This is a genomic window from Acidobacteriota bacterium, assembly GCA_022340665.1.
In the GTDB taxonomy this organism is placed as follows: domain Bacteria; phylum Acidobacteriota; class Thermoanaerobaculia; order Thermoanaerobaculales; family Sulfomarinibacteraceae; genus Sulfomarinibacter.
In genome coordinates this window covers 1-45,372 of the sequence record JAJDNM010000025.1, presented here as the reverse complement: position 1 = coordinate 45,372, position 45,372 = coordinate 1, and the positions used below count along the sequence as shown (strand labels likewise).

At 62.0% G+C, this 45,372-nt stretch carries 43 protein-coding genes and 1 tRNA gene; 23 read left to right on the top strand and 21 right to left on the bottom strand.

The window, feature by feature from the left end; all coding sequences use genetic code 11:
* Positions 1–125: 125 nt before the first annotated feature.
* The 4 genes from LJE93_03520 to argF form a co-directional block, all read right to left on the bottom strand.
* Complete coding sequence (locus LJE93_03520; GenBank protein ID MCG6947970.1) at positions 126–1,175, bottom strand: class I fructose-bisphosphate aldolase; 1,050 nt, start codon at positions 1,173–1,175, stop codon at positions 126–128.
* 145 nt (positions 1,176–1,320) lie between these two features.
* Positions 1,321–2,664 (bottom strand): MATE family efflux transporter, encoded by a 1,344-nt coding sequence (locus tag LJE93_03515; GenBank protein MCG6947969.1) that lies wholly within the window; start codon positions 2,662–2,664, stop codon positions 1,321–1,323.
* 193 nt (positions 2,665–2,857) lie between these two features.
* On the bottom strand, positions 2,858–4,189 hold the full coding sequence (locus LJE93_03510) for a saccharopine dehydrogenase NADP-binding domain-containing protein (GenBank protein ID MCG6947968.1): 1,332 nt from the start codon (positions 4,187–4,189) through the stop codon (positions 2,858–2,860).
* 48 nt (positions 4,190–4,237) lie between these two features.
* Positions 4,238–5,224: an ornithine carbamoyltransferase gene (gene argF, locus LJE93_03505; GenBank protein ID MCG6947967.1), complete on the bottom strand. Its 987-nt coding sequence runs from the start codon at positions 5,222–5,224 to the stop codon at positions 4,238–4,240.
* Positions 5,225–5,345: 121 nt separating this feature from the next.
* Here argF and LJE93_03500 point away from each other — a divergent pair, with 121 nt between their 5' ends.
* The 6 genes from LJE93_03500 (at position 5,346) to LJE93_03475 (ending at position 10,663) form a co-directional block, all read left to right on the top strand.
* On the top strand, positions 5,346–6,443 hold the full coding sequence (locus tag LJE93_03500; GenBank protein ID MCG6947966.1) for a glycosyltransferase family 4 protein: 1,098 nt from the start codon (positions 5,346–5,348) through the stop codon (positions 6,441–6,443).
* A gap of 35 nt (positions 6,444–6,478) precedes the next feature.
* The gene (gene argS / locus LJE93_03495; protein MCG6947965.1) at positions 6,479–8,650 is read left to right on the top strand and encodes an arginine--tRNA ligase; all 2,172 of its coding nucleotides are present in this window, start codon (positions 6,479–6,481) and stop codon (positions 8,648–8,650) included.
* 127 nt (positions 8,651–8,777) lie between these two features.
* Positions 8,778–9,266, top strand: coding sequence for a GAF domain-containing protein (locus tag LJE93_03490; protein MCG6947964.1), 489 nt, complete (start codon positions 8,778–8,780; stop codon positions 9,264–9,266).
* Positions 9,267–9,286: 20 nt separating this feature from the next.
* Positions 9,287–9,910 (top strand): sigma-70 family RNA polymerase sigma factor, encoded by a 624-nt coding sequence (locus tag LJE93_03485; GenBank protein MCG6947963.1) that lies wholly within the window; start codon positions 9,287–9,289, stop codon positions 9,908–9,910.
* Complete coding sequence (locus tag LJE93_03480; protein MCG6947962.1) at positions 9,903–10,346, top strand: zf-HC2 domain-containing protein; 444 nt, start codon at positions 9,903–9,905, stop codon at positions 10,344–10,346. The genes LJE93_03485 and LJE93_03480 overlap by 8 nt, the downstream gene beginning before the upstream one ends.
* The gene (locus tag LJE93_03475) at positions 10,343–10,663 is read left to right on the top strand and encodes a YbjQ family protein (GenBank protein MCG6947961.1); all 321 of its coding nucleotides are present in this window, start codon (positions 10,343–10,345) and stop codon (positions 10,661–10,663) included. The genes LJE93_03480 and LJE93_03475 overlap by 4 nt, the downstream gene beginning before the upstream one ends.
* A gap of 128 nt (positions 10,664–10,791) precedes the next feature.
* Here the strand turns inward: LJE93_03475 and LJE93_03470 are convergent, their stop codons facing one another.
* The 8 genes from LJE93_03470 to LJE93_03435 form a co-directional block, all read right to left on the bottom strand.
* Positions 10,792–11,328, bottom strand: a complete 537-nt coding sequence (locus LJE93_03470) for a hypothetical protein (protein ID MCG6947960.1) — start codon at positions 11,326–11,328, stop codon at positions 10,792–10,794.
* Positions 11,329–11,633: 305 nt separating this feature from the next.
* Positions 11,634–12,533: a VWA domain-containing protein gene (locus tag LJE93_03465; GenBank protein ID MCG6947959.1), complete on the bottom strand. Its 900-nt coding sequence runs from the start codon at positions 12,531–12,533 to the stop codon at positions 11,634–11,636.
* Positions 12,530–12,862 (bottom strand): hypothetical protein, encoded by a 333-nt coding sequence (locus tag LJE93_03460; protein ID MCG6947958.1) that lies wholly within the window; start codon positions 12,860–12,862, stop codon positions 12,530–12,532. Before LJE93_03460 ends, LJE93_03465 begins: the two co-directional genes overlap by 4 nt.
* 20 nt (positions 12,863–12,882) lie before the next feature.
* Positions 12,883–13,299, bottom strand: coding sequence for a methylmalonyl-CoA epimerase (gene mce / locus LJE93_03455; GenBank protein MCG6947957.1), 417 nt, complete (start codon positions 13,297–13,299; stop codon positions 12,883–12,885).
* Entirely contained in the window at positions 13,296–14,453 is a 1,158-nt protein-coding gene (locus LJE93_03450; protein ID MCG6947956.1) for an acyl-CoA dehydrogenase family protein, read from the bottom strand. Before LJE93_03450 ends, mce begins: the two co-directional genes overlap by 4 nt.
* Positions 14,454–14,463: 10 nt before the next feature.
* Positions 14,464–16,455, bottom strand: coding sequence for a SpoIID/LytB domain-containing protein (locus LJE93_03445; GenBank protein ID MCG6947955.1), 1,992 nt, complete (start codon positions 16,453–16,455; stop codon positions 14,464–14,466).
* A gap of 134 nt (positions 16,456–16,589) precedes the next feature.
* Positions 16,590–17,336: an ATP-binding protein gene (locus LJE93_03440; protein MCG6947954.1), complete on the bottom strand. Its 747-nt coding sequence runs from the start codon at positions 17,334–17,336 to the stop codon at positions 16,590–16,592.
* A 234-nt stretch (positions 17,337–17,570) separates the two neighbouring features.
* Positions 17,571–18,173 carry a DUF924 domain-containing protein gene (locus tag LJE93_03435; GenBank protein ID MCG6947953.1) on the bottom strand — a complete coding sequence of 201 codons (603 nt, stop codon included), beginning with the start codon at positions 18,171–18,173 and terminating at the stop codon, positions 17,571–17,573.
* Between the two features lie 182 nt (positions 18,174–18,355).
* On the opposite strand from LJE93_03435, the gene LJE93_03430 reads away from it, so the two are divergent.
* Positions 18,356–19,573 (top strand): glycosyltransferase family 4 protein, encoded by a 1,218-nt coding sequence (locus LJE93_03430; protein MCG6947952.1) that lies wholly within the window; start codon positions 18,356–18,358, stop codon positions 19,571–19,573.
* On the opposite strand, the gene arsC is transcribed toward LJE93_03430, so the two are convergent.
* The 4 genes from arsC to LJE93_03410 all read right to left on the bottom strand — a co-directional run bounded on the left by arsC (position 19,570) and on the right by LJE93_03410 (position 23,237).
* Complete coding sequence (arsC, locus tag LJE93_03425; protein MCG6947951.1) at positions 19,570–19,917, bottom strand: arsenate reductase (glutaredoxin); 348 nt, start codon at positions 19,915–19,917, stop codon at positions 19,570–19,572. The genes LJE93_03430 and arsC overlap by 4 nt on opposite strands.
* A gap of 222 nt (positions 19,918–20,139) precedes the next feature.
* Entirely contained in the window at positions 20,140–21,627 is a 1,488-nt protein-coding gene (locus LJE93_03420; GenBank protein ID MCG6947950.1) for a M23/M56 family metallopeptidase, read from the bottom strand.
* Between the two features lie 2 nt (positions 21,628–21,629).
* Positions 21,630–22,022 carry a BlaI/MecI/CopY family transcriptional regulator gene (locus LJE93_03415; protein ID MCG6947949.1) on the bottom strand — a complete coding sequence of 131 codons (393 nt, stop codon included), beginning with the start codon at positions 22,020–22,022 and terminating at the stop codon, positions 21,630–21,632.
* 255 nt (positions 22,023–22,277) lie between these two features.
* The gene (locus LJE93_03410) at positions 22,278–23,237 is read right to left on the bottom strand and encodes a BMP family ABC transporter substrate-binding protein (GenBank protein ID MCG6947948.1); all 960 of its coding nucleotides are present in this window, start codon (positions 23,235–23,237) and stop codon (positions 22,278–22,280) included.
* 62 nt (positions 23,238–23,299) lie between these two features.
* Between LJE93_03410 and LJE93_03405 the strand changes: the two genes are divergently transcribed.
* The 3 genes from LJE93_03405 to LJE93_03395 all read left to right on the top strand — a co-directional run bounded on the left by LJE93_03405 (position 23,300) and on the right by LJE93_03395 (position 25,730).
* On the top strand, positions 23,300–24,058 hold the full coding sequence (locus LJE93_03405; GenBank protein ID MCG6947947.1) for a Nif3-like dinuclear metal center hexameric protein: 759 nt from the start codon (positions 23,300–23,302) through the stop codon (positions 24,056–24,058).
* A gap of 140 nt (positions 24,059–24,198) precedes the next feature.
* Positions 24,199–25,038 (top strand): PD-(D/E)XK nuclease family protein, encoded by an 840-nt coding sequence (locus LJE93_03400; GenBank protein ID MCG6947946.1) that lies wholly within the window; start codon positions 24,199–24,201, stop codon positions 25,036–25,038.
* A 116-nt stretch (positions 25,039–25,154) separates the two neighbouring features.
* Positions 25,155–25,730, top strand: coding sequence for a superoxide dismutase [Fe] (locus LJE93_03395; GenBank protein MCG6947945.1), 576 nt, complete (start codon positions 25,155–25,157; stop codon positions 25,728–25,730).
* A 6-nt stretch (positions 25,731–25,736) separates the two neighbouring features.
* Here the strand turns inward: LJE93_03395 and LJE93_03390 are convergent, their stop codons facing one another.
* Together LJE93_03390 and LJE93_03385 are read right to left on the bottom strand one after the other, a co-directional pair.
* Positions 25,737–26,603 carry a patatin-like phospholipase family protein gene (locus tag LJE93_03390; GenBank protein MCG6947944.1) on the bottom strand — a complete coding sequence of 289 codons (867 nt, stop codon included), beginning with the start codon at positions 26,601–26,603 and terminating at the stop codon, positions 25,737–25,739.
* 107 nt (positions 26,604–26,710) lie between these two features.
* Positions 26,711–27,172, bottom strand: a complete 462-nt coding sequence (locus LJE93_03385) for an Hsp20/alpha crystallin family protein (GenBank protein MCG6947943.1) — start codon at positions 27,170–27,172, stop codon at positions 26,711–26,713.
* 282 nt (positions 27,173–27,454) lie between these two features.
* Here LJE93_03385 and LJE93_03380 point away from each other — a divergent pair, with 282 nt between their 5' ends.
* From LJE93_03380 to galT, 4 genes are all read left to right on the top strand, one after another.
* Entirely contained in the window at positions 27,455–28,663 is a 1,209-nt protein-coding gene (locus tag LJE93_03380; GenBank protein ID MCG6947942.1) for an MFS transporter, read from the top strand.
* A 156-nt stretch (positions 28,664–28,819) separates the two neighbouring features.
* On the top strand, positions 28,820–31,552 hold the full coding sequence (locus LJE93_03375; protein MCG6947941.1) for a DEAD/DEAH box helicase: 2,733 nt from the start codon (positions 28,820–28,822) through the stop codon (positions 31,550–31,552).
* Positions 31,553–31,661: 109 nt separating this feature from the next.
* Positions 31,662–31,856 carry a hypothetical protein gene (locus LJE93_03370; GenBank protein ID MCG6947940.1) on the top strand — a complete coding sequence of 65 codons (195 nt, stop codon included), beginning with the start codon at positions 31,662–31,664 and terminating at the stop codon, positions 31,854–31,856.
* A gap of 19 nt (positions 31,857–31,875) precedes the next feature.
* Positions 31,876–34,500, top strand: a complete 2,625-nt coding sequence (galT, locus tag LJE93_03365) for a galactose-1-phosphate uridylyltransferase (protein ID MCG6947939.1) — start codon at positions 31,876–31,878, stop codon at positions 34,498–34,500.
* Between the two features lie 95 nt (positions 34,501–34,595).
* Here the strand turns inward: galT and LJE93_03360 are convergent, their stop codons facing one another.
* From LJE93_03360 to LJE93_03350, 3 genes are all read right to left on the bottom strand, one after another.
* Positions 34,596–35,210, bottom strand: a complete 615-nt coding sequence (locus LJE93_03360) for a cyclase family protein (GenBank protein MCG6947938.1) — start codon at positions 35,208–35,210, stop codon at positions 34,596–34,598.
* 50 nt (positions 35,211–35,260) lie between these two features.
* Complete coding sequence (locus LJE93_03355) at positions 35,261–35,701, bottom strand: response regulator (GenBank protein MCG6947937.1); 441 nt, start codon at positions 35,699–35,701, stop codon at positions 35,261–35,263.
* Positions 35,702–35,853: 152 nt separating this feature from the next.
* Positions 35,854–37,554 (bottom strand): PHP domain-containing protein, encoded by a 1,701-nt coding sequence (locus LJE93_03350; GenBank protein MCG6947936.1) that lies wholly within the window; start codon positions 37,552–37,554, stop codon positions 35,854–35,856.
* Between the two features lie 87 nt (positions 37,555–37,641).
* Between LJE93_03350 and LJE93_03345 the strand changes: the two genes are divergently transcribed.
* The 9 genes from LJE93_03345 (at position 37,642) to LJE93_03305 (ending at position 45,207) form a co-directional block, all read left to right on the top strand.
* Positions 37,642–39,375, top strand: a complete 1,734-nt coding sequence (locus LJE93_03345; protein ID MCG6947935.1) for an HD domain-containing protein — start codon at positions 37,642–37,644, stop codon at positions 39,373–39,375.
* A complete protein-coding gene (locus tag LJE93_03340; protein ID MCG6947934.1) occupies positions 39,372–40,181 on the top strand; it encodes a tetratricopeptide repeat protein in 810 nt (269 codons plus the stop codon). The genes LJE93_03345 and LJE93_03340 overlap by 4 nt, the downstream gene beginning before the upstream one ends.
* Before the next feature lie 36 nt (positions 40,182–40,217).
* Positions 40,218–40,580: a roadblock/LC7 domain-containing protein gene (locus LJE93_03335; GenBank protein MCG6947933.1), complete on the top strand. Its 363-nt coding sequence runs from the start codon at positions 40,218–40,220 to the stop codon at positions 40,578–40,580.
* A 56-nt stretch (positions 40,581–40,636) separates the two neighbouring features.
* Positions 40,637–41,593 carry a signal recognition particle-docking protein FtsY gene (gene ftsY / locus LJE93_03330; protein ID MCG6947932.1) on the top strand — a complete coding sequence of 319 codons (957 nt, stop codon included), beginning with the start codon at positions 40,637–40,639 and terminating at the stop codon, positions 41,591–41,593.
* Between the two features lie 12 nt (positions 41,594–41,605).
* Positions 41,606–42,826 carry a bifunctional diaminohydroxyphosphoribosylaminopyrimidine deaminase/5-amino-6-(5-phosphoribosylamino)uracil reductase RibD gene (ribD, locus tag LJE93_03325; GenBank protein MCG6947931.1) on the top strand — a complete coding sequence of 407 codons (1,221 nt, stop codon included), beginning with the start codon at positions 41,606–41,608 and terminating at the stop codon, positions 42,824–42,826.
* Positions 42,807–43,442, top strand: a complete 636-nt coding sequence (locus LJE93_03320) for a riboflavin synthase (GenBank protein ID MCG6947930.1) — start codon at positions 42,807–42,809, stop codon at positions 43,440–43,442. Before ribD ends, LJE93_03320 begins: the two co-directional genes overlap by 20 nt.
* Entirely contained in the window at positions 43,435–44,448 is a 1,014-nt protein-coding gene (locus LJE93_03315) for a hypothetical protein (GenBank protein ID MCG6947929.1), read from the top strand. The genes LJE93_03320 and LJE93_03315 overlap by 8 nt, the downstream gene beginning before the upstream one ends.
* A 98-nt stretch (positions 44,449–44,546) precedes the next feature.
* Positions 44,547–44,750: a dodecin family protein gene (locus LJE93_03310; GenBank protein ID MCG6947928.1), complete on the top strand. Its 204-nt coding sequence runs from the start codon at positions 44,547–44,549 to the stop codon at positions 44,748–44,750.
* 381 nt (positions 44,751–45,131) lie between these two features.
* Positions 45,132–45,207, top strand: a tRNA-Ala gene (locus tag LJE93_03305).
* The last annotated feature ends 165 nt before the right edge of the window (positions 45,208–45,372 follow it).

Sequence of the window (45,372 nt, the reverse complement as noted above, 5' to 3'; positions counted from 1 at the left end):
GCGCAGCGGGCGAGGTCCGACCGTTCGACGGGAGTTCACTCTTGGAGAACGGAAGGACCGAGAACGAGTGTCGCAATCAACGATCGCTGCCGGCTGGCCTTTCGCTTCGCGGACGCAGACGCTATCTACGCGACCGTGACGTCCTCGCAGCGATAAACGTCCTGGATCGCGTTGAGCAGGGTGACGCCGTCCTTCATCGGCTTCTGGAACGACTTGCGGCCAGAGATGAGTCCCATGCCGCCTGCACGCTTGTTGATGACCGCGGTCACCACCGCCTGCGCGAGATCGTTGTCGCCCGAGGCGCCGCCGGAGTTGATGAGGCCTGCCCGGCCCATATAGCAGTTCACGACCTGCCAGCGGGTCAGCTCGATCGGGTTGTCCGGCACCAGCTTGTCGTAGACCAGGGGGTGGGTCTTGCCGAATCCGATGGCGGTGTAGCCGCCGTTGTTGGTCGCCTGCTTCTGTTTGACAATGTCGGCCTCGATCGTCACACCGAGGTGGTTCGCCTGTCCGGTCAGGTCAGCAGAAGCGTGGTAGTCGGTGCCGTCCTTCTTGAACTCGGCGTTCCTCAGATAGCACCACAGCACGGTCACCATACCGAGCTCGTGTGCCTGCTGGAAGGCATCGGAGATCTCCATGATCTGGCGGCGGCAATTCGGCGACCCGTAGTAGATGGTGGCGCCGATTGCAGCCGCGCCAAGGTTCCATGCCTGGTCTACCGACGCCCAGAGGGTCTGGTCGTATTCGTTCGGGTAGGTCAGCATCTCGTTGTGGTTGATCTTGACCAGGAAAGGGATCTTGTGGGCGTAGCTGCGCGACATCGAACCGAGCACGCCGAGGGTCGACGCCACCGCGTTGCAGCCGCCCTCGATGGCGAGCTTGACGATGTTCTCCGGGTCGAAGTAGATCGGGTTGGGGGCGAAGGAGGCCGCACCCGAGTGCTCGATGCCCTGGTCGACCGGCAGGATGGAAACGAAGCCGGTGCCCGCCAGACGCCCAGTGTTGAAGATCCGTTGCATCGACGCCATCACCTGCGGCGAACGGTCGGTCTGCGAGACCACGCGATCGATGAAATCGGGCCCCGGCAGGTGAAGCTCGTCCTTCGAAATCCCCGTGCACTCGTAGTCGAGCAGCGAGGCCTGGTCACCAAGATGTTCCTTGATCTTGTCAATCATATTTTCCTCCCGTTGTGAGGACCATATTGTACGGCATCTTCCCACTGAGCACATTTGGGATTTCGGATTTCGGATTTCGGATTTTTCCTCCAACAAAACACCTGCTTGCCGCCAAGCTTGGATCCCGATTCCGAGATCTTGCCCCTCATCCCCGTCCACACCGCATGCCGAACAGAGCCGCGAGGATCGCTCCCTTGAGCACAGTTGTGGATGCGATCGCGAACCAGACCGCCTCGACGCCCCACCCCCAGGCGACTAGCCACATCGAGAGCGGAACCCTGACCGCGGTCAGTGCGATCACGATCGCCGCCGGCCATGCGGTCCACTGAACGCCGGCGAAGGCGCCGAGCATCACCACCTCCGCGGCCATGAAGAGCTGCGTCATGCCGACCAACAGCACGTAGGTCGTTCCTGCAGCGACGACCTCGGTATCGTTTGAAAACACCCCGATCGCGACCTCTGGGAAGGCGACCAGGAGAATCGTCACCGCACCCACCGGGATACAGGTGAGAAACAGCGCACGCCACGCGCACCGCACCGCTCGCAGGGGTTCTCCAGCCCCGATGTTCTGGCTGACGACCGTGGTCGCGGCGGCGCCCATGCCCGCGCATACGAAGTAGTTGAGCACCTCGAGCTTGTGGCCGATGCCGAGCGCCGCGACCGCTGGCGTTCCGAAGCCGGTGATGACCCGGGTCAGGAGGATGTAGATGAGCGAAAAGAGTGCGCCCTCGAGGCCAAGGGGGAGGCCGACCTTGAGCGCCTGCCAGGTCTCTTCCATTGGCGGGCGCAGGAAGGCGAAGGGCCGCGGCCGGATTCCGAGGCGGCCCAGCACCACCCAGCCACGAACCGATGCCACCAGCCACGATGCAACCGTCGCCAACGCCGCCCCGGTGACACCGAGCGCCGGCAGCGGTCCGGCGCCGAAGATCAGCACGGGGTCAGCCGTGAGGTTGACGATCGCGGCCAGGGCGAGAAGCCTCAACGGCGTGCGGGCGTCACCGACCGCGCGGAAGGCCGCCGAAAGCAAGACGAAGAGGAAGTACAGGGGCATCCCGGCAAAGACCACCCACATGTACTTCAGACCTTCGGCCGTCACCGGGGCGTCTGTGCCCATGAAGGCGAAGGTCGCGTGGCTGAGGAGAAGACCGGACGCCGAGACGATCGCGGAACCCCAGACTCCGAGGGTCTGGCCGGCCGCCGCCGCCCGTTCGGCGCCGGCCGGGTTATTGCCGCCGATGGCCCGCGCCAGCACCGAGCCCGACCCGGCAGCCGCACCGTCACCCAGCGTCTGGGCGAGCCACATCGTGAAGCCGGCGGTTGATGCCGCCGCTAGCGCCACCGGCCCCACCCTCCCGAGCCAGAATGTGTCAACCACCAGGAAGCCGGCCTGCAACAGCGCCGCCATCGCCGCTGGAGCCCCGAGATGGAGGATCGCGCGGTCGATCGAGCCCGACACCATCAATTCGCGGTAGCGAAGAGCCTGATTCACGGCGCTGAAGCTTAACAGGTGCGCTGGCCGAAAAAATGAGGAATTAGGAATGAGGAGTTAGGAATTCCCACCCGCCCTCCCATTCTCTGGGGGTGCGGGTGGAAAATCCGAAATTCGAAATCCGAAATTCGAAATGCCACAAGCTGGATGGGCGGCATTCCAAATTCCTAATTCCTAATTCCTAATTCCTAATTCAAACTCTCTTGACGTCTTCGCTGAACTGGATACCGAGGCGCTGGAGCTCTTCCAGCGCCGGTTCGTAGAAGCTCTTCATCACTGGCACCTGCACGCCGGGCTCGTCGAACTTGCCTTCGAGGATGAAGCGCACCGCCACCGCCGCAGGCAGGCCGACCGTGCGATTCATCGACGAGTCGCCGCCGGGGATGCCGAAGTCGATCATGGTCGAGGTGACGTTCTCGGTACGATCCGGGAACTCGGCGACGAAGGTGTGCTGGAGCACCAGCATGTCGCGCTCGCCCTCGTTGTACGACATCCTGTCGAGCATGTGGGCCGTGAGGATATCCACCGGCGCCGTCGGGCCCTCCGGAAGCGGTTCGTCGCTCAGGAGGCCGAGCCACTCCATCTTGGAGATCTCGGGGCCGTCGGCCGCAATCCCCAGCTTCGACGCCACCTCATTCTTGATGTCCGACGCGTCCTCGGCGCCGATTAGAAGGGCGGTCAGGCCTGCAAAGGTCTTGCCTCGCAGGCCACCGATGCCGTCGGTCCGAAGCCAGCCGATTCGCGCCACCTGCTTCATCGCCGCACACCAACCCGGGAATCGCAGAGTGCCGCGGAACATGACATCGCGTGGATCGATGCCGTAGGGCTCCGTGTAGGGCATGCTGTCACGGTTGGGATAACCCTCGAGATCGGTCTCGACACCTTCGATCTCGACCGTCACCGGCCACACGTGATCGAAGAGCTGCTCACCCGGCACCTCGACCACCTCACCGTCGCGGCGATACCGCGCATCGTTGAGGCCGGCCAGCAGCACGCCGCGCGGGCTCCAGGAGAACTTGTAGCCGTAGGGGTTGTCGTTGGCTTCGGGCGCCGGAAGGCCGCCGCAATACGACTGGAAGGTCGTGACCTCGCCGCCTTCGTCCTGCACCCGGTCGATGACCTTCATCGCCGTCATGTGGTCGATTCCGGGATCCACCCCGAGCTCGTTGAAAAGAATCACGCCCTTTTCCCGAGCCTCGGCGTCGAGCGCCTTCATGTCGTCCTTGACGTACGAGGTGGTCACCATGTGCTTGCCCTGGTTGAGGCAGGCCCGTGCCACCTGCGGGTGGAACTGCCAGGGAAGGAGGCTCACCGCCACGTCGTGGTCGGCGATGATCGCCTCGAGCCTTTCCGGCTCGGTCGTGATGTCGAACGCTATCGGTGTGCCGTTGGGATGGCCATCGAGGATGTCCTCGGCCTTGCTGACCGTGCGGCTCGCGACGGTGACGTGAAATCCATGATCGAGCAGATAACGAACGTGGGCGCGCACCACCAGCCCGGCTCCGAAGACTACGACTCTGTTCATTTGATTTCCTTTCTCAGTGGCAATTCGTGGCCACGCGGTGTTCTCGGGTCATTTCCCAAGAGTCGCTACCATCACCGCCTTGATGGTGTGCAACCGGTTTTCGGCCTGGTCGAAGACCCGCGATTGAGGCCCTTCGAAGACCGCGTCCTCGACCTCCTGGATGTCGGGGTACTGCTGCGAGACCTCGGTATCCAGATTGTGGAATGCGGGCAGGCAGTGGAGGAAAATCGTACCTGGCTTTCCTGTAGAATTCATCATCGCCTCGGTAATCTTGTACGGACCGAGCACCGCAATCCGTTCGGCGATGAGTGCCTCCTCTCCCATCGAGGCCCAGACGTCCGCATAGACGGCGTCGGCTCTGGCCACACCTTCGTCGATGGAGGCGGTCACGGTCAGCGTGCCGCCGGTCGATGACGTGATCTCCTCCACTGCGGCCACCAAGTCGGGGTCCGGGAACAGCCCTCCCGGGGACACGATGCTGCAATGCATGCCGAGCTTGGCGCAGCCCACCATCAACGAGTTGGCGACATTGTTGCGTCCATCACCGACGTAGGCGAGCTTCTGGCCGACCAGATCTCCGAACTCCTCTTGCATGGTGAGGACGTCGGCCAGGAACTGGGTCGGATGCCAGTCGTCGGTGAGTCCATTCCACACCGGCACGCCGGCGTATTCGGCCAGTGTCTCCACAGTCTTGTGGTCGTAACCGCGGAATTCGATGCCGTCAAACATTCGGCCCAGAACCCGGGCCGTGTCGGCCACCGTTTCCTTCTTGCCGAACTGGATGTCGCCCTTGCCAAGGTACTCCGGATGGGCGCCCTCGTCGATGCAGGCAACGGTGAAGGCGCAGCGCGTCCGGGTCGAAGGCTTCTCGAAAAGCAGGGCGATGTTCAGCCCCTCGAGGGCGGTTCCGCGGATCCCGGCCTTCTTCTTCGCCTTGAGCTCGGCCGACAGGGTCAGCAGATGGCGAATTTCCTCCGACGAGAAATCCAGGAGCTTGAGGAATGAACGCCCTTTGAGTTCAACCGTCATTGGCACCTCCGCATCTGAAGCCACGCCGGCGACACAGGAGTGGCCGCCGGCGCCGCTGCATACTACCGCCAGCGGGTCACTTTGCCAAGGCTTTTCAATGTTTCGAGATCTTCGTTATGCTCTGGCGATGCGAGTGGGTCTCGTGGTGTTCGCCAACAAATGGACCGGCGCCGGTGCCGTAGCCGAGCTGACCTGCCGTGCCCTCCGCCGCGCCGACGTCGATGCACACCTTCTCTTCGTTGGCGGGCGGAATCTGGAACGGCGACTCGAAGGCAACGAATGGGCCTATCCCGGCCTCAGCAAAGATAGAACAGCCGCGCAACTGGCTGGCAATATCGGGGCCATCAAAAGACTCGCCGACGAATCTGACATCGTCATCTCCCATCTCCCCCACGACCACTTCCTGTGTTTTACCGCCGGAGTGCATCGATCCGTTCCCCTGGTGCGAGCTTTCCGCCATCCGCGGAGTCTCCGGAGAGATCCCTACCACCGTTGTCTCAACCGGCGGATTTCCGGCGCAGTGCTCGCCTACTCCGCTCTCGAGCGAGATCTTCCGCGGGTGTTTTCGGGAGTTCCCGTCGCTTCCCTGCCGGTACCGCTCGAGGACCGGTTCCGTCCCGGCAACGGTAGCGAGTGGCGTGACCGCCTCGGGATTCCGCGACACGCTCCAGTGATTGGATCGGTGGGCAAGCTCGCAGCTGGACGAGGCTTCGATCTCATGCTCGACGCTGCTTCGATGCTCTCGAACCCGGCCCACATCATCATCGTCGGTCATGGCGAACTCCGGGCTGGACTGGAAAAACAGGCCCATCATCTCGGCCTGGCCGAACGAATCAGCTGGGCCGGATATCAGAATGAGGCACTGCCAGATCTCTATGCGGCAATGGATGTTGTTCTCTTCTGCGCTCCCGGATCCGACTGGGGCCACCGGTCCATCTCCGAAGCCCAGGGCTGTGACCGGCCAGTGGTCGCGGTTTCGTGGCCGGGCGTCGAGGACCTCATGCATCAGGGCATTAATGGTCGAATCGTCCAGCCAGACGCCTCCCTGGTGGCCGAAGCCGCCGACTCCCTGATGGCAGATCCGAAAGCCATGAATGCCTCCGGCTCACCAGCTTCAGCCGTCGCGGACCGGCGGTTCAAGCAAAGCGGGGAGCGTTTCGCACGTTTCCTCGGCAAGGTCCTCTCGGAGTCGCGTGAACGGAAAACGAGCACGGGGGACGGCTGAATCGAGTAGAATCGCGCGTTGACCTTGGAGAAACGATGCCCCTGGAATCAATCAGACGAAACGCAGCCGAAGCTTTGGCACGAGCACTCAAAGAGGCGTTCGGTTACGAGGCCGCCGAGTTGAAGCTCGAGGTGCCGCCGAAACGCGAATTGGGCGACCTCGCGTGGCCCGGTGCACTGCCTTTGGCCAAGGAGCTCAGGACTTCACCTCGGCAGATCGCAGAAAAGGTGAACGAATGCGCCGAATGGCCAGCAGAGGTCACCCGGGTCGAGATCGCGGGTCCGGGTTTCCTCAACCTCTACCTGGCCCGCGACCAGATGCTGGTCGCGTTGCTGTTTGGCGAACGCACCACGGTCGCCGGTGGGCACGGGAAGACGATTGTCGAGCACACCAACATCAACCCGAACAAGGCAGCCCACATCGGCCATCTTCGTAACGCAGTCCTCGGCGACCTGCTGGTTCGATCCCTGGGCCACCTGGGGTGTCCAGTCGAGATCCAGAACTACATTGACGACACGGGAGTCCAGGTCGCGGACGTCGTGGTCGGTCTGCTTTTTCTCGACGAGAATCTTCTCGCGGAGGTCCTTGGAATCGAGCCCTGCCGACGCGACGAGCTCATCGAGTCCTTCATATCACGCGCGCCGGTCGACGCCGTTCCTGTCGCCTCGACCGACGATTTCGACGACCTGTGCTGGGACGTCTACCCCCGCGTCACCGCGCGTTACCGGGAGGATCCGGATTTCGCTTCCCATCGCGCCGAGATTCTCCACGCCATCGAGGGGGGCTTCGGCGAGCTCGAGCTCGACCAGGCGCTACAGCTGCTGCACGGCTCGATCGTTGCCGGCGAAACCTTCAACCAGAAAGCTGTTGCGCGGCTGGCGGCCGAGGTTGCCGAGGCCAACGTTCGCTGTCACCTCGCGACGATGGCCCGACTCGGTGTGGCCTACGATCTGCTGCCGCACGAGTCGGACATCCTTCACCTGGGGTTCTGGAACCGTGCGTTCGAGCTGCTGCAAGCGTCGGGGGCCGTGCGCCTCGAAGACGACGGCAAGAACGAGGGCTGCTGGGTGATGTCGCTTGCCTCGAGCCCCGAGTTTGCCGACATGGACGACCCGGACAAGATCCTCGTCAGATCCAACGGTACGGTGACCTACACCGGCAAGGACATCGCCTACCAGCTCTGGAAGTTCGGGCTGCTGCTCGATCCGGACGGATCACGACACGATTTCGGCTACCGGGTCTTCACAAACTGGGACCAACCAGGACCGGCCCTGCCGGTGTCGTACGAAGGTGATGCCGAGAAACTTGTCGAAACCACCTCGGATGCGTCCCAAAAAATCGAAGGCCTTACCTTCGGCGCTGGAACCAGGGTCTACAACGTCATCGACGTTCGCCAGTCCTATCCACAGAAGGTGGTGAAGGAGGCAGTCCGGATCCTCGGTCACCCGGAGGCCGCCGACAACTCCATTCACTTCGCCTACGAGATGGTCGCCCTGACGCCCGCTGCGGTTCGCGTCATCGAGGAGAGAACCGAGAGCTCCTTCGGTTTGAGCGATGAGGAAATGGGAAAATCCTATGTCGAGATGTCGGGCCGCCGGGGTATCGGGGTCAAGGCGGACGAGTTTCTCGACGTCCTGACCGATGCGGCGGAGGACGCGATCGTGTCGCGCTTCGACGGCACTGGAACGCCGGCAGACGTCGCTGATCGCGCCCGGGCGATCGCCGTCGGTGCATTGCGGTACCTGATGGCACGCCAGTCGCGCAACCGCGTTCTCGCCTTCGATTTCGACGACGCCCTCGCGTTCGAAGGTGACACCGGACCCTATCTCCAGTACTCAGCGGTGCGAGCACGGAAGGTTTTCGACAAGCTCGCCGAGCGCCGTGGAGAGGGGCGGCTCGAGGGAGACGAAATCGATCGCCTGCTCGGGACCGAGATCGACGACGACCTGTGGGAGATGATCCTGCAATGTGCCCTCCGGCAAGAGGTCGTCGGCCAGTCCGTGATGCATCTCGAGTTTTCTCTGCTGGCCCAACACACGCACGAGCTGGCCCAGCTCTTCCATCGCCTCTACCACGCGCACCCGGTCGTACCTGAGGACGATGCCGAAATGAGGAGGTTGCGGCGAGCAGTGTTCACGCTCTTCGACTCGGAGATGGAGATCCTGCTCGAACAGCTTCTCGGAATACCGATCCCGGAGGAGATGTAGAAAAATGAGGAATGATGAATGAGGAATGAGGAATGAGGAATGCCATCCACGCACCCGTGTCGAGTTCGGGAGGTCGGGTGGGAATTCCTCATTCCTAATTCCTAATTCCTAATTGCGAGAAACAGCCATGACCGACCAAAGTCGTCTCGACCGTTTCAAGCGCATCGCCAAGCAGCTCGAGGAGCTGATCGAGAAGACCGAAGATCGCAGCGCCCACTGCGCCACGGCCGCAGCGCTGCTCCACCACAAGGTGCCCGGGGTCTCTTGGACCGGCTTCTACTTTCTCAAGAATGGAGAGCTGGTGGTGGATGCGTACCAGGGCCCGGTGGCGTGCCTGGTGCTCGAGCGCCACGTGGGCGTGTGCTGGGCTGCGATCGACAGCAACAAGACCCAGATCGTGCGAGATGTGCACGCATTTCCCGGCCACATTCCGTGTGACAGTCGCAGCCGTTCCGAGGTCGTCGTCCCGATTCACGGTCCGGACGGCCAGGTGACAGGAGTGCTCGACATTGATTCCCACAAGGAGGCACACTTCGACGAAATTGACGGAGAGGGCTACGAAGCGGCGGTGAAGGTGCTCGAAACCCGGTGGAATAAGAGTTCCTCGGGCGCGTAAGGGAGGGCGTGAGCATTGCCATGACCGGCCCGCGGCCCACTCCGGCAGCCGTTGCACTGTCGCCTCCGAGCGAGGCGCAGACTGTGATACTCGCTCAAAAGGGTGACGTTGACGCGTTGGATGAGCTCGCCCGGAGCTGTCGGCAACAGGCCTACATCTTTGCTCTGCAGCTTATCGGCCACCCCGACGATGCGCTCGACGTGGCCCAGGATGCGATGGTTCGGTTCTTTCGTTCCCTCGGTCGATTTGATGCTTCGCGACCGGTCCGCCCATGGCTGTTGCGTATCGTGCGTAATCTGGTGCGGGACCGCGCGAGACGTCTCCGGGTGCGAAAAACCGAATCGCTCGAACCTGCGGATGACGTCCTGCGCTTCGAGCCCCGGGACACCGCACCCGATCCCGAGGCACAAGCCTCGCGGCGTGAGCTTCAGGCTCTGGTCTGGCAATGTCTCCAGAGAATCCACCCTCGATATCGCGAGGTCCTGGTTCTGCGCGACTACCAAGACCTGTCTTACGCGGAAATCGCGAAGACTCTCAAGATACCGAGAGGAACGGTGATGTCGCGCCTGCACCGAGCCCGACGCCTGTTACAGGAAGAGGTGCGGAGGCACAGGAGCGGCACCGGGGAGGCTACGGATGACTGATCGCTGCCCTGCGAGCTTTGACGAGACGTTGATCTCCGGATATATCGACGGCGAGTTGACCCAGGCCGCCGAGCAAAGGGTCCGCATTCATCTCGAGGACTGTACGTATTGCCGCGGACTGATCGACGAACTCCGGACATTGAGGGAAGCGGCGATGTCCACTGAGTTCTCCCGGCCAGATGATTCCCAGTGGGACGAGCGGCCGAAGACGGGTTTGAGCCTTGCCGCCCGAGGAACCGGCTGGGTTGTAGCCATCATCTGGGCCGTGGCCTTGGCGGGCTTTGCGTTATGGCAGTTCTGGCAGGGATCTGAAAACCTGATGGAACGTTTCCTGGTGTTCGGTGGACTCAGCGCCCTTGTACTCCTGTTCCTCTCGGTACTGCTCGACCGGCTGCGGACCGCACAAACCGACCCTTACCGGGAGGTGGAGAAATGATCGTTGTCTCTGATGACAAGATTGCGGGCATGCATATCATTCGGACCCTCGGCCTGGTTCGCGGCAACACGATCCGCGCCCGTCACGTCGGCAAGGATGTGATGGCCGTTCTGCGGACCCTGGTCGGAGGCGAGGTGTCCGAGTACACAAAAATGATGGCCGAGTCACGGGAGCAGGCTCTCGACCGAATGGTCGAGGACGCCGAAGCCCTGGGGGCGAACGCGGTGATCTGCACCCGTTTCGCCACCTCGATGCTGATGACAGGCGCAGCAGAGCTGCTGGCCTACGGCACCGCGGTTGTGGTCGAGGACGACTGACTGATCTGACGACCTCGGGCGGGTCGGCCATCCGCATGATCCGGTTCGGTTCGTCCATCAAAACAAACAGCCGACCCGAACCGGTCGGCTGTTTATCTGAATCAAATCTCTGCCTGTTGTCGACTATCTCAGAACGTATAGATGACTCCCGCATTGACGCCGAATCCACCGACGTCCATCGTCCCCTTCACACTGCTGGCAGGCGTGCCATAGGTCACGTCCGACTCCGCCCAGCGATACACCGCTTCGGCAAAAAACTTGGTTCGATGCGTGCCGAGATTGAAGCCGAGGAGGCCGTAGAATCCGAGGCCGTTTTTGGCGCTGGCGTTATCGACGGAGGTGTACATCAGCGATACCCCACCGCCCACATAGGGCATGAACTTGTTATAGGGGTTGAACAGGTATCGAGCGCCGAGTTCAGCAGGCATCACCTGCACCTTGCCCCTATATCCGGTAATGGTGTCAACATTCGAGACGCTCGGGTACCAGGTGAAGGAGAGATCACCGACCCACCTCGTACCGCCGAGAGTCAGCCGCACGCCCAAACCGCCAGTCTGACCGTCGTCGTTGACTTCAGCATACGACCCGAACAGGCTGTATCCACCGCCGGCCCAAGCCGGGGTCGCCAGAATGCAGATACCGAGAACTAAGAGAGCCTTACGCATGCATACCTCCGCGGGAATTCCCTTGCTTAATCAATCGAATTCGCTTTTCCTTCCCTGCTATTTATTGTACCTCAAGATACATCAATTTGTCGGTTGGGACTGGCCAAGATCTTGAGGTTCCATCACTTAATCGTGGTCTATTCGAGTGATGCAGCGCACAATAACTGTGACTTCACTGCAGATTACGGAAAAGATTCTTCATTCTTCTCTGAAATATCAGCGCTTGCCGTGCACTGAAACCCGTTATCGCGTGGCTTCGACAAATTCGAAATCCGAAATTCGAATTTCGAAATGCGAGCTCGCCGTTACGGAAGCGTCCCCATGTATCCGGAGCGGGTGGTGGCGTCGTAACCCTCCACGGTGACCTCGAGGGTCCGCCATTTTCGCTGCCCGACTCCAGAGGTCACGAAGGTCAGTATGTAGCGCGATGAAAGTTCGTGCAGGAGTTCATCTACGACTTCGGGCATTTGCTCGGCCCGGGGAATCCGCCGATAGTGCCCTCCCGACGCATCGGCAATCAGCGTCAGTATCTCCTCGAACGAGGGGCCTTCGACCGTGTCCGTCGGGGATGGAGGCTCGACTCCGAGTACGTAGATCGGGGTCTCGAGGCGACGCGCCACCGCCGTCGCCTCTTCGGCGCTGATCCGCGATGCGTTGTCCACCCCGTCGGTGAGCAGAATGGCCGCGCGTCGATGGTGGCGCGCCTTCTCGAGCACTTCGGGAACCCTCAGGACCATGTCGTAAAGGGCTGTCGTGCTCCACGGCTTCAGTGTTTCCAGCACTCTCGGCAACAGGTACCACCCCATGCCGAACGGAAAGCGCTCCAGCACCCGGTTGTCACCGAACGTCCAAAGGGCGATCTGGTCCTCAGGACGCCGATGTTCGAGGAATGCCATCACCAGCTCCTGGCTCCCGCTCATCTTCCGACCCATCATCGAGCCCGAGGTGTCGAGGATGAAACCGAGACTGATCGGCAGGTCACTTTCGAGATCGAGGTCACGGATCGGAACCCCGAGACCGTCCACACGGAGCTTGAAGCGCTTGCGCGCTACCCCTGTGACCACCCGACCTTTGCCGTCGCGCACGGTCACCGGCACTACGACCGCGTTGACATCGACCCGACCTTCGTATTGGGCGGTCGCGGGTACGCTCCACAGAGAGGCCCCCGCAAGGAGGATCGGCATCACCAACCGGCGCAGTTTCACGCCTCTGATTCGCCGCCTCCCAAGAGAGCATCACGCACGTCGCGACCGCAAGCCGATCTGTATCGATCACCGTAACTCTCGATGACCTGGTTGGTCTCGTCGAGATCGATCCGCACGATCCTGCCAATCGGCACGAAAAAGGTGGTCGGACCGATCAGCTGCTCGTCACCAGCCCTCTCCTGACGGAGCCAGTCCTCGACCGAATCGAGATCGAGGCCACGGACTACTGCTCCCACGGCGTCGAGACGCCGCAGGATGCCCCACATCTTTTCACGCGGATTCCCACAGTGAAGGATGACCAGCGAACCCTCTCCGACGTCGTTCACCATTCGAGACTATCCCGCATCCTTCATGAAGTCACTACTGCGCGCTGCGAGAGCTCGATCAGGACGCCGCCAGCGGATTTCGGGTGAACGAAGCACACCAGACAACCGTCGGCACCCTGCTGGGGCTCGTCCGAAAGCAGGTCATAGCCTTCAGCCGAGAGCCGCGCCATTGCCGAACGGATATCCGATACCCGAAAGCAGATGTGGTGCAGACCGGCACCCCGGCGTTCCAAGTGGTGTGCAACCGGGGAGTCTTCGCCAATCGGCTCCAGCAGCTCGATCCGCGTCTCACCGACCGGAAGGAACGCGACTCTCACCCCCTGTTCGGGTACTTCCTCGGTGCCCTCGACCTCGATGCCTACGATTTCGTAGACTGCGGCACCGCTGTCGATCGACTGGACCGCCACGCCGATGTGATCGAGTACCGGCGAATCGGTCATCGCCCTTCTCCGGTGTTCTTCAAGAGTTCCCGAGCGATCACCATGCGCTGGATCTCGGAGGTGCCTTCTCCGATCGTGCACAGCTTCGCGTCGCGCCACGCACGTTCGACCGGGTACTCCTTCGTGTAGCCATAGCCTCCGTGGATCTGCACCGCCTCCTCGGCAACTGCTACCGCGACCTCGGACGCGTAGACCTTGGCCATAGCCGACTCGCGGGTCGTCGTCATCCCTCGATCCTTCATCGCCGCCGAGCGCAGCGTGAGGAGGCGCGCCGCATCGACACTGGTCGCCATATCGGCGAGCTTCGCCCGGGTGAGCTGGAAGGCCGAAATCGGTTTCCCGAACTGCTCGCGGACGGTCGAGTAACTCAATGTGGCGTCCAGGGCGCCGCGGGCGATTCCTACCGACAACGCAGCTATTGAAATGCGACCACCGTCGAGGACCTTCATCGCCTGTACGAAGCCCTCCCCCTCCGAGCCGAGCAGGTAGCCTTCGGGCACCCGACAGTCCTCGAGCACCAACGACGAGGTGTCGGAAGCGCGCATACCGAGCTTGTTCTCCTTCTTCCCGGGCGAGACTCCCGGGCGATCGAAGGGCACGAAAAAGGCCGAGATCCCGTGGTGGCTCCCCTCGTCGGATGTCCTCGCGACCAGTACCGCCGCATCCCCCACCGACGCATGGGTGATGAAGGTCTTGGAGCCGTTGAGGATCCACTCGTTGCCTTCGCGTACCGCAGTCGCCCGGGTACCGCCGGCATCCGATCCAGCCTGTGGCTCCGTCAGGCCCCACGCACCGATCCATTCCCCGGACGCGAGCTTCGGCACGAATCTTCGCTTGAGCTCTTCCGAACCGAAGAGATAGAGATGATTGGTGCACAACGAGTTATGCGCCGCAACCGAAAGGCCGATCGAACCGTCAGCCGCGCCGATCTCTTCGAGGACAGTCACGTACTCGACGTACCCGAGGCCGGCGCCGCCCAGATCTTCCGGGATCAGAATCCCGAGCAGCCCGAGCTCGCCGAGCTGCGAAAACAGCTCCCGAGGAAAGTGCTGCTTCTCGTCCCATTCGAGCGCATACGGAGCGATCTCCTTGCGCGCGAACTCTCGAACCATGTCACGAATAGCCTGCTGGTCCTGGCTGAGCTCGAAGTCCACCATTCCTCCCCTATTGGCGCTGGACCGGCAACTCGCCGTCCCAACGAATGATTTCGATACCCGTGTAATAGTGGCCGAGAATCCGATCGAAGGTCATTCCGGCCCTCGCCAAACCGTACGATCCGTTCTGGCACAGGCCGACACCGTGCCCCCAACCGCGACCGAGGAAGCGAACGATGCGTTCGCCGTCCGGATCTCTTCGATGATGCATCGCGAAGAGTGTTTCAGGCAGCTCGAGCACCCGCCGGATTTCGAACCCGGACCAATCCTTGGTCCTCCCATCGGTCCCGACTGCGGCCAAGCCGACAACCCTGCCCGATTTCGAGCGACGGGTTACGGTGAGGCGCTGCAGATTCGGTATTCCCGTCAGCTTCTGCAATTCCGTCCATGTTTTCTCGCGCACCCACTCACGCCACGCCGAGCGCCGGTCAGCCTCGCCGTCACCACCGGACCGGCGCACCACCAGGGCAACCACCCGGTCGCCGACCCGCAACCTCTCGAGCGCCGTCCCCGGCAGGGCCTCGGTAGTGGCCAGCCGTCGGAAACCACCGCTCCACTGCTCCCACAACGGCAGCGGAGACGGCAGATCCTCACCATGTTCGGCACGACGCGGGAAGATCCCCGCCCCGTCTGGCCGAGGAACCGCCTCGCCGTTGTCGCGCGAAACATGGCCCCGCAACTCGAGTGCCGTCAGCGCCGCCGCCGCGGGCCAGAGATCGCTGTTCCGGTCGGTTGGCGGATCGAGTGGTTTCTTGAAAAGGTCCGCCAGGAAGAGGAGCCGGTCGAGACCGTTCACCGTCGGCGCGATTCCCTCCGGCGGATTGACGTCCACCGCTCTGAGAATCGCGACCGCGAACGATTCCGGATCGACCGGTGGCGGCGTGTCGCGCCTGACTCCACTCTCCTCGAGAACCCGATCGAGTATTTCTTTCGGTGTCGCACCGGGCTCGAGATCCAGGACTTCGAGGGCAACCGTTGCCGAGAATGCGGTCGAGTTTATCCACCCTCCCGATGGCGTATTACCGATCAAACGCAGCGGACGATCCCACGCGCAGGGAACGCCAACCAGATAGGGTTGTGCGCGATCTTCGAAGAGGACTGCGGCGTCCTCGGTATGACCGCCGCAGGTCGAACTGAACATCGCATCGATGGGAATGTCGTGAAACGCCGCCACCAGCCCGGCCGTCTCATCCACCGCGCGATTCGACAGTTGGTGTTCTGCACTTCTCCCGTAGTAGGCCTGACAGGCCGGCGTCGCGCAGAGATCCCAACCTTCGTCGTCATGGTCACCGAGGTGGGCCACGGCATAGGTGCGCGCCGCCACCGCCTGAGCCTTGAGCGCCTCGAGTTCGGGAAATGCTGAGGGACCCATCTCGACCGGCACCACGCCCTTGAGGTAGCTCTCCATGTTGAGCTCGTTGATCACCAGGGTTTCCTCGCCGACTGCCCGAGCCCGCACCCGACCGCGATATCGGCGCCAGCCTCCGACCACCACTGGCCAGTCTCCGGCCGGTTCGATCAGAACATCGGTGTCGCTGGTAATCGAACCTCCGACTGAATCCTCGATGCGCAACACTCCCGTCGCCGCCACAGGGTATATTCCGTCAAACCCGAGCGCGATGAGCTCGGCCCCCGGATCCGCAGGCTCGGTCGACGGCCAGCCAACCTGAACCCTGATCAGGCCATTCGCAGTCTGTTCTTCAGCAACTTCAACCGCATCTCCAAATGCCCCCCGCACCCTGTTGGCTGCGGCGGTCGCGTTGGCAGGATCTCGCCAGGCTCCCACCTGCCACCGGCGACCTCCCGAGTCGACTGAACGGAGCCTCAACGGGCCCCACAACCACGCCCCCCGTCCTCCGGTGGTCACACGGTAGGCCCTCCCGGGCTGCGGCAACTCGACGGTGCCGGTCGAACGCTGGAGCAGCACGCGAATCAGTGGCGGATCGGTGTCTCGGGACGGCAGCGCAGCTGGCGGCGGCACAGTGGGAACTGGGATCGGCATGGGCGGAACCGTCGTGAGTGTCGGTGGAGGCGATTGCGATGCCGTCGGCGTCGGCGACCGAGGCGTTTCCGTACCCGGCGGTGCGCTGGCGCAGCCGACGACAATCATCGGAAGGACGAGTAGCCGCCAGCCCTTCACAGACGGAGGCCCCCCTCGCGGGAGGCGAGGCGCTCGGCGCGGTAATCGCGGCCACGGAGCTCGAGGCGGCGGCACATTTCGTAAAGCCTCGAGCGGATGCGGGCCGAAACCCGGTCGGTCAGCGATTCACTCTGACCGCGCGGGAAATCGGAGAAGTTGGTGGTGAAAATGGTCACCCGATCCTCGAGATACCGGGTGTTGACCAGGTAATAGAGCAGATCCATCACCCACGGGGTGGTCTTCCCCGCACCTAACTCGTCGAGCACCAGCAGATCCGCTTCGATCAGCGGGCGAAGGATCTCGCGGCTCGAGCCTGATCCGTCAAAAGTCATCTGGATTTCGAGTACGAGAGCGGTGAAATCCGCGAATCGCCCATGCACTGGCGGGTTCTTTTCGCGCATGATCTGCTGTAGGGCCGCCACCGCCAAGTGGGTCTTGCCGGTGCCAACCGCTCCCATCAGGAGAATGCCCTTATCACCAGCTGGAAAGAGGTCAACAAACTCTTGAACTGCTCGCAGAGTCTTGGCGAGAGTCGGGTCTTCGGGATTCCAGAGCTCGAAGTTCTCGAGCGAACAGTGACGGTAGCGAGACGGAATGCCGGCCTGCCTGAGGAGCCTGGCCCGCAGCACACCCTCGGCACATTCGCATCGCCGAACGAGCTCAACGCCATCCTCTTCGGCGAGGATCCACCCGGTCCCGTCGCACAGCGTACAGGCCTCCGGTTTTGCGCGCTTACGTGCCATCGGCACAGTATAGCCCGGACAATTCATGAAGCTCCTGCTGCGGCCGGCGATGCGCCGCACCCAGCGGTGTTTGCTCGCCTCGGGGTGCTCGACGCACCGCCAATTACGCCTCCGCGCCCCTTGGATCGCAAACTCCACTGGTCGCAGCACCTCACCGTCCTCGCGACAAAGCCTCATGAACAGTCCGGGCTAGAGAGGAAATCGGAATTCGGATCTCGGATTTCCCCCCCCTGCTCAGAACGAGGAACCGGGTTGTTCCAGGAACGCCTTTTCTTCCGGCGTCGACTCGCGCCCGAGGGTGGCATTGCGGTGCGGGAATCGCCCGAAGCGCGAGATCACCTCGCGGTGCCGTTCCGCAAAGTCAACAAATTCTTCAAAGGTTGTGCGGTGCTCCGGCGGCACCGCCTCCGCCAGATCGCGAATCAACGCGACGCTTAAATCTTGATCAGCAAGGTCCTCCGAGTGCTCGAATGGCAGGTAGAAGAACAGCCGCTCAATCGGCCTCAAGAGCTTGTCCGCACCCGACTCGAGGCCCTGCCGGGCCACCCGGCGCGCGTCGCCGTCCTGGGAAAATGCAGCCGGCCTGCCCCGGTGAATCGCACGCGGCACCTGATCGAGCAGCAGGATCAGGGCCAACCGGCCACGCGGAGACCCGCTCCAATGATCGAGGACTCCGGCGGCGGCAGCAGACGCCGCCGCACCGAACCGCACCTGCAGGAGGTCATCCGTCTCGGTACGGTGACCCCACCACAAATCTGCCTTGGCCCGTGCGACCTCTGCGTCGTCCAGGTTTTCCCCGAACCAGAGCTCCACCAGCTCGTCTTTGAGGTTTTCCATGGTGCCTCCCCTCCAATTCGGGAACCTGCAAAACAGGATCCCATATTTCGAGATGCGGAGTACGACGGTGGTGATCTCTGCCCGATCTCATCCTGGAGCGGTGCTACGGATCCCATTCTTGGAACAGTCTCGCGGAGGGGGGCGGAATTCAATTTTCATTGTTCTCAAGCCATAATTCATCAGTGCGCATACTACACGCCCTTTCGCAACGTCCATCCTTGACCGGTAGCGGAATCACCCTCGATTCCACCGTCCGCCACGCGGCTGTTGCGGGTTACGATCAGCGCGCTGTGGTCGGTGTGCCTCTCGACGACCCTCAACCGGAGGTCGGAGGCCTTTCCGCCGGGCGCATCTACCCTCTGATTTTCGGCTGGCAGCCGCTCGATTTCGCCGTGCCCGGGATGAGCGATATCATGCCTTACCCGAGCACTCGTTTTTCGGCTCTCGATGAGGATCAGCTCTCCATCTATCGACGCGCCTGGTCCGGTCACCTGCGGGCTGCCATCGACGAATTCAAGCCCGACCTCGTCCACGCCCACCACGTGTGGTTGATGTCCAGTCTCCTCAAGGATGTCGCTCCAGATGTCCGGCTTCTCGTGCACTGCCACGCGACCGGAATGCGTCAAATGGAGCTTTGCCCCCACCTCGCCGAATCGGTGCGTCGCGGCTGTTCACGTGCTGACGCTTTCGCCGTGCTTCATCGCGGCCACGCCGAAGAGCTCGAGCATTGCCTGGGAGTTGCCAGCGATCGCATCCACGTGGTCGGCGCCGGATACCGCGAGGACCTGTTCTTCGGAACCGAATCCGATCCCGGTCCTCCAGCCCTTCTCTACGTCGGCAAATACAGCGCCGCCAAGGGACTGCCGTGGCTTCTCGACGCATTCGAGCGGATCACGCAACGGCGTCCCGGAGTGAAACTGCACGTGGTCGGAGGCGGCTCCGGCTCGGAGGCAGAAAGTCTGCAAATCCGCATGAACCTGATGACTCCCTCTGTCGTACAGCACGGCCTGCTTTCGCAGCCCGAGCTGGCGGAGATCGCCCGGCGATCCACCGTCTGTGTCCTGCCCTCGTTTTTCGAGGGTTTGCCGCTGGTGCTGGTCGAAGCTCTTGCCTGCGGTTGTCGGCTTGTGGCGACCGACCTCTCGGTCGTTTCGGAGGAGCTCGCACCCCGCTTCGGCGACCTTCTTATGAGCGTTGCGCCGCCACGACTCGAGGCAATCGACCGGCCTCGCGAGGAGGACCTGCCGGCATTCGTCGATCGACTCGAAGATGCGATCGACCGCAGCCTCGATGCACCGCCGGTCGGCGATCCGATGGCGATCATGCCCGAGGTCCTGGCGCAATTCACCTGGGACGCGGTCTTCCGAAGGATTGAATCCGTCTGGGAATCGTTGCTCTAAATCAGTTCGAGTACCTTTTCCGTCGGCCGGCCGAGAACCGCCCGGTCTCCGGAGATGGCGACCGGCCGCTCGATGAGACGAGGATGCTCGACCATCGCGGCGATGAGCTGCCGCCGGTTCTTCGATCCGTCCCCGAGACCGAGATCCTTGTACTCGGCCTCTTTCTCTCGCATCAGGTCACGCGGCTCCATACCGAGCATGCCGAGGACGCGTGTCAACTCTTTCACCGTGGGCGGTTTCTCGAGGTATCGCACTATCTCCGGCTCAACGCCGAGTTCACGAAGCAGGCTGACCGCCTGCCTGGACTTGCTTCAGCGCGGATTGTGCCAAACGGTGACTACCATCCCGCTCCTCCTCACGAGAGATGATAATCGATGAACGCTTCTTCCGGTTACGGACGCCTGATATTCGATGTTGGATATTGGATGTTCCGAGTCCTGATTAGCCCACAGATCACACAGATCCACACAAATGTTTTCTTCTGTGCGGACCTGTGTTCATCTGTCTGTGGCAATGCTCAACAGGACGGTTCGAAGAAATTACGGAATTGCAAATCGAAAGTCGTCTCACTTCCAATCGTTGACGAATTCGGCGGGGTTGACGTGCTCCCCGTCATGGCGGATTTCGAAGTGGAGGTGCGGGCCGGTCGATTTTCCGGTCGACCCGACCGTCGCAATCACATCGTTTTTCGAGACCTTCTGTTTTTCAGGCACCTCTAGCGAGCCGAGGTGGGCGAAGAACGTGGTCCAACCGTCCCCATGGTCGATGAGAATCACGGTACCCGATGCCGGTGACTCCTCGAAGTGTTCGGTCGCGACAACGATCACTCCGTCGGCGGGTGCGCGCACCACGGTTCCCGCCTTGGCCGCGACATCGATACCTCGGTGGAAAACCACTTCCTTGGTCCACGGATCCAGGCCCTTGCCCCATCGCCACGTGACGCGACTTCCGGGCAACGGGTTCTCGAAGTCCAACACGTCCCGGTTCGATGCGAGCCGGTTCTCGCCAGAGGGTCGGGGCGACGACTCATCACCTGATACCACCGCTCCACCCGGCCCCAGGGGCAATACGAAGATACCGATCAGAAACACAACTGCCGTGGCTGCCGCCGGCCTCGGGCGAGGGGCGCCGGCGCTTGCCAGAACGCTTCTTATTCGCAAGTCAATCCTCCTTTTTCGCGAGGTCATGGTGGGCGCCCCAACCCCCTGCAGGTCGAGCTGGAGCACGTTGAGGAGGCCTCCCACATAGGTTCGAGCGCTGATGCGGCCTGCCGCGACGACCGTAGCGTCGCACAGCTTCTCTCGCGCGGAGTCGAGCCGCGCGCCAGCAATCCAGACCAGCGGGTGAAAGAAAAATGCGGCGTGTACGAGGTGTTGCAGACCGAGCCACAGAGCATCCCCTCGCGCCACATGCGCCATTTCGTGTGCGATGACCGACTCGATCGAACCGTGATCCGAAATGATCGATTCCGGCACGAAGATCACCGGACGCACCACCCCGAGAGTGAACGGAGTGAACCGGTCCGGCGAGGTCACGATTCGGACCCGGCGGCTGATCCCCAGGCGGCAACGCCACCGGTCGACCAGGTCGAGGGCCAGCGGATCGTGCACCGGCCCGGCTCCTCGAAGCTGTCGGCGAAAGGGTGCAAGGCGGCGTCTGAAAAAAACCATCACGACTGTCGATCCGACCAGCCACGCGATGCCGAGGCCCAGCGTCTTGAGTCTCGGCTCCGAAATGGCGGCGTCGATGACCACGCCGTTTCCGCTCCTCGCTCCGTCCATCAGATCGGATGCCGAAAATTGGAAAGACGAAGCGGCCGCTTGAGGTTCGAGGAAATGGTAGATCAGAGCTCCGGAGCTCCACGGGTGGGCAAGGGACGGTGGCAGGAACAGTCTGACGAAGACGAGGGTCCACAGGGCCACGTGAACGGACGGTCCGCGTCCACGTAGAAGGCGGGCGGCACCGAGAACAACGAGGAATATCACGCTTGCATTGATGCTTTGAGTCAAAAGCAGGTCGATCCACGATGAAGCCATGCCGAGGGCGTACTCCATTGTCAATTCCTGTCGACGCTGCCTTGGTTGTCGAGCAAACGTCGGAGCTCTCGAATCTCGTCGTCGGTGAGATTCCCGCCGTCAGCGAAGAGGGAAACCACGGGCACGTAACTCGACTCCAGCACCTGAGACGCGAAATCGCGCACCAGCCGCGCAAGGCCGGCGGCGCGAGATACCGATGCGGAGTACAGGTGAAGGCCGTGAAACGCTCGCTTCTCGACCAGCCTTTTTCGAACCATTCGCTCGACGGTCGTGCGAGTCGTCGAGTAGGCCCAGTTCAGACGCTCGCCCAGGTGCTCGTGAATCTCCCGCGCACTCAACCCTTCGGATCTCCACAGGACTTTCATGATCTCGAGCTCGGGCGAGGTCAGCTGCGGCAGGTCATCGGCAGTCAAGGTTTCGTCTCCTTTCGTTCATGCTACACGTGTAACATACTTGCTACATTAAATCCAGAATCGAAAATTGTCAAGGGCCCTGGGATCCGAATTCGGAGTTACTGACGCCCTTCGAGCGTCGTGACTCCCCGCCACCAGCGAGCGGCCGTAAAGCCTCCCTCCCAACCTCTCCGGCCCGACCCTGATGCGCCGGGTCCGCGATCCCCACGACTCCGGCCGCAGATCGCTGCTGTCGGTGAGTTCTGAATTCTGGAATCACAGGCCCAATTCATCGAACTCGACAAGCCCGGCTGTAATCTCCGCGCGGGCTGTCCCCAGAGCCTCGTCTGCAACAGCGAGTTCATCTGCCGCCAGCGCCGGGTTGAGCACCACGTCGAGGACTCCGGAACCGAGGTCGAACGAAAAAACCCGGCCTTCGAAGGTCCCGTCGCGAACTTCGCGGGCGACTCTCACCATGGATTCGGCAACGTCGAGATCGACCGTCGCCACGACGGTGTCGGTCTCGAATCGCCACAGTTCGGGATCCGCAGCCACCAGGCGAATCCCGGAGTCGTGAACGGCTGCCAGAACCTGTGGATCGGGCCGGTCGGTGGCGTACAGAGAAACGAGGGCCCCGGCGGCGGCCAACTGCCAGGCGCCATCAACTCCCTCCCCCGCCACGATCTTCGCTTTCCGCCGATGACTCCTGAACCCGGCAATGTAACCCTCTTCGAGTGGCTCGAGCCAAGGTCGGCCGCTACCGTGGAGAATCCCTAAAGGCCCGTCGGCGGCAAGGGCACCAGCCACCGCACCGGCAAGATAACCGGCCTCCTCTGGAACAAACTCGATTCCTGCGACGTTGTCGGCGCGCGCCCGACCGGGCAGCACCACGTACACCGTCCTCGGGAACTCGATCGCTGCCGAGTAGACCGACGCCTCCGCGAAACCGCCAACACAGAATACGAGGTCGATCCCGCCCCGGCCCATGTCAGCCAGCAGCCCGCGTTCGTTCTTCGGATGATCCACCTGGATTCTCGCGACATCGGCTTCGAGTTCGGCGCTGATGCGATCCAATCCGCGCTCCGCCGAGACCTCCCAGTGGCCGGGGATCGTTCGGGCGGCGACCATCCGCACCGTGAAGACCGTGTCCTCACGTGCTGGACCTCCTCCACACGCTGGAATCAGAAGCGCGACCACTACGATGGTGCAGATGGTCTTGAATCGATGAAAAGGCACGATCTCAGCCATTTTACAGTCGAACCGCATCCAAACCCGTGGGCTGGGTTACTATCTGAGCCGTGGACCTTCTTCAACTCGTAGCCGAACTTGACGAGCTTCTGGAAGCCGAGGGCACCGCCGATTACTGCCCCAACGGGCTGCAGGTCGAAGGCGCGCCCGAGGTTGAGCGGATCGTCACCGCGGTCTCCGCGTCGCGTGCCCTCTTCGCCGAGGCGATTGACCGCCAAGCAGACGCCATAATCGTGCATCACGGCATCCTGTGGAACGCTTCCGAGGCACAACGGATCATCGGTTCCTTTCGCGAACGGATCCGTCTTCTGCTGGAAAACCGCATTTCACTGATCGCCTACCACCTGCCGCTGGATCGTCACCTCGAGCTCGGCAACGCCGCCCAGCTCGCACGCAGGCTCGGTCTCGAGGAGCTTGAGGGCTTCGGCATGCACCAGGGAGCCCCGGCCGGGGTGTGTGGAGTCTTCCCGCAGGCGGTGGAGGCCAATGAGTTCTTCTCCGCCATCGCTGAAATCTGCGATCGAGAGCCCCAGGTCTTTCCGGGCGGGGATCGGATCGTGTCTTCTGTCGGCGTCGTGACCGGAGGCGCTCAGCGGGAGTACCACCAGGCGGTGGCTTCAGGGCTCGACGCTTACGTAACCGGCGAGGCCACCGAGTGGGTCATGCACCAGGCAGCAGAGGACGGCGTGCACTACGTCGCAGCCGGCCACTATGCAACTGAGAAATTTGGCGTCAGGGCGCTCGGACGGTGGATCGTCGATCACCACGGGCTGGATGTGGAGTTTGTGGATATACCCAATCCAGTCTGACGAATTAGGAATCAGGAATGAGGAATTAGGAATGCCACCCGCCCATCCGGCAATGCGTTTTGTCGAGCGGGGCGGGTGGATGGGAATTCCTAATTCCTAACTCCTAATTCCTAATTCAATGCTGGGTTAGACTTCCGCCAATGAAGGAACCGAAACTCTCCCCGACACCAAGCAATGTCTACTCCTTTTCCCGAGTCAAATGCTTCGACCAGTGTCCCCTTCGCTACAGATACAGGTATCTCCAGGGCCTCAAGGAGGCCTTCCGCTCGATCGAGTCACACCTCGGTAGCAAAGTTCACGACATCCTCGAATGGCTGTATGCGGAACGCGAACGCGGATCGGAACCTGATGAAGCCGCGATGTTGGAACGGTTCGCGGACCGGTGGGCGACTGGAAAGGACGACTCGATTGCCATTGTCCGGGTCGATGACGACGAGGCAGACTACCTGCAGCTCGGCCGCGAAATGCTGTGCCAATTCTATGGCGATACCTTCGCCCGCGACCGCAGCCTCACGTTATCCCTTGAACAGCGCCTGTCGGTCCGGTTGTCGAACTCGATCGTTTTCACCGGTTTCGCTGACCGCGTCGGACGAACGGAGCAGGGTCGCCTCTTCGTAATCGACTACAAGACGTCAAAGACCGAGGGGAACGGCGCCGAGTTCTCCGAAGGGCTGCAGGCCCCTCTTTATGCCGCCTGCGTTCTCGAACAGTTCGACGAAGAAGAGGCGCTGGCCGGATACCACTACTTGCGCCACGGTACCACCCGCTGGCAGAGGGTAGACCGCGTGAGGGCCCGCCAGCTTATGGATCGTTTTCTCGACCTCGCCAATGAGGTCGAGGCATCCGGCGAGTTCCCCGCTCGACCGGGAATTCTCTGTGCGTGGTGCGGCTTCAACGCCGACTGCCCGGCGGCCGACGTCCCGGACCGATTCTCCGGCGGTTTGCGCCTTGCCCAACGGGAATCGCGCAGGCTGTTCTAACCATCTCCCCAACCGAGACCGGAGCGCACTGGTCGCTGCTTGTGTGGTGTTTTCATAAACATGGTCTCAACCCGCGGATGTACAATGGGCACCCAAATCCAAGCAGGGAGGACACCATGGCTTTCGAGTTGCCCGATCTTCCGTTTGCGAACGACGCTCTCGCTCCGCACATCTCGGCCGAAACCCTTGCCTATCACCACGGCAAACATCACCGCGCCTACGTCGATAATCTCAACCGTCTGGTGGCGGGAACGGAGTGGGAGGGAAGCTCGCTCGAAGAGATCGTCAAGAAGGCGGAGGGCGGCATTTTCAATAACGCCGCCCAGGTCTGGAATCACACCTTCTACTGGTTCTGCCTGAGCCCGAACGGCGGGGGCGAGCCGTCGGCGCCCCTTTCGGCCAGCATCGATTCCACATTCGGGAGCTTCGCCGACTTTCGCGAGAGGTTCACCGCGGCGGCAGCTACCCATTTCGGATCGGGCTGGGCATGGCTGGTGACCGAGCCCTCGGGCGACCTCGCCATCGTCACCACCAGCAACGCCGGTTGCCCATTGCGCGACGGGCGGAAGCCGCTCATGACCTGCGATGTCTGGGAGCACGCCTACTACATCGATTACCGGAACGCCCGGCCGCAGTATCTCGAGCACTTCTGGGAGCTTGTGAACTGGGATTTCGTCGGCTCGAATCTGTGACTGCGGTCAGAGTACGGCTGAGACACCACCGGCTTCGCGATAGGCCTCATAACCTGCGGCCATGATCTCGGGTGCGCGCTCGAACTCGAACCACCCGATCTGACCTACTTGGGGTTCGATGAGCAAGGCCGCTTGCTCACCCTTCACCGCGAGGTGGTTCTGCATAATGTGGAACGAGCGCATTACGGTACCAAGCCGGTTCTGGGAATCCCGACCAACTCGTCCCTTCGGCAATGGATGCTCGGCGATGAACTTCTCGATGTGCTTGAGGAGAGGAGTCGGAGCGGCACCCCGAATCAGCCGTCTGATGACCGGACTGACAGAGCTTCGCGGCGACGACGGTCGGAGGACGTTGACCGCCAGGACCGGCGCGTGACCCATTTCAGCCGCGGCGGTGACCGGGACCGGGGTCACGATGCCGCCATCGACCAGGGTCACGCCCTCAATGACACTCGGCGGGAGAAGGCCCGGAATCGATGAAGATGCGAGCACCGCGTCCGCCAACCGTCCTCGCGACAGGACGACTTCCTCCCCGCTTTGAAGATTGCAGGCAACCGCCGCATACGGTATCGCAAGGTCTTCCACCATTCCTCGGCCGATGGTCTCCTGCACCAAGTCTCGAAACGCGGCGCCTCCAACCGAACGGACGATGATCCGGGTGAGTCTTTTCCAGTCAACCGACGCAAACACCGCCTCCAGCTCTGCGGCGGCCATACCGCTCGCATGGAGCGCACCGACGATCGAGCCCATCGAGGTTCCGGCTATCGCTGCCACCTCGACCCCATCCTCCTCGAGACCGCGAAGAACGCCCACGTGGGCGAGGCCCTTGGCGGCGCCTGCCCCGAGGGCGATTGCGATGCGTTTGTCGGTCACCGGCGTAGTGTACCGGACGCCATTCCCGGCCGCCGGGTGTTGGCGAAAAAAAAGAGCCCCGGGACAAACCCGGGGCTCTGAACGTCGAGTTCAACTGAGGAAAGGAGTCAGCTCTCGACCTTGATCTTCACCGAGCGGGGCTTGGACTCCTCGCGCTTCGGCAGTGTGAGAACCATCTCACCATTGTTGAAACGGGCTTCGATCTTGTCGACGTCGATCGAGTTGGGAAGCGTGAAGGTGCGTTCAAAGACCCCGTAGAGCCTTTCGACGCGGTGGTAGATCTCACCCTCACCCGCCTCTTCGAGCCGACGTTCGCCCCGCAGCGAGAGGGTTCCCTCTTCAACTGTCACCTCGACGTCCTCGGCCGAGAGGCCGGGAAGGTCGGCGGTGATCACCATCGCATCCTCGCGTTCGAGGATGTTGATGGCGGGCACCCAGTTTCCGCGCAGAGGGCGCTCTTCCGTGTCCCTCCACAGACCGCGCCCGACCATTTCGTCGAACAGTCGCTCCATGCCCTGCGCAAACTGCGTCGAGCCATTCGCCGGATTCCAACGTGTCAGCATAACCATGGTGTTTCCTCCCTTCATGTCTGCTTCACGTTCTATAATATAGAATCTGCTACAAAGATTGTCAAGTCAAAAATACAAAAAAATAATATATTTGATAGTATACTTATCATTAATAATTAAAATTGCTCAAAATAAACACTTTATGTCGTGTCCCATATAACGCCGAGCGGACCGCCATTTGTTAGAGTGGAACGATCACCGGTTAAAATGACACCCTCGCGCCATGGGATCTCGACTCTTCGCCCCGACGCAGGAGGAATCTGTCGTGATGGAACGGCCTGTATGCATCCGCTCGCACGCCTGATATCCGCCTACCGCGCCTCGTTCTCGGGGCTTTCACGTGACGTGTGGCTTCTCGCCGGCGCTCTACTGGTCAACCGCTCGGGAACCATGGTGTTGCCGTTCCTCTCGCTCTACCTGACCCACGATCTCGGGCTCCCCACGGCTCGCGCTGGCCTGGTCATAGGGTGTTTCGGCCTCGGTTCGATGGTCGGATCCTATCTCGGCGGCTGGCTCTCCGACCGCATGGATCCGTTGAAAGTCCAGGAGCTATCGCTTTTTCTCAGCGGCGTTGGATTCCTGGTATTCATCCGGCTTGAGAGTCTACCCTCGCTGATCGCCGGCGTCTTCTCGTTGGCGGTCATTTCGGACGCGTTTCGGCCCGCCCTGATGGCGGCGGTCGCCCATAGCAGCGGAACCGAAAACCGAGCACGAGCTTTTGCACTGATTCGGCTCGCCGCCAATCTCGGGATGGCGGTAGGTCCAGCCGTTGCGGGAATGCTCGCCGCCTACGGATACGGCTGGATTTTCGTTGGCGATGCCCTCACCTGCTGGGCCGCCGCGGTCATGCTCTTGATCACGTTCAAGCCGGGCTCGGTCGCGCGAACACTCGAGAGAAACCGAGACAAGAACAGTGACGATTCTCCTTGGCGGGATCCGCCGTTCCTGGCTCTGATGTTCCTGGTGATTCTGCTCGCTATGACGTTCTTTCAGGTGTGGTCGACCGTGCCACTCTATTTGCAGTCGTTCTTCGGAATGACGGAACGGCAGATCGGCCTTTTGCTGGCGCTCAACGCCGGCCTCATCGTTGCTACTGAGATGCTCCTCGTACGGGCAGTCGAGGGTCACGACCGGATGCGCGTGGTCGGGCTCGGAGCGCTCATGGTCTGCGCCGGACTCGCTCTCCTCCCATTCGGGCCCTGGAGCTTCGTCGCCGTCCTGTCGATGATCGTCTTGACATTCGGCGAGATGCTCTCCATGCCTTTCACAAACGCAGTCGTTGCAGAGCGGGCCGGTTCCGGGTCCGTCGGTCGATACATGGGCGCCTTCTCACTCGCCTTCTCCACCGCTTTCGTGCTCGGTCCGATTGCCGGCACGGCCATATACCAGAACCTCGGTCCCGAGACTCTGTGGCTTGGAATCGGCACTCTCGGTATCGTGCTCGTCTTCGCCTTTGCCTCCCTCTCCGGTCCGATTCGCAAGCCCCTCTGAAGAGCAGAGCAGCGGAGGAGAAAAGGAGAGAAGGGAAAAGGAGATCGTGATAGGGGCGCGCTGCCTCAGCCCTTCTGTATACCTCTGATCTCGGTCACCGAATTACCCCGGTTTCCCTGGAGAATCTTAAGGGAGTTCCTGCTATATTGATGGGCTATGACGTCCGACCCCACCCCCGGCCGGAAGAACTCCCGGTCAGGACTGTTCGAAATCCACACCGGCGAGGTGCTCGGCAAGCTGCCGCGAGGGATCGCGGAGCGCGGCTACCACCTTTATCAGGATCGAAAGGTCGCCAAAATTACCTGGACTGGTGAGGATCTCGAATCCGAATTGATCTCTCCGGCCTCCACGGTCAGAATTTCGGATGTCGGCAAGAGCGCCTTCGCATCGTGCTCGTGCTCACTGTGTGGCGAGCTCGACATACCCTGCTTCCACGCCACAGCAACACTTCTTCAGTGGATGGACATTCGTTCCACCATGCAACGACTCGGTCCGGGCGCCATGTGGCGCGCCAACTCCCGGCACCCGTTCATTTCGCCAGGGCGCTCGGCCGCAGAAAGGGTCGACCTCAGCCATTTGACCGGCCAGGATCTTCGTTCGGCCCTGGAATTGCAGCTCTCGCTGCAGAAGACCGGAACCGCGATTGCACGTCTCGAGGGAAATGACGTCGAGATTCGAATTGCTCTTCCATCCGGGGACACACGCCTCGTGTTCTTCACCGCCTCCAATCTCCCCGGCGCATTGCCGATGCTTCGGTCTCTGCCGACCATTCGCCTCGAGGGTGAGCTTGCCGATCTCGAGCTGTCAGAAGCACGCCTGCGACCGGTGCTCACCTCGATCTGGGACGATCAGGGGATCATCCTCGAGCCCGGCTATCGCCTCGGATCCGGCCAAGTTTTCACCAACGCGGGCCTCAACGGCCGCATCCACGGACGATGGGCCCGAATCGGAAATCACCTCTGTCGATTGCTCGATCCAGCCACACCTCTGGTGCCCTTCCACCGCCAGGGCCGAAGGTTACTCAAGGGTAAAGACGCGTTACGTTTCCTGAATCTCGACCACCCTCAGCTTCGCCAGCATTCCTGGTATCTGCCCCAGGGGCAACTCGCCAGTTTTCGCCAACCGCAGCTGCCGACACCGATTTCATTCGAAGCCGAGAGCACGCCGAACGGCAAGGTCAGGGTGAGGACACGGTACGAGGTCGCCGGTGCCGAGATCCCGTGGGCCGAAGCTCTGGAACTGACCGAAAGTGGATTCACCCGAATCGGCGAAACCATCGTTCGCGCCCCGGACACGGTCTTCTTGCAGGAACTCGGTTTCAAGATGCCGAAGCGGCGCCGCGACCTCGGCATGCTGGGCAGTCGCATCGCGTTCATCCGCCTGGTGGCCGAAACCGGCCTGCCAGTCAAAGGCCCGGACGAAGAACTCCGCGAGCTGGCGGACGTCCTGCAGGGACGAGCCGGGCAGGAGCTTGTCTCGCCACCCGGCCTCCGCTCGCAGCTTCGGCCATACCAGGCGTCAGGCGTAGCGTGGCTGTGGAGCCGTTACCTGGTCGGAGTCGGTGCCCTGCTGGCCGACGACATGGGCCTCGGCAAGACGCATCAGGTCATGGGCATCCTGTGCCTCCTGTTCGACCGCGATCCCAACGCCCAGACCCTCGTTGTCTGCCCCCGTGGCGTTCTCGAGCACTGGTACACGCTTCTCGGTCGATTTGCGCCCCACCTTCCGGTCAGGTTGTTTCACGGACCCTCTCGAACCCTCAAGGGATTCAATCGTGGCGGAATCGTCCTGACAACCTATGACATCCTCTTCCGCTCGACCGACGAGCTGGTCGAGCGGGACTGGGCAGTGGCAGTCTTCGACGAGGCCCAGCGAATCAAGAATCCGCGCACCAAGGCGGCACGTGCAGCCCGCAAGATCCCCTCGAAGTTCCGCCTTGCCCTCACCGGCACTCCGCTCGAGAATCGCCTTCTCGAGCTGTGGTCGGTGGTAGATCTCATCCTCCCCGGTTATCTGGGATCGGAGCGGGAATTCCGAGCCAATCATCGCGATCCCACGCACCACCAACTCCACGTCCTTCGACAGCGGCTCGGCGTCATCACTCTCCGGAGGGTCAAGGACCAGGTGCTCGCAGACCTGCCGGAAAAGTTCGAGGACATCCGCTACTGCCATCTGCTACCCAGTCAAGAGGCCATCTATCGAAGTATTCACCGATCGCGATCACGAGAAATCATCGACCTGCTGCGCGAGGAAGAGGCGGAGATCCCCTACATGCACATTTTCGCTCTTCTGACGCGGCTCAAGCAGGTGTGTGACCACCCGGCGCTCGTCGAAGGGGAGGGGGCAGCCGCAGGCGAATCTGCGAAGACGGAAATCCTCGACGAGATTCTCGACGAAGCGCTCGACGGCGGTCTTCAGGTGGTGGTCTTCTCCCAGTACGTCAAGATGATCGAGCTCATGTCCAGCCACCTCGACCGAAGGAAGATCGATCACCTGGTGCTGACCGGGGAAAGCCGTGATCGCGGTCGGATCGTTCGCCGTTTCAATTCGGAGCAGCACGAAAGGGTTCTCCTTGCGAGCTTGCTCGCCGGTGGAGTTGGGATCGATCTCACCGGTGCCTCGGTGGTCCTTCACTATGATAGGTGGTGGAATCCCGCGAAAGAAAACCAAGCCACCGATCGAGTCCACAGAATCGGCCAGCGCCGCTTCGTTCAGGTTTTCAAGCTCATCACCCGTAACACCATCGAGGAACGAATTGACGAGCTCATTCGCACCAAAGTCGACCTCATGGAGAGAGTCGTCGCTCCAACCGAGGACTTCATCTCGAGTCTCGGGCGGGATGAACTTATCGGCCTTCTGGACCTCGAAGACCCAGTCGACGCCCCGTAAGGGCCGAACCAGGCCAGCAAATGCACCGTCGGTAGCGGACGAGCACGAGCCCGAGGTGACAGCTGGAGCGATCGGAGCGACAATAGGTTTCTGAGCAGGAGGTACCGACATGACCACGCCGGACTACATCATCTGCCTCGAGTGCGACACGCCCGTCTATACGTTTGACTGGGACGGCAGCCGGGTCACGTCGGCCATATGCACGGCTTGCGGCAACGAGAGCCTCTCGCAGTTCATGACTGAAGAGGACTACGAGGAGCTTGCATCAACGGACGACCGTTACTACGGTCCCTCCGACTCCTGAGGGCAGCGATTTTTCTCCCATGGCGACAGTCTCATTCCTGTGGCATCTCCATCAGCCCGCCTACCGCACCGCCGATGGGCTTTCACACGCACCCTGGGCCGCGGTTCATGCCGGCGGTGCCTACACCACCCTCGCCCGCGCAATCGAGACCACAGGCGCGACCGGCCAGACCCTCAACATCGTGCCTACCCTTCTCGAGCAGCTTGTGGCATATGACCGCGAGACGGTTACAGATCCTGTCGTTGCAGCTTTCCTGACCCCAACCGAAGACCTCGAGGGTGCGCAGAAGGAAATCCTCGTCTCATGGGGGTTTCACGTCAACTCCCGCCAGCTCGGCCGCTATCCGAGACTGGCCGAGCTCTCGCAGCTCCGAGGGGACCACAGCGGCAGGAGCCTCCCCCTCAGCCTCCCGAGTACGGGCGACCTGCGCGACCTGCAGATTCTCTTCGTGCTCGCCCACGCGGGCGAACAAGCCTGGACCGATGAGCGTCTTTTGCCGTTGTATGAGCGCGGGGGGCATTTCAGCTATGAGGATCATCGACGGATGGCCGATTGGTTTCGTGCCCAACCAGGCGAGTTGATCGATCTCTGGCGGCGCATCGCGGATCTGCCAGGGGTGGAGATCTCGACCAGTCCCTTTGCCCACCCGATCATGCCATTGTTGATCGATACCGGCATCGTCCAGGAGAGCTGGTCTCCGCACCCGTCGCCCTCGGTGCCAGAGTTCCGTCATCCGGAAGATGCGCACTGGCAGCTCGAAGAAGGTCTTTCCTTCATGCACCGACATGGATTCAACACCGTCGGTTGCTGGCCGCCCGAAGGATCGGTATCGGAAGAGGCAGTTGCAATCTATGGAGAAGCAGGAGTGCGATGGCTGGTAGCCGACGAGGGGATCCTCGAACGCAGTCTCGACCGGCCGTTGCGAAACGGTCAACGGACTTCGGACGAGCTCTACCGTAGTTGGCGCCTCGGAAGCGGTGGCCCCGTGCTGTTCTTCCGCGACCGGGCCCTGTCCGACGCCATCGGCTTCGAGTATGGCGGGTGGGACGACGAGGGCCGAGCTGCAGAATCGCTGTTGCGGAGAATCGAGGAGATCGCCCACGATCTCCCGGAAGAGGCATGCATCGTGATCGCCCTCGATGGGGAGAACCCGTGGCTCCACTTTCCGGAGGGCGGCGGGAGATTCCTCAGAGATCTCATGGATCGGCTCAACCACGATCGGCACGGGGTCCGACCCGAGACTCTGGAAAAGATCAGCGATGCAGCCGAGCCCTCAACCCTCGACCGGCTCCACCCGGGTTCGTGGATCAACTCGATATTCGCAACGTGGATCGGGCATCCCGAGAAGACCCGAGCCTGGGAGGTCCTGGCCTCCGTGCGGGAAGCGATCGGGCAAAAGGGAGGGGACCGGCCTCCCTCGCTCCTCCTCGCCGAAGGCTCCGACTGGTTCTGGTGGCTCGGCGATGACAACCCGACCGACCTCGCCCCCCTCTACGATCTGATCTATCGCCGCCACCTTGCGGATGCGTGCGAGCAGGCGGGCATCACCCCCCCGCTCGACCTCGACCGGCCGTTGAAAGCCGTCGTCGAGACTGAGGCGAAAGGACCGACCTCCATGTCCGAGCTTCGATTCTGTCCGGTCAAGCACCGATGGACGATCATCGCGCCCGAACGAAGCCATCGCCCCGGGGAGGGTGTTCTCTCAGACACCAGCGAGCCAATCGATGCGACTGAGGATCCATTTGCCCGTGGCAATGAGGCGCTGACGGCGACGGAGATATTCAGGCTGCCGGTCGGCGACGATGACTGGCAGGTGCGGGTCTTCGCCAACTCCTACCCCGCGCTGAGGGTCGAAGGCGAGGTCCTCCGTAGAGCCGTCGGTCTCAACGACACGGTCAGCGGCGTCGGAGCGCACGAGGTCATCGTCGAAACCCCCGAGTCCGGCAAGGAGCTGGCGGATCTGAGTGTGGACGAGGTGCAGCTCGTGCTCGAAGCCTATCGGGCACGGCTGATCGATCTCCGCCGCGATCCCCGTCTGCGGCACGTACTGATCTTCAAGAACAAGGGGGCCGAGGCTGGGGCGTCGGTCAATCACGCGCACTCGCAGCTCATCGCCACACCGATCATCCCGACTTTGGTGGTCCAGGAGCTCAACTCCTGCCGCGAACATTTCAGCAGACGGGAGCGCTGTCTGTTTTGCGACCTGATTGGCCAGGAGCAGCGACTCGCCGAGCGGATCTGCCTCGAGCATGACCACTTCATCGCAGTCGCTCCGTTTGCGGCCTCGTCGCCGTTCGAGACCTGGATCCTGCCGAAGGAGCATCGCCACGATTTCGCCCAGTCGAGACACGACGAGCTCCGCGCGCTGGCAACCATCCTGCTCGATCTTCTGCGCAGGGTTCGGGCTCTCCTCGAAGACCCGCCGTTCAACCTTGTCCTCCACACCGCACCGAACCCACACCCTCGACCGGGTCGTCCAGATTTCTGGTCGACCATCGAGCACGACTATCACTGGCACTTCGAGTTCGCTCCGAGGACCAGCCGCCTTGCCGGTTTCGAGTGGGGCTCCGGTTACACGATCAATCCGACTCCACCGGAAGAGTCCGCGCGCCTTCTCTCCGAGACTGATCCTGACGACTGCTGAATCTTCAATTCTCGATTCTAAATTTTGAATTCTCAGTTCCCCTCCACCCTCCCGTTGTCTTGGGGGAGGATGGTCGGGAATTCAAAATTCAGAACTCAAAATTCGCTGTGAAGCGGTTTGAGTACTGCCCTCACCGGAGCGGCTCCGGCACCTTCGAGCAGAATCGGCAACGCAACCAGAAGATAACGGCCGGGTTCGGCATCTCCCAGCCACAGACCTTCGATCCAAGTCATGTCTCGCTCGAGGAGGGCATGATGCGCCGGGAGCTCCTCAGAATTGAAAACATCGACGGACGGCGTGTCGACACCGACCAGAACGACCCCCCGGTCAGCCAACCAGTAGACGAGCTCGGCCGACATGCCCGAGAATCCTCGCTCCGGCGCGCCACCGATCGGATAGGAGTCGCTCCTCAGCAGGACCCTCGGTGAGGTCGGTTCCCAGCCTGCGGGCAATTCCGAGGGCGTGGCAGCTGCAAATGACCGAGGGATCCGGACGACCTCGGCCTCGCCAACGCAACGATCGATCTCTACGCCCTCGACTCCGGGGGCCGTCTCATCGAGATGGCGCGGCGCGTCGAGGTGGGTGCCGACATGGCAGGTGGTCGACACGCTGTCGAGAATGACTCCGCCCTCCACGCATTGATCGAGGGTGAACGCCCGATCGCCGGACCACACGGGAATTCCGGCGCGCAGCGGCCGGCTGGCGTCGATCCAGCCTCCCTCGCCGTCTGCCGAAAAACGTCGGGAAGAACTCGGCGTTGTCAGCTCCGATCCCTTGCCTCGAGCTCAGTTCGGACGGCTTCGGCCGCCTTGATGTGCCGCCGGACGAGCTCGACGAGGCCCTTCTGATCGATGATCGGCTTGGCAACGTAGTCGTTGGCGCTTGACTCGAAGAGCAACCGCTCCCGGTCTCCCTTCATGGCGTGCGCCGTGAGGAGAATAATCGGCAGGTTGATGCCTTCTGGAAGATCGCGAATGTGACGGGTCAGCTCGACTCCATCGACCTTGACACCGGCGACCCGGGTGTTTCCAAGCGAGACGTCCATCAACACTGCACGCACCGGTCGGTCACGGATCTGGGCAAGAATTTCGTCGCCGTCATCGCTGGTCGTCACGTCGAACGTCCCGACAGACGTGAGAATCGCGTCCACGAGCACCGCGTTGGCGGGGTCATCTTCGACGACGAGCACCAAATCGCTCAAAGGTTCTCCTTGCACGACTCTATCTCGATCGTCGATATCGGTCTACCCGCGTTTTGAGTTGAAAGTTGAGAATTGAGAGTTGAGAGTTTCGAGCAACACCACGCGCCCAACGTGGTGGGGAGGGCGGATGGGGATTCTCAACTCTCAACTCTTCATTTTCGAAGGAACTGATCGATGCCAGAGCAGTTGACGAGATTGGCGGCTGTGGCTCCCGCCTTTCGTGCCACCGCAATGCCCCACCGAACGTCGTCGAGGCCCGCAACCGTGTGTGCGTCCGGGTTGACCGCGAGTTTGAGACCGAACTCGAGCGCCCGCCTGGCCCATCGCCAGTCGAGATCGAGACGGTACGGGCTGGCGTTGATTTCGACCGCAACGTCGTGTTCGGCGCAGGCCTCGAGGACCCGCTCGAGATCGACTGCGTATCCGGGGCGGGCCAGGAGCAGGCGTCCAGTCGGATGACCGAGCACTCTGCAGGCAGGATGGGAGACAGCGCGGACGATGCGCTCGGTCTGTACGTTTTCGGCCAGCCGAAAGGCCGAGTGGACCGAAGCGACCACGTATTCGAGATCCTTCTCGCAGCCGTCCGGTATATCGAGATTGCCGTCGGTCAGGATGTCGGCCTCGATACCCTTGACCACTCGAACCTCGGAATTCGACGCGTTGTAGCGGTCAATCCGGCGCCACTGGTCTCGGAGGCGCTCGGCGCTGAGCCCGTTGGCATAGGTCGCGGCCGGCGAGTGATCGGCAATTCCGATGAACTCCCAGCCACGTTCCCTCGCCGCCTCGGCCATCGACTCGACCGAATCTGATCCATCTGAATCGGTGGTGTGGTTGTGGAGCGCACCAAGAAGATCTTCCACTGCAACCAGCTCGGGCAGATCACGCGACAGCGCCCTTCCCAACTCGTCGGTTCCCTCGCGCAGCTCTGGCGGAATCCACTGGCAGTCAATCGCCTCGTACAGATCATGCTCGCTGGAACACTCTATCCGGTCCTGGCCGCGCCAGAGGCCCTTCTCGTCCAGCCGGAATCCGGTCGTTTTCGCCCGTTCGCCAAGCGTCCGAAGATGTTCGTCCGATCCGGTCGCTCGGAGCAGCTCTAACCCGGCGTCTCCTTCTCCGACCATATGGACGGTCACCGGCAGTCCACTTCCGGTCACGCCCCTGTACCGACCGGACGTCTCGTGACCTCCCTGATCGAGAAGGTTGGCGATGGCCGTGCCGACCGCCGCGCCCGCACTCGTGACGACCACCAGCTCGAGCGAGCCCACCGTCTCCGAGCAGCGCCGCAGTTCTCCAGCGACCAGGACCTGCTCCACGCCGTCGATGCCGCCCAGCGCTCCGGCGAGCTCGCTCGCTTCGGCCGAGGCCTCGTTGATCAGTCGCCGCTCACCAGAGGCCCGATGGAACCGGATGGCGTCGGTCAGTTTCTCCTGGGTAGTGGGACCGAATCCGGCAAGCTCGACGAGCCGGTTTTCGGTGCAGGCATACTCTAGCTCACCGATGTTCTCGAGCCCCAGATCTTGCCACAAAGCGCGCACCTTTTTCGGTCCGAGCCCTGGCAGGGCGAGCATTTCCCGGACGCCTTCCGGAACCATCCTCTCAGCTTTCTCCATCGCATCCGGCCGTTCCCCCGCCACGAGCTGTTCGAGGATTGCCGCAGTGCCCTCTCCGATCCCCCTGATTTTGAGGATCTCTCCGCTCTCGACCAGCTCCTCGAGGTCGCCTGCGATCCTCTCCACAATTCTCGAGGCGTTGGCCAAGGCGCGAACGCGATGGACGTTCTCCCCCTGGATTTCGAGAAGGGCTGACAGGTCGCGAAGCGTCTTTGACGCCGTCTTGCGATCCAGACTCATCATTCCTCCAAACGTAATGGATCGAATAGCATACCAATCCTGATCACGCCAGCGAAAGGGTCTCCATGATATATTCGATGGAGTCCAATGGGCTTTGCAGCGCGTTTCCGTTCCAGCCTGTCCTACCCCATCGCCGCCACCCTCGTCCTGGTCACAGTGGTGCCGATGGTACTGGTAGGTCTGTTGCTGACGTCCTACAACCGCGACCACCTCGAAACGGTCGAAGAACGGTACCTGGTAAGGCAATCGGTCAGCCTTGCTGGTGAGATTTCACTGTTCATGTCCGGCCATCGCACCCTGCTTGCCAGCACGGCACGGGCGCTCGCCGCAGCCGATCAGATCGACGTCGATAGCTTTGAATCTCTCCTGCAGGGGATTGGGAGCGAACCGGGCCGCGCCTTCGTCTATCTCCAGATCATTCCGCGAACCGGCACAGGCGCGTTCGTGCGGTCGCCGCAGCTCGATTTGGAGACCAGGGACATTCTCGACGATGCGATGCGGGCCGCCCACGAACGGGCGCTCGAAGGGGACCAAGTCGAGGAGGTGATCCTCGACGTGCCGCCAGGCGAGGCCCCGAAAGCCCTCATTTCCTATCCGCTGCGCTCTCGTGGTAGCGGCGTCTGGGGTTCGCTCAACGGCGTGCTCGACCTCGGCCCTCTGCAGGACAAGCTTGGCGAAAACACTTACTCCGGTTTTTTGGTGAGCGTGGTCGACAGCGCCGGCGTGGTGGTGGTTTCGTCGATTCCAAGCCTCCGCAAAATGGATCTTTCGAGTTCTCTCCTCGTGGGAGACTTTCTCCAAAGCCCGCAGCGGATCTCTCTGACCTACGATCACCCGGTTGTAGAAGAGGCCGGTGAGGTCCTCGGATCGATGGCGCCGGTGACAGCTTTCCGTTGGGGCGTGCTCATGGAACGCCCGACATCGGCGGCGTACGCTCCGGTCCGGGTGATGCAGACTCGGACTCTAGGTTTCACGGCGGTCGCCGCGCTGATAGCCCTCGGCATCGGATTCGCTCTGAGCAGGCGGCTCACCAATCCCCTCCAGGAACTTGCTGCGACGACCTCGGAGATCGCCGAAGGCAACCTCGCCGTCCGGGCGACAGTACGCGGCGAAGATGAACTCGCCCTCCTCGGCGGCAATTTCAACGACATGGCGTCAAACATCGAATCGCTGGTCCGAAAGCTCAAGCAGGCACTCCGCCAAAATCAGGAGCTCTTCCTCGAGACTATTCGCACGCTCGCTGCGGCGATCGATGCCAAAGATCCCTACACCAGGGGCCACTCTGAGCGCGTGAGTTCCTACTCCATGGCGATCTCCCGTCATCTAGGTCTCAACCAAGACGAAGTCTTTCGCGTTCATATCGCGGCCATCCTGCACGACGTTGGCAAGCTCGGGATCCGCGAAGGCATTCTCAACAAGCCCGGCGGACTGTCGGACGACGAGTTCGAGATCATGCGCCAGCATCCGTCGATCGGCGCTCAGATCATGAGTCCGATTCGAATGCTCAAGGACATTATCCCCGGCATTCGCAACCACCATGAAACATGGGACGGCAAGGGATACCCGGACCACCTGAAGGGTGAAGAAATTCCGATGGTTGCCCGCATCATTGGCGTCGCCGACACATTTGACGCAATGACGACGACCCGACCCTATCAAAAGGCAATGACTCTGGATTACGTTCTCGCCAAAATGCGATCGATGTCTGAAACGCGGTTTGACCCGGTCGTCGTGGACGCATTCATGGCCGCGGTCGAATCCGGAGATATCAGCCCCCCGATGAGCTCAGTGGAAGAAACGGCGCACACGGAGGTTTCATGAAACGCCTTATCGCAGCCGCAGCCTGCACCACGATGATCCTGGCGAGTGTCGTCGCCTGTTCGAGCGCCAGCGCCGAACACCCGCCGAGTGCGCCAAAAAAAAAGAAGGCCAAAAGCCAACCGACGCCTGTCGTCGATCCGCTGCAGTCGCTGACCTACATGCGCCAGGGATTGGTGTTGATGCAGCAAGGTCAGTACGACGAGGCCCTGCAACGCTTCCAACAGGCTGACCGCATCGCCCCGGGCAACGCTACGAACCACAACATGATGGGACTCTGTTATCTCCGCCAGGGGCAGTTCGATCAGGCGCTCGAACATTTCAACCAGGCCCTCGAGCTGGTACCGCTTTTCACCGATGCGCGTAACAACCGCGGAGCAACCTACCTCGCTATGGGTCAGCTGCACCTCGCAGAGGTCGACTTCGTGGCAGTGCTCGGAGACTCTACCTACCCCCACGCCAAACAGGTCAACTACAACCTCGGCCTCACCTATCTCAAGCGAAGCCAACTCGGCGCCGCCGAGGAGAGCTTTCGAAGAGCGATCGTTCCGCCGAACCCGGTCTTCGACGCCTACTTGAGGTTGGCCGAGATCGCGCAGCGACAGGGCCAGCTGGCTCGTGCGAAGGTATTGCTCGAGGAGGCCAGGATCAATTTCCCGGAGATGACCCGAGTCTCGCTCGAGCTCGGCAAGCTCCTGATTCTGATGGGTCAGACCGACGAAGCGGCGCCTTATCTCCAACAGGTGATCGCGGACGCGCCCGATTCCGAGTACGCTGACACGGCGAGAAACCTCCTCGGTGCCGGTTAGCCGAGAAGAATGACCGACGTGGCAGGGCCTCGCTGAATGCCTTTCAACTACCTTTTGACCAACCTGCTGGTCGATGTGCCACAGGCGGTGGGCGCGATATTGGTCGATCCCGAGGGCGAAGCCGTCGAGTGGGTAACCCGCCACGACGACCCCTTCGATCTCAAGGTGGAAGGGGCCTACCACAGCATCTTCATGCGCCGGCTCGATCAGTTGGCCGCCAATATGGATGCAGGCCAGATCGACAGCTTCGTGCTCGAAGGAACCTCGTTGGTCACGTTGACGCAGGCCCTCCCCGACGGCTACTATGTGGTGCTCGTCGTGGATCGGAGCGGCTCCCGGGCACACGCCCTTCATCGATTGCGTCGTGCGGCCGAGGTGATCGCGAAAGAGATCGTCTGAGGCTGGCACTCCGCCGCAACCAGAGCCGACTCCATTCCCGGCGCTACGGGGGTGTGATGGCTGGCACTTTTCTCAAAAAACTGAAACGCGGTCTGTTCATGACCCACACCGAGTTCCTGGAGAAGGCGGGAGACGCATTGCGCCGACAGGGCCCGGTAGAGCCCGCTCATCTCGATCGCCTTGAAGAGGCCCTGATCGCGTCGGATGCGGGTGTCGAGCTATCCCTCCGCCTGGTCGATGCACTCCGCCAGGAGATCCGTTCCGGGCGGATCACAACTTCCGACGAACTCCGACCAGCGGTTCGCGGCCATCTTTTGGCCCTCCTCGAGGAGGCGGACAAAGCCCAGCCGGCAGGCGACCAGAGTGGCAGCCCACGTGTCACCCTGCTGGTGGGAGTCAACGGAACCGGCAAGACGACGACCGCCGCCAAGCTCGCCAAGAGAAAGCAGGAGTCCGGCTCGACGGTCGTGCTGGCCGCAGCTGACACCTTCAGGGCGGCAGCGGTCGATCAGCTCAAGGTTTGGGCAGACCGGGTTGGCGCCCCGGTGGTCCACCAGCAGGAGGGAGCGGATCCGGCTGCGGTAGTCTTCGACGCGATCGCTTCCGCCCGCTCGAAGAGCGCAGACGAGGTTCTGGTGGACACTGCCGGACGGCTGCACACCCGCACCAACCTGATGAAGGAGCTGGAAAAAGTAATCAAGGTCGCGGGCCGAGAGATCCCTGGTGCGCCCCACGAGGTGCTGCTCGTCCTCGATGCCACCACCGGCTCCAACGGCATCGAGCAGGCGCAGAAGTTCGGCGCCATCGCCGGCGTTACCGGTGTTGTGTTGACCAAGCTCGACGGTACCGCCAAGGGAGGCGTCATTCTCGCCATTGCCGACTCTCTCAAGCTCCCTGTACGATGGGTGGGTGTCGGCGAAGATGTGGAAGACTTGCTGCCCTTCGAGGCAGAAGATTTCGTGGACGCATTGCTCGAGATCAGCTCGGGCGAAACCCCGGCGCAACTCGATTGACTGGCGGGCTGAATGAGGCGATCGGAACCGGGCATACCACAGAGTGAGGACGGAGAGAGAGCGAGCCCGTCACGGGTCGCACCAGGTCGCGGCGCTCCGCAGACAGGATCGGACGACCTGGACTCGCGGTGGATGGACCGCGCCCTCGAGCTCGCAGCCCTCGGACGGTGCGGGGCTTCACCGAACCCCATGGTCGGTGCGGTGATCCTCGATGCTCACGGTCGACTGGCCGGCGAAGGTTATCACGCAGTGTTCGGAGGACCACACGCCGAGGTCGTTGCCCTCGCCGAGGCAGGCGAAAAGGCGCGCGGAGGCACTCTCTTCGTGACCCTCGAACCGTGCGCCCATCGTGGCAAAACTCCGCCCTGCGTCGATGCCGTACTCGCAGCGGGCCTGAGTCGGGTTGTGGTCGCCCTTCAGGATCCGACCACCCAGGCGGGAGGCGGCAGCGATCGCCTCAGAGCTGAAGGCGTCGATGTCCACGAAGGGCCGGGCGAGGAGCAATCGAGGTCGTTGAATCGGCGCTGGCTTCACTGGGCCCGATTCCATCGGCCATGGGTGACGATGAAGGCCGCAGTGTCCCTCGACGGGCGGGTCGCGACCCGCGAAGGAGAGTCTAAGTGGATCACCGGGGACGACGCGCGCAGACGCAGTCTCGAGCTTCGGGAAGAACATGATGCGATTCTGGTCGGCGTCGAGACGGTGCTCGCCGACGACCCGAGGCTGACCCGCCGCCTGGGTCTCAACCCCGTATCGAGCTGGCGGCGAATCATCCTCGACTCGAAGCTGCGGACACCATCAGAGGCGGCTGTCGTACAAAGCGAGCCTGAATCGACCCTCATCTACCACACGATCGAGGCGACCTCCGACCATCGGCGTCGCCTTCGTCAGGATGGCGTCGAGCTCGTTGAGGTGAGAGCCGGAGACGACGGCCGGGTGGACCTGGAAGCGGTCCTCGACCACCTGGCACGCCGCGAGGTGTCGGCGCTCCTGGTCGAGGGAGGGCCGACGGTTCACGGGTCTTTCAACGACGGCGAGTTGGTCGACGAGGTGGCGCTGTTCATCGCGCCGATCGTGATCGGCGGCGATGGCCCGTCGGCCGTGAAGGGCCGCGGTATTTCGACTCTCGAGGCAGCGAGGCACCTCGCCTTCGAGCATATCGATCGTCACGGAGATGATCTCGAAATTCGGGCGGTGCGACGCGAGGAAGTGGATGTTCACGGGACTGATTGAGACCGTAGGCACGGTCGACTCCGTCAATCGCTCAGCTGGCGGCGCCCGCCTCGGGATCTCTGCAATCTGGCCGGACGGGGAGTTGCCGCGGCCAGGCAACAGCATTGCGGTGAATGGTGCCTGCCTGACGGCAGTCGACCCAACCGCGTCCGGCTTCGCCGCTGATCTTTCGCCCGAGACTCTCAAGCGAACACTGCTCGGACAGCTCGGAATCGGTCATCCGGTCAATCTCGAGAGAGCTCTCAAGCTCGGAGACCGCCTCGGAGGACACATCGTCCAAGGCCACGTCGATACGTCGGTGCAGCTTCTCGCGGTGCGACCTGCTGGCGAATTCCAGACCTGGCGTCTGTCGCTTCCGGCCGAGCACGCTCGGGAGGTGGCGATGAAAGGAAGCGTCGCTCTCGACGGCGTCTCGCTCACCGTCGCCGGAGTCGGCGCTGACTGGTTCGAGGTTGCTCTGATACCCGCGACTCTCGAGGCCACGACTCTCGGAAGCCTTCGCCAGGGCGCCCGGCTTCACCTCGAAACCGACGTTCTCGCCAAGTACGTGGCGCAGCGCATGGGCGACGGAGGCACATCGGCCATCGAAGAAATGTTCGGCGGTGGCAATGCGTAGAATCGAACCCGCCTACCCCGATCTCCTACCAGTCACTCACGTCCTCAGACCGGGTTACTTGCCGGGTCAGAAGGTGAGTCTCGACCCGATCAGGCTTGGTGTGGTCTGGGAGGACGCGCCGGTGAGAATCCTTCCGGCCGAGGGGTCCGTTCCCCGTGAACCGGTTCGGGCGATGGTTTTCGCCAGAGTCGCCGCCGAACGTCAGGATATATTTCTTCGCCTGCTCGAACGCGGCAGTTACGCTCTCGTTGTTCTCGACGATCCAGAGCTGACGCCATCGGACCTCGGGTTGGATGCCTATGAAGACAACCCCAGGGTCACCCTCCTTCTACCCATACTCCCCCACCCCCTGAGTGATGGCCTCCAGCTTCCGGAAGCCTGGAACAACACGGCCTGGGGAGCGGTGCTCGGTCTCTTTCCATTCCCCGGCGCCGGTGCCGAGCTGGAACGGCACATCGAACAGCTCAAGAAGGCGGGAGCTCGTTTCGCGGTCACCGCACCGTTGCTCCTCACGCCGAAAGATCGTCACCGGATTCTCGACGGCTGCGAGGGCACCGGTATCGAGGAAGAGCTTGAAAATGCTCTCTTCCACGCAGATGTCAGCCGCGGCCTGCACGCTCTCGAACGGCGGGCCGGCGTCAGCATGCATGAGGTCGGCATGGACCCCTTTGTTCCGTGCATGGTCCCCCACGGTCATGAACCGAACGCCGTGCGAACCGCCGCCGTTCTCCGTCTGTGGGCACGACGTCTCGATCAATGCCACGAGGAATCCTCGTGGGGTTGGCGGCTGCGCCGCGCTGCAACAGCTCTCGACGAACTGCCCAACGATCCCGCCACCCTGGCGATGGAGGACAACCTCCGAATCATCCCCGGTTTCGACGCCTGGGTCGAAAACTTCACCCGCGCCGTCTGGTACGGTGGCGAGCCCCTCGACTCAGCGTGGCAGTTATGGTCGGGACTCGACGACGAACCCGCGGGCGACGGCAAGAAGGCGGGCAAAGAGTAATCAGTGATCACTGATCACTGGCCGCCCTACCACTCTCCGGAACAGATCCGCAGACACCCGGGTTACCTCCAAGCAGATTCACAAGAGAGGAGCGAAACATGCCGGAGACAGTCTTCAAGAAAATCACCGTCACAGGGTGCTCGACCAATAGCTACGAACAGGCGATCCAGGCGGCCATTGAAAAAGCGTCGGAGAGCTTGCACGGCCTCTCGTGGTTCGAGGTCAAAGAGCTTCGTGGCGGCATTCGTGACGGCGCCCTCGAGTACCAGGCGACGATTGATGTCGCATTTATAATCGACTGATACCCGCGTCCCCGTCCGCGCCCGAGTCCGTGTCCGATAGGTTCGGATGCTAGCCCGGACTTCTCGCCGAGTCTCTACTGCGGACGGTGAACCGCGGCGTTTCGCCGTCACGTAAATTGTTCATTCTCGTTCGGAGGTCGATGCCTCGACAGGCCAATGAACTACTGGCTCTTCGAACACACTGGTCGAAAGGAGCCCCCAAGATCCTGGATCAGGTGCACAGGTGAATTTGAATACGCTGGATTTCATTGACGAAACTCGCCTCGCCAACGCGAAATCGGACGCGGGCGCGGACTCGGATGCGGACGCGGCAGAAGCGATGTACAACGCCTTGCCGGCACTTGCAACCCGTTCCCGATCAAGGTATTATCCGCCGCGCGTGGGGCCGTAGCTCAGTTGGGAGAGCGCAGCGTTCGCAATGCTGAGGTCGTGGGTTCGATCCCCATCGGCTCCACCAGGCTTCGTTTTCGACCCTTGGTTGGAAGCGAAGCCTGTCACGGCGTAGCCGGCTCGTCACGGCGAAGTCCCCGGGACGGAGCCGGAAGGCGAAGCCGGACATCCACGCCAACGTCAGTAGCTGGTCGAAAACTACGCCCGGGCAAGCCACCAAAGTCCCGTCCAC

Bases quoted from the DNA above. Each gene is read 5' to 3' on its own strand.
- LJE93_03485 (MCG6947963.1), top strand. From the start codon at position 9,287: ATGACCGGCCCGCGGCCCACTCCGGCAGCCGTTGCACTGTCGCCTCCG.
- LJE93_03380 (MCG6947942.1), top strand. From the start codon at position 27,455: ATGCATCCGCTCGCACGCCTGATATCCGCCTACCGCGCCTCGTTCTCG.
- LJE93_03350 (MCG6947936.1), bottom strand. From the start codon at position 37,554: ATGAGTCTGGATCGCAAGACGGCGTCAAAGACGCTTCGCGACCTGTCA.
- LJE93_03335 (MCG6947933.1), top strand. From the start codon at position 40,218: ATGCCTTTCAACTACCTTTTGACCAACCTGCTGGTCGATGTGCCACAG.
- LJE93_03385 (MCG6947943.1), bottom strand. From the start codon at position 27,172: ATGGTTATGCTGACACGTTGGAATCCGGCGAATGGCTCGACGCAGTTT.
- LJE93_03520 (MCG6947970.1), bottom strand. From the start codon at position 1,175: ATGATTGACAAGATCAAGGAACATCTTGGTGACCAGGCCTCGCTGCTC.
- LJE93_03435 (MCG6947953.1), bottom strand. From the start codon at position 18,173: ATGGAAAACCTCAAAGACGAGCTGGTGGAGCTCTGGTTCGGGGAAAAC.
- LJE93_03470 (MCG6947960.1), bottom strand. From the start codon at position 11,328: ATGCGTAAGGCTCTCTTAGTTCTCGGTATCTGCATTCTGGCGACCCCG.
- LJE93_03500 (MCG6947966.1), top strand. From the start codon at position 5,346: ATGCGAGTGGGTCTCGTGGTGTTCGCCAACAAATGGACCGGCGCCGGT.
- LJE93_03475 (MCG6947961.1), top strand. From the start codon at position 10,343: ATGATCGTTGTCTCTGATGACAAGATTGCGGGCATGCATATCATTCGG.
- LJE93_03320 (MCG6947930.1), top strand. From the start codon at position 42,807: ATGTTCACGGGACTGATTGAGACCGTAGGCACGGTCGACTCCGTCAAT.
- LJE93_03445 (MCG6947955.1), bottom strand. From the start codon at position 16,455: ATGCCGATCCCAGTTCCCACTGTGCCGCCGCCAGCTGCGCTGCCGTCC.
- argS (MCG6947965.1), top strand. From the start codon at position 6,479: ATGCCCCTGGAATCAATCAGACGAAACGCAGCCGAAGCTTTGGCACGA.
- ftsY (MCG6947932.1), top strand. From the start codon at position 40,637: ATGGCTGGCACTTTTCTCAAAAAACTGAAACGCGGTCTGTTCATGACC.
- LJE93_03400 (MCG6947946.1), top strand. From the start codon at position 24,199: ATGAAGGAACCGAAACTCTCCCCGACACCAAGCAATGTCTACTCCTTT.
- LJE93_03440 (MCG6947954.1), bottom strand. From the start codon at position 17,336: ATGGCACGTAAGCGCGCAAAACCGGAGGCCTGTACGCTGTGCGACGGG.
- LJE93_03490 (MCG6947964.1), top strand. From the start codon at position 8,778: ATGACCGACCAAAGTCGTCTCGACCGTTTCAAGCGCATCGCCAAGCAG.
- LJE93_03420 (MCG6947950.1), bottom strand. From the start codon at position 21,627: ATGGAGTACGCCCTCGGCATGGCTTCATCGTGGATCGACCTGCTTTTG.
- ribD (MCG6947931.1), top strand. From the start codon at position 41,606: ATGAGGCGATCGGAACCGGGCATACCACAGAGTGAGGACGGAGAGAGA.
- LJE93_03460 (MCG6947958.1), bottom strand. From the start codon at position 12,862: ATGGTGAACGACGTCGGAGAGGGTTCGCTGGTCATCCTTCACTGTGGG.
- mce (MCG6947957.1), bottom strand. From the start codon at position 13,299: ATGACCGATTCGCCGGTACTCGATCACATCGGCGTGGCGGTCCAGTCG.
- LJE93_03310 (MCG6947928.1), top strand. From the start codon at position 44,547: ATGCCGGAGACAGTCTTCAAGAAAATCACCGTCACAGGGTGCTCGACC.
- LJE93_03370 (MCG6947940.1), top strand. From the start codon at position 31,662: ATGACCACGCCGGACTACATCATCTGCCTCGAGTGCGACACGCCCGTC.
- galT (MCG6947939.1), top strand. From the start codon at position 31,876: ATGGCGACAGTCTCATTCCTGTGGCATCTCCATCAGCCCGCCTACCGC.
- LJE93_03340 (MCG6947934.1), top strand. From the start codon at position 39,372: ATGAAACGCCTTATCGCAGCCGCAGCCTGCACCACGATGATCCTGGCG.
- LJE93_03315 (MCG6947929.1), top strand. From the start codon at position 43,435: ATGCGTAGAATCGAACCCGCCTACCCCGATCTCCTACCAGTCACTCAC.
- LJE93_03395 (MCG6947945.1), top strand. From the start codon at position 25,155: ATGGCTTTCGAGTTGCCCGATCTTCCGTTTGCGAACGACGCTCTCGCT.
- LJE93_03510 (MCG6947968.1), bottom strand. From the start codon at position 4,189: ATGAACAGAGTCGTAGTCTTCGGAGCCGGGCTGGTGGTGCGCGCCCAC.
- LJE93_03480 (MCG6947962.1), top strand. From the start codon at position 9,903: ATGACTGATCGCTGCCCTGCGAGCTTTGACGAGACGTTGATCTCCGGA.
- LJE93_03345 (MCG6947935.1), top strand. From the start codon at position 37,642: ATGGGCTTTGCAGCGCGTTTCCGTTCCAGCCTGTCCTACCCCATCGCC.
- LJE93_03375 (MCG6947941.1), top strand. From the start codon at position 28,820: ATGACGTCCGACCCCACCCCCGGCCGGAAGAACTCCCGGTCAGGACTG.